This window comes from Sinomonas flava (assembly GCF_039531875.1).
In the GTDB taxonomy this organism is placed as follows: Bacteria; Actinomycetota; Actinomycetes; order Actinomycetales; family Micrococcaceae; genus Sinomonas; species Sinomonas flava.
Window position 1 is genome coordinate 49,635 of the sequence record NZ_BAAAQW010000005.1, and the last position, 55,406, is coordinate 105,040.

Consider the following 55,406-nt stretch of genomic DNA (forward strand, 5'->3'; position numbering starts at 1 on the left):
AGGTGACCCCCAGACGTCGTTGAGGGGGGCGCCCGCGCCGGAGAGTGGCGAAGCTTACAAAGGTTACCTAGTGAATTGGTTTGTGTAGGCAACCTTCGCAGCGTATAGTTGCTGCAAGCAATCAATTAGGAGGCGGCAATGCCTGTCGATCCCGGGACCGCGCGGGAACTCGTCCACCGGGTCTTCGACCTCCAGCGCGTCGTGCGCTGCCTCGCCAACTCGGAGCTCAAGCACCACGACCTCGGCGTCGCCTTCCAGGGCGTGCTGCGCATGGTCGCCGAGCACGGGGGGCGCGCCGTCGAGATCGCCTCGCGGCTCGGCGTGAGTGCCCCGGTCCTGAGCCGGCACCTCTCCGACCTCGAGGCCCTCGGGTACGTCGAGCGGCACCGCGACCCCGAGGACCGCAGGGCCCAGCTCATCGCGCTCACAGAGTCCGGGTGGGCCGCGCTGCGCGAGATCGAGGAGCACCGGATCGCCCGGCTCCAGAGCTACCTCGCCGACTGGGACGAGGGGCGGGCGGCCGCCGCGGTCGAGGCACTGTCCCAGCTCTCGGACGCCCTCCGGCGCGGCTCCGCCGACCGCCGCCTCACAGCCATGACCACTACGACCGCACAGGAGGAAGCGCGTGCAGCCCACTGAAGCACCGGCTCCGCAGATGAGCCACAAGCAGATCCTCGAGGCCCTCACCGGCCTCCTCGCGGCGTTCTTCACCGCGATCCTCTCGTCCACGATCGTGGCGAACGCCCTGCCGACCATCATGTCGGACCTCAAGGGCACCCAGACCGACTTCGCGTGGGTCATCACCGCGGCTCTCCTGGCCAACGCCGTGACCACCCCGATCTGGGGCAAGCTCGCGGACCTCTTCAACAAGAAGCTCCTCACCCAGCTGAACATCGTGGTGTTCGTCGCGGGATCGGTGATCGCCGGATTCGCCCAGGACATCCCTTCCCTCCTCACGGCCCGCGTGATCCAGGGCATCGGCATGGGCGGGCTCACGGCCCTGGCCATGGCGATCATCGGCACCATGATCCCGCCGCGCGAGCGCGGCAAGTACTCGGGCTACATGGGCGCCGTCATGGCCGTCGGCACCGCGGGCGGCCCGCTCCTGGGCGGCTTCATCGTGGACTCGCCGCTCGGCTGGCGGTGGACGTTCTTCGTCTGCGTGCCCCTCGCCGTCGTCGCGCTGTTCCTCATCCAGACCACGCTCAAGATCCAGCATGTCAAGCGCCCCGCCAAGATCGACTGGCTCGGCACCATCCTGCTCACCGCCTCGGTCTCGACGCTGCTCATCTGGGTCTCCTTCGCCGGCAAGGCCGACTACTACGACTGGTGGAGCTGGCAGACGGCTGTCATGGTCGGCGGCTCGCTCCTGGGCCTGATCCTCCTCGTGGTCGTCGAGTCCCGCGTGGCCATGCCGATCATCCCGCTCAAGATCGTCGCCAACCGCACGACGGCGCTCAGCATCCTCGCGTCCGCGGCCGTCGGCGTGGCGATGTTCGCCTCGTCCTCCTTCCTGGGCCAGTACTTCCAGGTGGCCCGCGGCGCGACGCCGACCGAGGCCGGCCTGCTGACCCTGCCCATGATCGCGGGCAACTTCCTCGGCTCGGTCGTGTCGGGCCAGATCATCACGCGGACCGGCAAGTGGAAGCGCTGGCTCGTCCTCGGCTCCATCCTGACGATCGCGAGCCTGGGCCTTCTCGGCACGATCGACCACACCACCGAGCTCTGGATCACCGGCGTGTACACGTTCGGGCTCGGCCTCGGCCTCGGGATGACCATGCAGAACCTCGTGCTCGGCGTGCAGAACACCGTCCGCGCCGCGGACATCGGCACGGCCAGCTCCACGGTCGCGTTCTTCCGCTCCGTGTTCGGCGCGGTCGGCGTCTCGGTGCTCGGCGCCGTCCTGAGCAACCGCTCGAGCGACCTCGTCGTCCAGGGCCTCGCCGACCGCGGCATCCAGGCCTCGGGCGGCTCCGCCGGCGGGAGCATGGACCTCAAGGACATGCCCGCGCCCATCGCCGAGATCGTCCGCGGCGCGTTCGGTGACGCGACCGCTCGGGTGTTCCTCATCGCGGCCGTGATCGCGGTCGTCGCGCTCATCGCGGTGGCCTTCATCAAGGAGGTCCCGCTGCGCCGCACGGTGGACATCGTCAAGCCCTCCGAACCGGGCCAGACGCACGACGCCGCCTCCTCGCCCGAGGCGACCGGCTCGCCGTCGTCCGCTGCCCACCGAGGCGGGGAGGCGGGCACACCCGCGGCGGGTGCTGCCGACGACGGCGCGTCCCGCCGGGCTGCGGTCCGTGCCGCGCTGGCCGGGCGCGAGGGCGAGGCCGTGGGCCTGGACGGCGAGCTGCAGCTCCTGCTGGCCGAGGCCGAGTCCGCCTCCTCGTCCGCGGAGCGCGCGGGTGCCACCGGCGTGCCCGACGTCGCCGTCCTCCAGGAGACGCAGCGGCTCCTCGCCGCGCAGCAGGTCCAACTGGGCCAGCTGTTCTCCCGGGTCGCGGACCAGCTCGAGGTACAGCAGCGTATCGCCGCCGAGCAGGGCCAGACGGCCAAGGCGCAGGCCGAGACGGCGGCGTCGCTCGCCGAACTACAGGCCGAGCTTGCGGCCGAACGGCAGCTCCAGAAGGAGGCGGCGCTCTACCTCGCCACGCGGGGTCGCCACACGGCCACCTGAGGCCCTGTCAGAGGCTTCTCATCGATCAGCCAGCCTGCGGACAGTTGCTGTCCGCAGGCTGGCTGATTAGTCCTCAGGACTGATGCCCCGCAGGTGCGCGCGGGCCTACGCTTGACACGCCCCTTTCGGCATCCCGCGGGGGGCCCAAGACTCGAAGGACCTCGATGCTCCTCACACTCATCCGGCGCTACAGCGCCCGTTACTGGCTCTGGATTGTGGCTGTGGTCGTCTTCCAGCTCGCGACCACCATTGCGACCCTCTACCTGCCCAGCATCAACGCCCAGATCATCGACCAGGGGGTCGCGAAGGGCGATACCGGGTACATCTGGCGGCAGGGCGCCCTCATGCTCGGCATTGCGCTGGCACAGGTGATCACCGCGATCGCGGCGGTCTACTTCGGCTCGAAGACCGCGATGGCCTTCGGCAGGGACCTCCGGCAGGCAGTCTTCCGCAAGGTCACGTCCTACTCCGCACAGGAGGTCCAGTCCTTCGGTGCGCCGACCCTGATCACCCGCGGGACCAATGATGTCCAGCAGGTCCAGATGGTCCTCCTGATGGGGCTGAACTTCATGGTGTCCGCGCCGATCATGTGCGTGGGCGGCATCATCATGGCGCTTCGCGAGGACCTCGGGCTCTCGTGGCTCGTCTGGGTGTCCGTGCCGGTGCTGTTCGCGATCGTCGGCTACCTCGTGTACCTGCTCCTGCCGCTCTTCCGCGGCATGCAGAAGCGGGTCGACGGGATCAACGGAGTGCTGCGCGAGCAGATCATGGGCATCCGCGTCGTGCGCGCCTTCGTGCGCGAGCCGTTCGAGGAAGGGCGGTTCGCCGAGGCGAACAAGGCCCTCACCGACATCTCCCTCCGGGTCGGCGCGATCTTCGTGCTCATGTTCCCGATCATCATGATGCTCCTGCACCTGTCCACCGCCGCGGTCCTGTACTTCGGCGGCCAGCGTGTGGACGCGGGCGAGATGCAGGTCGGGTCCCTCACGGCGTTCCTCCAGTACCTCCTGCAGATCCTCATGGCCGTCATGATGGGCACGTTCATGGCCATGATGATCCCGCGCGCCTCCGTCTGCGCCGACCGCATCGGCGAGGTGCTCGACGTCGTGCCCTCGATGGCCGCTCCCGGCGATCCGGAGATCCCGGCCAAGCGCGAGGGCGTCGTCGAGTTCCGCGACGTCTCCTTCTCGTATCCGGGCGCGGAGGCCGCGGTCCTCTCCGGCCTCACGTTCACCGCGCGGCCGGGCCAGACGGTGGCGATCATCGGTGCGACCGGTTCGGGCAAGACGACCCTGCTGTCCCTCATCCCGCGCCTCTACGACGCGGGGAGCGGCCAAGTGCTCCTCGACGGGGTGCCCGTAGACAGGATGCCCCGCTCCGAGATCACCTCCCGCGTGGCCATGGTCCCGCAGCGGCCCTACCTGTTCTCGGGCTCGATCGCCCACAACCTCCGGTTCGGCCGCGAGGACGCGAGCGAGGATGAGCTCTGGCAGGCACTCGACGTGGCACAGGGAGCAGACTTCGTCCGCGAGAAGCCCAAGGGACTGGAGGCCGGGATCGCGCAGGGCGGCACGAACGTCTCCGGCGGGCAGCGCCAGCGCCTGTGCATCGCGCGCGCCCTCGTCGCGAAGCCCGCCGTGTACCTGTTCGACGACTCGTTCTCGGCCCTCGACGTCACCACTGACGCGAGGCTGCGCCGCGCCCTGAAGAAGCAGACCGCCGACGCGACGGTCATCATCGTGGCCCAGCGGGTGTCCACGATCATCGACGCGGACCTCATCCTCGTGCTCGACAAGGGCAAGATCGTGGACCGCGGTACGCACGAGGAACTGCTCGAGACCTCGCCGACGTACCAGGAGATCGTGCAGTCGCAGATCACGGCCGAAGATGCCGCGAGTGTCTCTTCCGGCAGCAAGGAGGCGCACGGTGGCTGATCGCCGAATCACGAGGCAGGGCAAGAACGAGGTCCGGAAGGAAGCCGTGTCCCAGGACGGAGCGCCCCAGGGCGGCCAGGTGGTCGCCGAAGCCGAGGAGATCCTCGAGGAGGAGTACCGCCCCACCGAGGCCGACGGCGGCATGTTCGGCGAGATGCCCGCCAAGAAGGCCAAGAACTTCGGCCCCAGCGCCAAGCGGCTCATGGGGCTGCTGAAGCCCGAGCGGGCGCTGATGAGCGTCGTCGTGCTGTTCATCCTCGTCTCGGTGGTGCTCACCGTGATCGCCCCGAAGATCCTCGGCCAGGCCATGGACGTCATCTTCACCGGCGCCATCGGCAAGCAGATGCCTGCCGGCGTCACGAAGGACCAGGTCGTCGAGGGCCTGCGGGCTCAGGGCCAGGACAACTTCGCGGACATGCTCTCCGGCATGAACCTCGTGCCCGGGCAGGGCATCGACTTCTCGCGGCTGACGTTCCTCATCGCCGTCGTGCTGCTCATGTACTTCGTGGCCGGCGTGTTCATGTGGGCCCAGGGCTACATCCTCAACCGGCTCGTCATGCGGGTCGTCTACCGGCTCCGTCAGGACATCGAGGCGAAGATCAACCGCCTCCCGCTCGGCTACTTCGACACCCGGCAGCGCGGCGACGTGCTCTCCCGGGTGACGAACGACGTGGACAACATCCAGCAGGGCCTCCAGCAGGCGTTCTCGCAGCTGCTGTCCTCGCTCCTGCAGGTGCTCGGCATCGTTGTCATGATGTTCATCGTGTCGTGGCAGCTCGCCCTCATCGCCCTGATCGCGCTGCCCCTCTCGGGCGTCGTCGCGGGCGTGATCGGCTCGCGCAGCCAGAAGATGTTCCAGTCGCAGTGGAAGAACACGGGTCTGCTCAACGGACAGATCGAGGAGTCCTTCTCCGGCCACGACCTCGCGACGGTGTTCGGCCGCCAGGCGGACATGGTGCGCCGGTTCGACGAGAAGAACGAGGAACTGTACCGGGCCTCGTTCAACGCGCAGTTCGTGTCCGGCATGATCTTCCCGGTCATGAACTGGGTGAGCTACCTCGCCTACGTGGGCATCGCCGTCGTGGGCGGCCTGCGAGTCGCCGCCGGCCAGATGAGCCTCGGCGACGCGACCGCGTTCATCCAGTACTCCCGCGAGTTCACGCAGCCGCTGGGCCAGATCGCGGGCATGGCCAACATGCTCCAGTCCGGCGTCGCCTCTGCCGAGCGGACCTTCGAGCTGCTCGACGCCGACGAAGAGGAGCCGGAGACGGCCACTTCGCACCTGCCGGCGGTCACGGACGGGCACGTCGACTTCGAGCACGTCTCGTTCTCCTACTCCGAGGACAAGCCGCTCATCGAGGACCTGTCGCTCACGGCAGAGCCGGGCCACACCGTCGCCATCGTCGGCCCCACGGGCGCCGGAAAGACGACCCTCGTGAATCTCGTGATGCGGTTCTACGAGATCCAGGCCGGCCGGATCCTGCTCGACGGCGTGGACATCCGCGACCTCTCGCGGGCCGAGCTCCGTTCGAAGGTGGGCATGGTCCTTCAGGATGCGTGGCTGTTCGGTGGGACGATCTACGACAACATCCGCTATGGGAACCTCGATGCGACGGAGGAGGAAGTCATCGCCGCGGCGAAGGCCACCTACGTGGACCGGTTCGTCAGGGCGCTTCCCGACGGCTACCAGACCGTCATCGACGAGGAGGGCACCAACGTCTCCGCCGGCGAGAAGCAGCTCATCACGATCGCCCGCGCCTTCGTCTCCAACCCCTCGCTGCTGATCCTTGACGAGGCCACCTCGTCCGTGGACACCCGCACTGAACTGCTCGTGCAGAAGGCCATGGCCGCGCTCCGCACGGACCGCACATCGTTCGTGATCGCCCACCGGCTCTCCACGATCCGGGACGCGGACACGATCCTCGTCATGGAGAACGGCAAGATCGTCGAGCAGGGCGGGCACGAGGAACTCCTCGAGCGCGGGGGCGCCTACCACCGGCTCTACATGAGCCAGTTCGCAGGGGGGATCGACCTCGACGAGCAGACAGCAGCCTCGGCGGGATCGGCGCCGCGCACCTAGGCCTCCCCGGCCCAGGAGCCCGTGCCCACCCGCACCCGCCCTGGGACCCGTCCCCCGCCTCGACCCCGTTTCGGGTACGCCGAATTCGCGGTGGCGGCGCTTCGGGTACGCCGAATTCGCGCTGGCGGCGTTTCGGGTACGCCGGATTCGCGCTGGCGGCGTTTCGGGTACGCCGAATTCGCGCTGGCGGCGTTTCGGGTACGCCAACTCTGGAGCGGGCTGCGGGCGGACGGGTGGGGCGAGCGTCAAGACGCGGAGACGCCTCGCGGCGAGGGGGGCGGCTTGAGGGCTTCTTACCGGCGGCAGGGCGTCTCGCCGTCACCCGCAACCCGTCTCATCAGCGTCTCGGCGCCTCAGTCGGGGAGGAACCGCTCTGCCAGGAGGCTCAGCTGGCCTGACCGAGAAGTCGGGCAGGAGGCCCGGATTGCGTGTGGAGGCGGGGTCGGCCGACGGCGAATGCGTACCCGAGACGGCGGGGGTGTGGATTATCTGTACCCTAGACGGCGGGGGTGTGGATTATCTGTACCCGAGACGGCGCAGGGCGTGGATTATCTGTACCCGAAACGACAAGGGGCGCGGCACGGGCCTCTCAGGACTCCGGCGCGAGCTCCACGCGGATCCCGTCCAGCTCCTGGTCGTGCGCGATCTGGCAGGAGAGGCGGGAGCCGCACTCGCGGAACCCCTCGGCGTCGGCCAGGAGCTCCTCCTCGTCGGCGCTGCGCGCGCCCAGCCGGACCGCGACGGGCTCGTCGAGGTACACGTGGCACGTCGCGCAGGACGCCGTCCCGCCGCACGAGGCGAGCACGGGCAGGTCGTTGTCGCGGAGGACCTCCATGAGGGACTGGTCCTCGTCCCATTCGAGGGAGTGCTGGGTGCCGTCGCGGTCGACGGCGGTGATGGTCGTGGGCATGTCGCTCACCTTTCGGCAGTGGTTGGTGGGGGTCAGAATGCCGGTTCGAGCGACACGACGGCCTGCTCGAGCGGGATGGACGGGTCCGCGGCAAGCGCGGGGGAGAGTGCCGCCCGCTGGGCCACGAGCCGCTTGCCGGCGTTGAAGTCGGCCAGCGATCCGACGGTGTCCACCGCAGCAACGCGGCCGTCGCGGAGGTAGACCACGGTGAACTTCCCCGTGGCCGGGGCGCCGCGCAGGATGACGTCGTCGTCCGGGTGGCGCACGCCCGCGGTCTGCAGCCGCACGCCGTGCTGGACCGTCCAGAACCAAGGCACCTCTGCGGCCGGCTGCGCCTGCCCGGTGACGTCCGCTGCGATGGCCTCGGCCTGGGCGCGGGCATTCTGGATGCACTCGAGCCGCTGGCTCGCCCCGTCGTAGAGGCTCGCGAACCGGGTCGCGTCGCCGGCGGCGTAGATGTCCGGATCGGAGGTCCGCCCGGCCGCATCGACAAGGACGCCGTCGCTCACGTCCAGGCCGGCCGCCGCGGCGAGCCCCTGCTCGGGGACCACCCCGATCCCGGCGACGACGACGTCGGCACGGTGCCGCGCGCCGTCGGCCGTCACGACCCACTCGACCTGGCCCACGCCTCCCGCGGAACCCGTGCCCTCGATCGCGGTGACCGCGGCGCCGAAGCGGAACTCGACCCCGGCACGGCGGTGGACGTCCTCGAAGAACCGGGAGACGGGCTCGCTCGTCACCCGGCTCATGACCCGGTCCTGGAATTCGAGGACGGTGACCGAGCAGCCGAGCTTCGCCGCCGCCGCAGCGACCTCGAGCCCGATGTAGCCGGCCCCGATGACGACGACGTGCCGGCCGGGCGCCAGCTCGCCGGCGAGGCGGCGGGCGTCCGGGAGGGTCTTGAGGAGCAGGACGCCGTCGAGGTCCCCACCCGGGACGGTGAGCCGGCGCGGCGTCGACCCCGTCGCAAGGACGAGCTTCGCGTACGGCAGGACGCGGCCGTCGTCGAGCGTCAGTTCGCGGCGCTCCCGGTCGACCGACACCGCCGTGCCGTGCACGCGCTCGATACGCCGCGCGGCGTACCAGGCCTCTTTGCGCATGGGCACGGGCTCGGCCGCGGCGCCGGGGGCGAGGAGGTCCTTGGAGAGCGGCGGCCGCTCGTACGGAAGCTGCCCCTCAGCGTCGACGAGGACCACGCGGCCGTCCCAGCCGCGCGAGCGCAGCCCCGCGGCGACGCCGACCCCTGCGTGTCCCGATCCGACGACGACGATCGGCCGCGCCGGCTGGATGGTCTCACTCATGGCTTCCCTCCACGGTCTTGCGTCCCTCCACGGAGACGACGAGGCGCTCCGGCCCCGAGTTGGTCAGATTGTTGCCGCGCACGTACTCGATCGGGTGCGCCGGGTCGAGCGCCACACCGGCGAGGCGCTGGCTCAGGAGCTCGGCGGTCACGACCGTCTCGAGGCGGGCCAGGGGCGCGCCGAGGCACGCGTGGACACCGTGGCCGAAGCCCATGTGGCCGCTCGTGTCCCGGTCGAGGTCGAATACGTCCGGGTTCGGGTACTTGCGGGGGTCGTGGTTCGCGGCGGCGGGCATCAGCCGGACGATCGAACCGGCGGGGACCACCACCCCGGCGACCTCGACGTCCTCGGTCGTGACCCGGGAGACGCGCTGGACCGTGCCCCGGAAACGGGCGAGCTCCTCGACGAACTTCTCGGCGCCCGACGGCGTCTCACGCACCTGCGCGAGCAGGTGCGGGTTCTCGGCGCAGACGCGGAACGCGTTGGCCAGGAGGATCGTCGTGGTGTCGTGGCCTGCGATGAAGACGAACGCGCACAGCTCCTTGGCTTCCTTCTCGGAGAGCTGCCCGTCCTTCCACATCCGCGCGATCTGGCCCCCGACGGACTCGTTCCCGGCGGCGTGCAGTCGCTCCATCGTGTCCTTGAGGTACGCGAAGAACGCGAGGGCGCTCTCCTCGTCCGTCCCGGTGCCCGGGGCGTTGCGGGCGAGGCGGCCGAAGTAGCTGAACGTCTCGTCGGACCAGAACTTCATCTTGTCGAAGTCCTCGGCCGGGACGTCGAGGAGGGCGCTGATCGTGGACATGCTCAGCGGGATCGCGTACTCCTCGACGACGTCCCCGCCTCCGCGGGCGATCAGCTCGTCGAGCAGGCGTGTGGCGGTCTCGCGGATCCGGTCCTCGAAGAGGCCGATGGCCTTCGGCGTGAACGCCTTCGCCACGATCTGCCGCAGCCGGGCGTGGTCGGGGGCGTCGATGAGCGTCAGGAACGTCAGCGGCACCGGCTTGACCACCTCGGAGGAGAACACCTTGGGGGCGCGGAGCGCCTTGCGGACGTCCTCGAAGCGCGAGATGAACCAGACGTCCGTGGTCGCGGAGGCCGCGCGCAGGACCGGGGCGTTCTCGAGCATCCACGCGTAGTGGGCGTAGGGGTCGCCCTGGCTGCCGTCGTCGACCACCTTGAAGGGCTCCAGGCCGTCGGGCCAGGGGAGCTCGTGCGAGTACGGCGGCAGGTTCGGTTCGGTCGGGCGCACGACGTCGGCCTGGTCGCCGGCGCTGGGGGCCGCACCGGCGGCGTCCGCCGTGGCTCCGGTGAAGGGGCAGGTGATGGTCATCCTGGGTCCTTTCCGCCGAGGGCGCGCGGCACTGCGCGCACTGCGGTCGCAAGGGTTGGGGTGTCGGAGCGGGTGCTGGACCCTGCTCCGTGACGCTGATCACGTCGATGGATTGAGTCTGGCCGAGCCCGGCACACTGTGGCACGCACCCTTCCGGTGACCGGAAGAAGTCACTCCCCAAGCGCGGAGGTGACCCCTCGGGAGGGGGAGGTGACCCCTCGACGAGGGGAGGGGGAGAGGGCAGGGCTCAGCCGCGGAGGGCGCGGGACATGCCGCGGGCAGCCGTCGTCAGCGCCGGGACGACGCGCGGGACGAGGTCCGCGGCGTCGAGCGGGAGGATGCAGTTCAGGGCGGCCGCGATGCAGGGCCCGTGGGCGCTCTGGCCCGGCCCGAACACGGGCACGGCTACACCGATCCATTCGGCGCGCCCCACGCCGGGCGGCGCGGCGAAGCCCCTCTGCCGGATGTCGGCGAGGTGGCGCCGCAGCTGCTCGGGGTCCGTGACGGTGGCGGGCGTGACCTTCTCGAGCGGGCCGGCAAGGGCGCCGGCCCGGACCGAGGGGTCCGAGAACGCGAGCAGGACGAGGCCGCTCGAGGAGGCGTGAAGCGGCATGCGCTGGGCGATGTGGGCGGCGTCGAGCGGGGACTCGGGCGCGGAGAGCCTCTCGACGTAGAGGGCGCTGCCGCGGTCCATCACCGCCAGGGTCACGTGCTGGCGCACCGTGTCCTGGAGGTCCTCCATGTAGGGGCGGCAGGCCTCGCTCAGCGTGAGGGCGTGGGAGGCGCGGGAGCCCAGCTCCCAGATGCGCAGCCCGGGACGCAGGTCGCCGGCGGCGTCGCGCTCGAGGAGGCCATGCCGGAGCAGCTCCTCGCAGAGTCGGTGGGCAGTGGTGAGCGGCAGCCCCGAGCGCCGAGCGAGGCTGCTCAGGCTCAGGGCTGCGGTGCTGCGGTCGAAGCAGCTCAGGATCCGCACCACGCGGCTGATGATCGAGTCGCGGGTGGGTTCGGCGGGTGTGGGCATGGCCGGCTACACCGCCGTGTACCCGCCGTCGACCGCGAGGACCGCGCCCACCACGAACGACGCCGCGTCCGAGGCGAGGAAGGCGATGGCCTCGGCCACCTCCTCGGGCCGGGCAAGCCGCCCGATCGGCTGCCGCGCCGCGATCGCCGCGCGGACCTCGTCGGGAAGACCGGCCACGAGCGGGGTGTCGGCATAGCCGGGCGCGACCGCGTTGACGCGGATCCCCTGGGACGCGTACGTCACGGCCGCGGACCGGGTCAGATTCGCGACCGCGGCCTTCGCCGCTGAGTAGGACGTGCTGTTCGCCTGGCCCACGGTCCCGAGGATCGAGGACACGTTGACGATCGAGCCGCGGCCGGCGGCGACCATGTGCCGCAGCGCGTGCTTCCCGCACAGCGCGACCCCGGTGAGGTCGATCTCCACGACGCGCCGCCACGCGTCGACGTCGAGCTCGTGCAGCGGCGCCTTTGGCTCGGCGATGCCGGCGTTGGCCACGAGCACGTCGGGGCCGCCGAACTCGGCGGCCGCGCGGTCCATGAGCGCCGCCACCGAGTCCTCGTCCGTGACGTCGGTGCGCACGTACAGGGCCCGGTGCCCGTCCCCGCGGAGGGAGCGCGCGACGTCGTGCGCCCCCTCCGCGACGTCGCCGAGCACGACGGCGGCGCCCCGCTCGGCGAGCAGCCTCGCCGTGGCGGCCCCGATGCCCGACGCCGCACCGGTGATGACGGCGACGCGGTCCGTGAAGGACGCGCTCACGCGTCCTGCCGCAGGTTGTTGCCCGCGGTCTCGCCACCGTCGATCGCGAGGTTCGCCCCGGTCATGAACCGCGACTCGTCCGAGGCGAGGTACAGGATGAGGTCGGAGATCTCCTCAGGCGCCGCGTCCCGGCCCAGCGGGATCTGCCCGAACCCGCGCTTCAGGCCCGCCGTCAGCGGCGTCTTGACCGACCCCGGATGCACGGAGTTGACCCGAATGCCGTACGGCCCAAGGTCCAGTGCGCTGGTCTTGGTGAGCCCCTGGACGCCCCACTTCGCCGCGGCGTACGCGGCGCGGTTCTTGAACCCGACGAGCCCGGCGATCGAGGAGATGTTGATGATCGACCCGCCCGCGGCCTTCATGGCCGGCACCGCGGCCTTCATGCCGAGGAAGTTCCCGGTGAGGTCGATGTCGATGGTGCGGCGCCACTCGTCGACGTCGGCCTCCTCGACGCTGCCGCGCGTGAAGATGCCCGCGTTGTTCACCAGCACGTCCAGCGTCCCGGAACGCTCGACGGCGGCCCCCACGGCCTGCTCCCAGCTCGCGAAGTCCGTCACATCCAGATGGACGAACAGCGCCACGTCCCCGCCGAATCCGGTGTTGAACTCCGCGTTGATCTTCGCCGCGAGGGCGCGGCCCTCGTCGTCGAGCAGGTCCCCGATGACGACCTTCGCCCCGTGCGCGGCGAGGACGCGGGCGTGGGAGGCGCCCATTCCCCGTGCGGCGCCCGAGATCAGGGCGACCTTGCCGGCGACTCGGTCCGACAGCGTGCTCATCGCCCCGCCTCCTCGGTGGTCTCGATCCCGCGGACCGCGCCGCGGGCCGCCCCACGCTCGGCGGCGAGCCGGGCGATGTCGCGCCCGGCGCGGTAGCCGAACACGAGGGCCGCGCCGATGTGCGAGCCGTAGCCGGGGTAGCCGCCGCCGAACACGCTGCGCGCGGCGGCGCCCACCGCGAACAGGCCCGGGATGGGCGCGCCCTCCTCGGTCACGACCGTGTTGTCCGAGTCGACGGCCACCCCGGCGAACGTGCCCAGGTCCCCCATCTGGATCTTGGCCGCGTAGAACGGGCCCTTGTCCAGGGGCGCGAGGTTGGGGTTGGGGCGGTGGTCCATGTCGCCGCGGAAGTGGTTGTACTCGGTGGAGCCGCGGCCGAACTCCGGGTCGGTGCCGGCGGCGGCATGGCGGTTGAACTCGGCGACGGTGGACTCGAGCCCGGCGGCGTCCACGCCGATCTTCCCCGCGAGCTCCGGCAGGGTGGCGCCCTTGACGAGGTAGCCGACCCTGTAGAAGTACCCGCGCGGCATGGGCCAGGGCTTGGCGTAGCCGATGCCGTACTTGTGCATGGTCTTCGCGTCCCCGATGACCCAGCCGAAGGTCTTCTCCTCGCCGGCGTTGTGGGCGATCATCGCCCCGCCGAAGTCGTGGTAGCTCAGGGCCTCGTTGCCGAAGCGCTTCCCGTGCCGGTCCACGGCGATGAGCCCGGGAAGGCCGATCGCGCGAAGGTGCGGGAAGAGCCGCTGGCGCCCGTCGTTGTGCCGGAACACGGTCACGGGGGCCCACGAGCCCACCGAGGAGACGCCGTCGTCGATGTATCCGCCGGCGGAGAGCGCGAGGTTCGCGGCGTCCCCGCCGTGGCCCACCGTGGGGGTGAAGTGGTCGTCGCCCGCGGCGTCGTGCGGGAAGTACTTCTGGCGCAGCTCGGCGTTGCCGGAGAACCCTCCGGCGGCGAGCACGACGCCGAGCCTCGCCTCGACACGGCCGGCATGCCGGCCGCCGAGCACGGCACCCGTGACGGCGCCGTCGTCGCCCCGGGTGAGGGAGAGGACGGGGGTGCCCTCCCACAGCCGGATGCCGGCGTCGAGTGCGCTCTTGACCATGAGGGTCATGAGCGCGTTGCCGTTGGTGCGCAGCACGGGGCGGCGGTAGCGGGCCGTGTCGAACCAGGTCCGCAGGAGCTTCCTCGCCACGTACACGAAGGACTTCAGCGACTGGTTGACGTGGACGAACTCGTTCATGTCCGGCCCGACCTGGGGCATGTACCCGAACACGGTGTAGGAGGACAGGTAGGGCTGCATGAGCAGGCGCTTGTCCCCGAGGATGCGGGCGTCGGTGTCCTTGGGCAGGATCGCGCGGCCGCCCAGGCGCGCGCCGGGGAGGTCCATCTGGTAGTCGGGGGCCTTGTCGGGGTAGACGAACTCGACGTCGGTCTCCCGCTCGAAGAACTCCAGCGCCTCGGGGACCGTGTCGAGGAACTGCCTGACGCCGTCAGCGTTGTACGTCTCGGGGGCGAGGTTCTTCAGGTAGGTCTCGACCTCCTCGCGGGTGTCCCCGGCGGCGGCGCCCACGCGGTTGCCGGGCACCCACGCCCAGCCGGCCGAGATCGCCGTCGTGCCGCCGAAGTGCTGCTCCTTCTCGGCGACGATCACGCTCAGGCCTTGGCTCGCGGCCTTGAGGGCTGCGGCCATCCCGGCCGCCCCCGATCCGACGACGAGGACGTCGCAGGCCACAGTCTTGTCGTTGCTCATGGTGCTGTCTCCTGAGGTCACTTCGTGCGGGTGGCGGTGAGGTAGGGGCTGCCGAGCTCGTCGACCGGCGTGTGGGCGGTCTCGCGGGCGCTGAAGGCGGCGATCGCGGCGGCGATCGCGCAGGCCGCCCCGAAGACGGCGACCGGGACCCAGCCCGTCGGACCGGCCGTCATGAGCAGGCCGCCGATCATGGGCCCGAAGCCCGCGACGAGGAGGCCGAGCTGGTTGCCCAGGGCCATGCCCGTGTAGCGGACCGGGGCGGCGAAGAGCTCCGCGAAGAAGGCCGGCCACACGCCGTTGAAGCCCGAGTACAGCAGCGTCATGAAGACGAAGCTCGCGATGAACACGAGGACGAGGTTGCCGGTGCCGAGGGCCCAGAAGTAGGCGAACAGGGCGGCGGAGCAGCCGAGCATCGCGGTGAGCATGAGGGGCTTGCGGCCGATCCGGTCCGAGAGCGTGGCCACGGCGGGCATCACCAGCATGGAGGCGCCGATGGTCACGGCGTTGATCGTCAGGATCGCGCCCTTGTCGAGGCCGCCGTGGGCGGTCGCGTACGAGAGCCCGAACACCGTGAAGATGGTCTGCATGACCGAGAAGATGGACATGAACAGGACCCGCAGCACGTCGGGTGCCTGGAAGCGGAGCACCTGGCCGAGCGGGAGCTTGCGGGCCGTACCCGTCTCAAGGGCCTCCTCCTTGGCCTCCTCGAACACCGGGGTCTCCTCGAGGTGCGTCCGGACCCAGTAGGCGATCGCGAGGACCACGATGGAGCACCAGAACGGCACGCGCCAGCCCCAGGACATGAGGTCGTCCTTCGGCAGCGCCGTGATGGGGACGAACACGAGGGTCGCCAGGACCATCCCGGAGGCGTAGCCGGTCATGACGAACGAGGTGAAGAACCCGCGGCGGCCCTCGGGGGAGTGCTCGAGGGTCAGCGTCGAGGCGCCTGCCGACTCCGCTCCCGCGGAGAAGCCCTGGATGAGCCGGCCGAGGGTGAGGAGCACGGGCGCGAGGAGGCCCACGGCGTCGTACGTCGGGAGGAAGCCGATGCCGAGCGAGGCGAGCCCCATGAGCGAGAGCGTCACGAGGAGCACGTTGCGGCGGCCGAGGCGGTCGCCGAAGTGGCCCATCACCATGCCGCCGAGCGGGCGGGCCACGTAGGCGACGCCGAAGGTCGCGAACGCCGCGACGAGGCCCGCGGTCGGGTTGTCGGCCGGGAAGAACAGCGCGGGGAAGACCAGCGCGGCGGCGGTGCCGTAGATGAAGAAGTCGTAGTACTCGAGCGTGGAGCCGAGGAACGACGCGAGCGCCGCCTTGCCCGGGGTCTTGCGGGGCTGCGCCGCGGAGGGCGCGGGAACCGCTGAGGTGCGGGGAGCAACGTTGCTCATGGTGCATCCTTGGTGATCTCGAAGTCGACGGAGATGATCTGCTCGCTGTTGGGGAAGGAGTACTTCTTCAGCGGTTCGTGCAGGGGGTGGGTGTTGTACACCTCGATGTCGGCGACGGACTCGAAGTCCGCGACGATCGCGTAGTCGAAGGCCCGCTCCGAGCGGATGACGTCCGGCCCGTGCGTCAGGGCCAGGAGCCCCGGGACGTTCCCGCGCATGCGGTCCAGTCCCGCGGTCCAGGCCTCGCGCTGCTCGGAAGGGAAGTCGGGCTTGAACTTGAACAGGACGGCGTGGCGGATCATCGCGCTGCCCCCGCCAGCTCGGCGGTGACAGCGCCGGCGGCGGCAGCCCCGGCGTCGTACGCGACCGGCTCCGCGGCGATCGTCCGGCCGGCAAGGTAGCCCATCGTCATGAGCGGGCCGAGGGTCGCGCCAGCGCCGGGGTAGCCCGCCGCGTAGGCGCTCTCGGTCGCGTTCCCCACGGCGAAGAGGCCGGCGATCGGGGCGCCGTCGACGTCGAGCACGCGTGCCCGGCCGTCGGTGGCGATGCCGCCGTTCGTCCCGAACGCGCCGTTGACCACCTCCATCGCGTAGAACGGGCCGCGCTCGAGCGGGCCGAGCGAGGGGTTGGGCCACGCGTTCTCGGCGTCGCCCCAGTACCTGTCGTAGGCCGTCTCGCCGCGGTGGAAGTCCGGGTCCTCGCCCTTGACCGCGAACGCGTTGAACCGCTCGACCGTCGCGACGAGGTTCTCGGCGGGCACGCCGATCTTCGCTGCGAGCTCAGGCAGGGTCGCGCCCTCGATGAGGTACGACGGCGTGGGCTCGCCCGCGCGGTGGGCGAGGATGCCGTAGCGCTCGAGGTAGGCGTGGTCGAAGACGACGTGCGCGGGGGTGTTGAGCGTGGTGTTGGCGGGGGAGTCCCAGGACTGGAGGCAGCGGGCCAGGTCGTTGTAGTTCTGGGACTCGTTGGCGAAGCGCTTCCCGTGGCGGTTGACCATGATCGAGCCCGGGCCCTGGCGTTCGAAGCGCAGGAGGGTGCCGATCGGCTTGCCGTCCCGGGTGTCGCCGGTGATGGACATGGGCGCCCACCAGGCCTCGCGCGTGCCGCGCGTCTGGGCGCCGAGGCGCTGGGCCATCCGCAGGCCGTCGCCCTCGTTCGTGGGCGGGGAGCACATCGTGTAGAGGCGGCTCGCGAGCATCGAGTCCGCGAGGGCGTGGTCCCATTCGAACCCGCCGGTGCCGATCACCACGGCGTCCGTCGCGGCGATCTCCTCCCCGGTGGCGAGTACGACGCCGGTGACCCGCCCGCCGTCCTGCACGAGCCTCTCGCCGCGGGCCTCGACCGCGACGTGGACGCCGTCGCGGACGGCGGCCGCGAGGAGCATCGCGATGAGGGCACGGCCCTTGGCGACGAGTCCGGCCTTCGCGCGGGCGTCGAGCTCGTCCCAGGGGAAGCGCGTGAAGGCGCCCCAGTCCTCATACTCCTGCATCGTGAAGGGGGCGCGGCCGTCGGAGCGCACATGCTCGGCGAGGTCGCCGAGGAGCTCGTCGATGTTGGCCAGCTGCGGCTCGATGGTCCGCCCGCCGTCCACCGCGCCCGGGAGGTCCTGGCGGTAGTCCGGGAAGTTGTCGAGGAAGAGGAACTTCACGCCGAGCTCGTCTTCGGCGTAGCGGAGCATGGTGTCGCCGTAGGAGACCGCGGCGTCGAGGAGCTCCTCGCGGCCGCGGCCGCGGGAGACTGCGCGGACGTACTCAGCGGCGGCCTCGCGCGTGTCGGCGAACGCGCCGTCCGCCATGGCCTCGCGGGCGTGGTGGTTCGCCGCGATCCAGAGCATGCCGCCCGAGATGGCGCTCGTTCCGCCGAGCAGGCTCGCCTTCTCGAGGACGACGACGGACTTGCCGGAGCGCGCGGCGGTCGCCGCCGCCGTGAGGGCGCCTGCGCCGGAGCCGAGCACGACGACGTCGTACGAGCTGCGCGGGGCGCCGATGAGGTACTTCATGGGACTCTCCTTCGAGCCGGGAAAACTGGCTACTCACGAGAGTCGGGGTTCGGCGTGTTCCGCACATCACACATTCCCGATCATCGGGAATTGTTTCGGGTCCAGAGCTCGGCCGGCGTGTGTCCTAGAGGCTCCTACGGATCGCGTCCCGCAGCGTCCCGTCCCACCCCAGTGCGCGGGAGATGCCGCGGGCAGCGGTCTGGAGCGCGGAGATCGAGGTCTGCAGGGGCCCCCCGGCGCGGGGGATGACCACGCTGAGGCCCGCGATAGCGGTGCCCTCCGCGTTGAAGACGGGCACAGCGACGCCGGTGGATTCCGGAACGATGGCCCCGGTCATGACGCAGAAGCCCATCTGGCGGACCTCGGCGAGCCTGCGGCGGAGCTCGTCCGGATCGGTCGTGGTCGTGTCGGTGTACCGGGGCAGGCGCCGGCGGAGGAAGGTCTCCTGCACGTCCGCGGGGCCGAAGGCCATGAGGACCAGACCGGTCGACGTCGCGTGGACGGGCAGGCGGCCGGCCACCTTGGTGATGTTGATGGTGGAGGAGTTGGAGCCGATCCGCTCGATGTAGAGGACCTCGTTCTGGTCCAGGATCCCGAGGACGGTGTGGTGGCCCACCACGGACTGGACGTCCTCCATGAAGGGCAGGGCCGCCTCGCGGAGCCCTAGGACCTTGGAGCCACGGGAGACCAGCTCCCAGAGCCGGGTCCCAAGCCGGAGGCGCCGCCCGTCACGGTCGAGGAGCGACTCCGCGAGCAGCTCCTCGACGAGTCGGTACGCGGTGCTCGTGGGCAGGCCGGCGCGGCGGGCGAGCTCCGCCGCGCTCAAGGTGCGGTGCTCGCCGTCGAACGCCTCGATGACCCGCACGAGGCGGTGGACCATCGAGTCGCCCGACGGCGAGTTGGCCATGGCGCGGTGCCAGGGCTCAGTAGTCGTGCGCGGTCGTGGCCTCCGGCTCCGCGCCGAGGCGGAAGTGGCGGCCCTCGACGTGCTGGGGCTCGATCTCGACGTACACGGACTTGACGGTGGGCAGCCAGGTCTCGATGCCGACGGCCTCCGCCTCCTCGATCTCGGCGGCGTGCTCGAGCACCCGGGCGGTGCCCTTGACGACGACGCTCCACGCCTCGTCCTGCATCACGCCGTCAGCCTCGAAGGCGACGCCGGGGTGGATGGTGAGCTCCGCGAGCTTGGTGCCAGGCGTCGTCTTGAGGAACAGGCGGCGGCCCGAAGCCCGGAAGTTGATGGGCACAATGTCGAGCTCACCCGCGGCGAAGGTGGCCAGACGGCCATGGCGCGCGGCCTCGAGCAGTTCCCAGCTCTCGGCGTCGTTCAGGACGCGGATCGGATCGTCGTTGTCGTGGTCGAACAGCATCGTTGTCGCCTCTTTCTCTCCGAGTGATCCCATCCTAGGCATGCCGGGGAGGTGCTCCGGAACCGCCTTTCGTCCTGCTCCGCGCCAGGTGGACCAGCACCAGCGCTGCCCACGTCACGAGCACGAACGGCCACGTGTACACGGGCACGCCGGCGCCTGCCAGGAGGAGCCGCACCGGGACCGTGAGCGCCACTCCGGCGAGGGTGATCGGGACCCGATACCGGGACCGCAGGAAGACCAGGCCGAGGCTCAGCGCCACGAGAACGCCCGAGTACCCGTCCAGGCCGTTGAGCACGCCGTCCGCGTCCGCGCCGACGGCCCATGCGACGGCGGAGGCCACGGCGGCGCCGACGAGGGCCCACAGGCCCACAGCCCATCCCGCGGCGAAGAGCCCCGCCAGGATGAGGGCGCCGCTCCAGACGTTGTCCAGCAGGACCACCTGGGCGACGCTGAGGAGCACGGCGACGGCCGGGTCGAGGAGCGTGCCCGTCGGGTGGTAGGCGAAGGCCGGGGGCGGCGACTGCATCGACGCGGTGGCCAGGAGCGCAACGCTGCTGACGGCGCAGAAAGGCGCGGTCATCGCGGGCAGGCCCCGCTCGGCGGTCCCGCCGCGGTCCATGAGGAGCACGACGCCAGCGCACGCCACCGAGCCTGCCACCGCCCACACGAGCGCCGCGGGCGTGGGGCCCAGGGCGGTGCCGGCCGCGACGGCCGTCAGGGCCCCGCAGAACCCGTGCTTGCCCTCGACGACGTCGGCCCGGTCCAGCGCCGGGATGAACCAGGCTGCGGCGGACTGGACCGCCGCGCCGAGCAGCGCGAACCCCGCCAGGAGCGGGCTCGCGACGGCGAAGGCGGCGAGGAGCAGGACTCCCGTGAGCCACGCGGGCTGGAAGAAGATCTGGGCCTGGCTCCTCACGAGGGCCAGCGGGAGGCGCGTCACGGTTCCCGGACCGTTGGCTCGGGCCGGCGCCGTGCCCGTTCCAGGAGCGCGGCGACGCCCCAGAAGGCGAGCATGAGCGCCACGAGGGCGAGCCCTGCCTCCCCGAGGTCGACGCCGGCGAGCCATGTGGTCAGCGGGTCGTGCAGGCCGAGCCCGCGGTGCGCCACCCCGCCGATCGTGATGGCGGCGATGAACAGCGCCGAGACGGCCGAGGCACCCGTGACGGCCGCGTTGAATCCCAGCTTTCGCGCAGGATCCTGCCAGGCGGTGCGGTACAGCCGCAGGACGGCGAAGCCGTTGAGCGAATCGCACAGGCACATGCCTGCGGCGAAGAAGAACGGCAGGGATGCGAGCGTCCACGCGGACACCCCGCTGAGGGAGGCTGAGGCGGTGAGGATCAGCAGCGACATGGTGCTTGCGGTGTCGAAGCCCAGTCCGAAGAGGAAGCCGAGCACGTACATGCCCCGCGGCGTCACCAGGCGGGACAGCGGCCGGGCGAGCAGCCGCGTGAGGAGGCCCTGGGCTTCGAGCTGGTGGGGCTCGAGGGCGGCTCCGGCGTGCGCTCTCGCGCGCAGGGTCCAGGCGCGGCGCGCTGCTGCCGCGTTGAAGCAGCCGATCAGCAGGAGGAAACCGCCGGAGACGGACCCGCCCACGAGGGCGAGCACCGTGTTCGCCGCGGTGCCCTCCTGCAGGAGCGAGGACATGAAGGCCGCGCCGGCGACCACGAGCACGCCGGCGGCCATGACCACGCTGCTGTGGCCCAGGCTGAACGCGAGGCCGACGCTCGCGGGCTCGCGGCCCATGGCCACCAGCCGGCGGGTCGAGTTGTCGATTGCCGCGATGTGGTCCCAGTCGTAGCTGTGCCGGACGCCGGTGAGGTAGGCGGTCGCGACAAGGCCTGCTGCGAGGGGACCCCCGCCGCCGGCGGCACCCGCCAGCAGGAGGATGACGGCGACGGCGTGCAGCGCTGCGACCGCGGCGAGCGTGGCAAGCACCCGGTGCCGTAAGGACCGGCGCTCCCCCCGGGCGACGCCGGGCTGGAGCCTGCTGCTGGTCATGGTCCCTCCCCTCAGTACTTCCTGAGGTCCACCCGGCCCTGGCCGCCCCAGCGGGCGCGCAGGTTGTCCACGGCGGACCGGATGACGCCCCCCACATCATCCGTCGAGGGGCCGAGGGCCCGCAGCGCGAACCCCGGCACCGCCAGCGCCGAGACGCCGCCGCGCAGGGCCGGCCGGTCCGCGAGGAGGCCGCGGACGGCGTCGACCGCGTCCTGGTCGGCCCGGGGGTCGACCACGAGCAGCGAGCCGAGGTGGCTGTGGCCCTCGAGCAGGCCGAGTGCGCCCAGGCCGCCGGCGCCGTCGGACGGGTCGAGCACGATGCTGTCCACCACGACCGGGCGGCCGCCCATCGCGACCTCCGTCCGCAGCCGCAGCTCCCGGTAGCCGAAGGGCGCGCCCGACGGCGACCAGCCCGGGGTCACGACTTCGGCCATCACCAGACCCGCCGTCGGATCCATCTCGATCCGCGTGTCCTGCTCGTAGCGGGAGCCGCGGTAGGCGATGAGCTGGTCGGGGAGGTATTCGAGCCTGCTCCCGCTGCCGAGGACGAACCTCGCCTCCTGGATGGCGCCCTCCCTCGGGGTCCGGTAGACCTTGGTCGCTGACTGGGTGGTCAAGAGGAGGTCGGCGCCGTCGTCGAGCGTCACGTCGATGCGGTACCGGTCGCCGTCCAGGTACGCACCGCCCGGATTGACGACGACGTACGTCACCTGCCCGGTCGCGTCCAGGTACATCGGACGCAGGACGCGCAGGGCGCCCCTGTGGTACTGCGACCTGGCGACCGTCCGCCCGTCCCCGCGACGGTCCAGACCGAGGTCGAGCTCCCCCCGGTACAGCGTCGCCGCATCGGCCAGCGCGCTCACGCGAGATCCATCATGAGAACGTCGTGCCTGAGCCAGCGGATCACGTGCTCGAGGCCCTCGTCCGTCTTGAGGTTGGTGAAGCAGAAGGCCTTGTTGCCGCGGAACGTCTTCGAGTCGGCCTCCATCACGGAGAGGTCCGCTCCGACAAATGGGGCGAGGTCGGTCTTGTTGATGATGAACAGGTCCGACTTGATCATGCCCTGTCCGGCCTTCCGGGGGATCTTCTCGCCCTGGGCGACGTCGATGATGTAGACCGAGAAGTCCACGAGCTCGGGGCTGAACGTCGCGGAGAGGTTGTCCCCTCCGGATTCGACGAAGATGACCTGGAGGTCGGGGTGGGCCTCGATGAGCCTGTCGATCGCCGCCTGGTTCATCGAGGTGTCCTCGCGGATCGCGGTGTGCGGGCAGCCGCCGGTCTCGAGGCCCACGATCCGGTCCAACGGCAGGACGCTCGTGCGGGCGAGGATCTTCGCGTCCTCGATCGTGTAGATGTCGTTGGTGATGGCGGCCATCGAGATCTCATGGCTGAGGGCCCGGGTGAGCCGCTCGACCAGCTGGGTCTTGCCGGCGCCCACGGGGCCGCCGATGCCGATCTTCACCGGTGTCATGTCAGGTGTCCTTTCGCGGTGCTGGTCGCTCTGGCAGGGGCAGGGCTCAGCTCATGAACAGCCGGGCCCGCTGGGTCTCGTGTTGCATCTGGGCGATCTCGAGGCCCGGGGGCACGGCGCCCAGGTCGCGGAGGCCGAGCTGCTGGATGCGGCGCTGCGCCGCGACGACGCGCGGCCGCATCGTGGCCAGGACGCGCTGGCCCGCGTTCTGGCCTAGGGGGACGCCACGGACCGCGTTCTGGGTGAGCGCCGTGAGGCTGGAGAAGAGGTAGGCGCGGACGAGGACTGGGGTGGGCGCTCCGTGGTCCACGCCGATGAGGGCGAACGCGATCGACTGGTGCGCGCGGCACCGGCCGCTCTCCACGAGGCGCGCGTACTGCCCGAGACGTGGACCCGGGAGGGCCTGGGACCCGATCTCCACGAGGCGGCGTCCCATGGTCACGCCGGCCTCGCGCAGCTGGGCGGGCAGGGACTGCGCGTGCATGAGGGCATCGAGGTGGACCAGGGCCTCGTCCGCCGGGCCGCCGTCGGGGGAGCAGAGGTCCGCGGCGAGCCGGACCGCGAGCCCGTCGGCGTGCACGAGCTGGTGGTCGAGGAACTGCCCGAGCCACTCGCGGAAGCTCGCCTCGTCGTCCACCGTGCCCCGGTCCATGTAGGTTTCGAGGCCGAAGCTGTGGGCGAAGGACCCCGTGGGCAGCGCCGAGTCGCACAGCTGCAGCAGCGGCAGGACCCAGTCCACGGCGCCCTCCTCCCGGAGGCTGTTTCCTCCCATCAGTGGGTGTGCTCCGCGTGGCGGAACGGGACGGGCATGACCCGCTCCTGCCGCTGGTAGGGCACGCTGTGGTGGTCGAGGTAGTCCTGGACCGTGTGGTCGTACTGGACCACCATCACGGCCGCCCCGTCCTCCGAGCCCTCGTCGAAGAACTGCGCCTGGAGGTGCCGGTTGCCCAGCGCATGGGCCGTCACCCCCATCTCGTGGACCGACCGCGGTGCGATCACGAGCACGTCCGTGGCCTCGACCGAGACGACGACGAGCCCGGCGTCGTCGCGGACGAGAATGTCCCCGTCGCGCAGGTCGCCCTCAGGCCCGGGAGCGGCCTCGAGCCTCAGCCCGATCTCCCGCCCGTGGTCGGTAGTCACCCGCTGGATGCGCTTGACGAGGGCGGCGCTGGGCAGCACCACCTTCTCCACGTGCAGCCCGGCAAGCTCTTCGTCCGTGAGCTCGGAGACGTTGCCTGCAACGGCTTCGACGATCATTGGATGCCTGTCCTTCCGTCAGCCTCAGAAGAGGAAGTAGCGCTGGGCCATGGGCAGGACGTCGACCGGGTCGCAGGTGGCCCTCTCGCCGTCGACGCGGACCTCGTACGTCTCGGGGTCGACGTCGATCTGCGGCGTCTCGCCGTTGAACTTCAAGTCGGACTTGCGCAGGGTGCGGATCCCGCGGACCGGCCGGACGTGCTTGCGCAGGCCGAGCGCCTCCGGGACCCCGGCGTCGACCGCTGCCTGGGACATGAACGTGATCGAGGAGGCGTGCACGGCGCTGCCGAGGGCGCCGAAGGAGCCGCGCATCGTCTGCGGCTGCGGTGTGGGGATCGACCCGTTCGAGTCCCCCATGAGCGAGGTCACGACCTGGCCGCCCTTGAGGACCGCGTACGGCTTGACGCCGAAGAACGCGGGTTCCCACAGCACGAGGTCCGCGACCTTGCCCACCTCGATGCTCCCGATGTACTCGGCCACCCCGTGTGCGAGAGCGGGGTTGATCGTGTACTTCGAGACGTAGCGCTTGAGCCGGAAGTTGTCCCCCCGCTCGGTGTCACCCTCGAGCTTGCCCCGCTGCTTCTTCATCTTGTCGGCGACCTGCCAGGTCCGCAGGACCACCTCGCCGACGCGCCCCATCGCCTGCGAGTCGGAGCTGGTGATGGAGAAGACGCCCATGTCCTGGAGCACGTCCTCGGCCGCGATTGTCTCCGGCCGGATGCGTGAGTCGGCGAACGCGACGTCCTCGGGGATGTCCGGGTTGAGGTGGTGGCACACCATGAGCATGTCGAGGTGTTCTTCTTCGGTGTTCTTCGTATAGGGCAGGGTCGGGTTTGTCGAGGCCGGCAGGACGTTCGGGAGCCCCGCGATCTTGATGATGTCGGGCGCGTGGCCGCCGCCGGCGCCCTCCGTGTGGTACGTGTGGATCACCCGGCCGGCGATCGCCGCGATGGTGTCCTCGACGAAGCCGCCCTCGTTCAGGGTGTCGGTGTGGATTGCCACCTGGACGTCGTAGTGGTCTGCCACCCGCAGGGAGTTGTCGATCGAGGAGTGGGTCGCACCCCAGTCCTCGTGGACCTTGAGCCCGATCGCGCCAGCCTTGATCTGCTCCGCCAGCGGCTCGACCGAGCTCGCGTGCCCCTTGCCGAGGAAGCCGATGTTCAGCGGGACGTCCTCGACCGCCTTGAGCATGTTCGCGAGGTTCCAGGGGCCGGGGGTGATCGTCGTGGCCTTCGTGCCCTCGGCCGGCCCCGTGCCCCCGCCGATCAGGGTAGTGACCCCGGAGTTGAGGGCTGTCGGGAACTGGTCCGGGCTGATGAAGTGGACGTGCGTGTCTATCCCGCCGGCGGTGACGATTCGGCCCTCGCCGGAGATCACCTCGGTGCTTGGGCCGATCACGATGGTGACGCCGTCCATGATGTTGGGGTTGCCGGCCTTGCCGATCGCGAGGATGCGCCCGTCGCGCAGCCCGATGTCCGCCTTGTAGATGCCGGTGTAGTCCAGGACGATCACGCTCGTGATCACAGTGTCGGCCACGGACAGGTCTCCCGGAGCGCCGTCCCGGACCGTGTTGCCGTCCTGCCCCATGCCGTCGCGGATGACCTTGCCTCCGCCGAACACGACCTCGTCGCCGTGGACGGTGCGGTCCTCCTCGATCTCCAGGAACAGATCCGTGTCGGCCAGCCGGACGCAGTCTCCCGTCGTGGGGCCGTAGAGGTCCGAGTACTGCCGCCTGCTCATGTCAAAGCTCATGGTGTTCCTCCCGTGGTGAAGGGTCCGGACGCACTGGTGGGACGCTCAGTCCAGGTGGCCATTGACGGCGTTGTCGAAGCCGTAGACGGCGCGGGCGCCGGCCATGGCGACGAGCCGGACGGTCTTGCGGTCGCCGGGCTCGAAGCGGACGGCCGTGCCTGCCGGGATGTCGAGGTGGAAGCCGCGGGTCGGGCCGCGGTCGAACTCGAGGGCATTGTTGGTCTCGAAGAAGTGGAAGTGCGAGCCGACCTGGATGGGCCGGTCGCCGGTGTTGGTGACCTCGACCTCGACGGTCTCGCGGCCTTCGTTGCACGTCACCGGCGTGTCGCTGAGGATGTACTCCCCGGGGATCATGGCGCTCCTCCTAGCGGATCGGGTGGTGGACGGTGACGAGCTTCGTCCCGTCGGGGAACGTGGCCTCGACCTGGACGTCGGAGATCATCTCGGGGACGCCTTCCATGACGTCGTCCCTCGTCAGCAGGGTGGCCCCGTAGCTCATGAGGTCGGGCACCGTCCGCCCGTCGCGTGCGCCCTCGATCAGTTCGTAGGTGATGATGGCGACCGCCTCCGGGAAGTTGAGCTTGAGGCCCCGGGCCTGTCTGCGCCGCGCCAGATCCGCGGCGACCACGATCTGCAGCTTCTCCTGCTCGCGGGGGGTGAGGTGCATCAGCGAACTCCTTGATCGGCGTTGCGTGGGCCCCTTCACGATAGACCTCGCCCGGACGGGTGCACCCTGGGGCGGACGGACTCCCATGAAAATCCCAGCAAGCGCCGTAACCGCGATTAAACACACGGGACACCCCGGCGCAAGCTGCCCTCCGTACGCTGGAGCCATCGGTTCGGACGGGACGGCCAGGCAGCAGCGCACTGGGTCCCAGAGCACAACTGAGCACAGCACAGGCCAGCCGCGGGGCTGGCGCCGGCGGGGCACGGAGCGTCCCGGGCGGTTCCCCGCGGCCACCGGCGTCGGGCGGAGAGGCACCGCCCGGCACTGCGCCCCGCCCCGGGAGGTCACCCCGGCGGCGGGGCGCCACCTTGCCGCCGCGCGCCGTCGTGCGCCCCGCGCGGTCCTGCCTGTCCCGGCCCCCGGGATCGGCTGTGGTAGACCGGTGGGGTGAGCAGTGAGAGCGCGGCGCGGCCCGCGGGCGGCGGGGACGCGACGACGCACGACGGCGGCGGGCGGCTCCGCGTCACGGTCCCCATGCGCTGGGGCGACATGGACGCGTACGGGCACATCAACAATGTCGAGATCATCCGCATGCTCGAGGAGGCCCGCATCGCTGCCTTCGGCCCTCCCGGGGGCACAGGTGCCGCCGGGGTGGAGCCCCTCGTGCCGCTCTTCTCCGCGGTGCCGGACGGGACGCTCGCGCTCGTCGTCGAGCACCGCGTCCGGTACCTCAGGCCCCTCGACTACCGCAACGTCCCGGCCGAGGTCGACGTGTGGGTCAGCGGGCTCAAGGCGGCCGCCCTCACTCTCGACTACGTGGTGCGCGACCCTGTCGACGGCCACGAGTGCGTGCGCGCGACGACGCAGCTCGCCTTCGTCGAGGAGTCCTCGGGGCGTCTCATGCGGCTCACCCCGGACCAGCGCGAGCGGCTGGCTCCGTACGTCGGCACGGGAATCTTCGCCGCCGGCACGCGGAATTGACGCTGCGGTCTGGGATACTCGGCTCATGCGCCCGGTCGTCTCGGCGAGGGGCCGGGAGGGGGCGCATTGAGCAATAGGGGGGAACCTATGAGCACCACACCGCAGCAGCCTGCCCAGCCGCAGGGCCAGCCGCCTCTTCAGGGCCAGCAGCCGGTCCAAGGCCAGCAGCCGGACTATGCGAAGCCGCAGACGTACGGCCAGCCGCAGCAGGGCGCTCCCGGCTACGGCCAGCCGGGCCAGCCGCAGGGCTACGGCCAGGGGCAGGGCTACGGCCAGCCCGGCCCGGCCTACGGCCCTCCGGGACAGCAGCCCAGCAAGGCCCTCGCGATCGTCGCTCTCGTGCTCGGTGGCGTGGCCTTCCTGACCTGCTGGATCCCGTTCGTCAACGGCCTGGCGATCGCCCTCGGCATCGCCGGCGCAGTCTGCGGCCTCATCGCCCTCATTCGGAAGCAGGCCGGCAAGCCGCTCGCCATCACGGGACTCGCCCTCTCAGTCGTCGCGGTCATCATCTCGGTGGTGGTCAACATGATTGTCATCGCCGCGGCAACATCGGCGTCCGACGAGCTGCGCAAGTTCTCCGAGACCTACTCGGCCCAGGCGAGCGCGCAGCACAGCGTCCAGTACAAGGCCACGACGACCGGCAAGGCCACCGTGACCTACATGGACAACAACGGGAGCAGCAACGAGGAGATCACGGCCAACTGGACCAAGGACTTCGCGGAGACGGGCTACGTCATCGGCTCCCTGTCCGTGATGAGCGACGCCGGGGACGCATCGACCCAAGTGAGCTGCGAGATCATCATCGACGGCAAGAGCGTGTCGAAGAAGACGGGCACCGGCGCGTACGCGAACGCCTCCTGCTCCGGTTCGTCCAACTGACGCTCGGCTGAGCCACGCCTGCGGGGCACGGGAAGGCTTCCCGTGCCCCGCAGGCGTCTCCACGCACGGGGCGTCAGGCGTCCTGGCCGGTGCAGAGCCCGATGAACGCCCCCAGCTCCTCGAGCGCAGCCGTCCGCCGGGGGAGCGCTGCCGTGAGCTGCGGCGAGCGCACGATGACGGCCCGCCACTTCGCACGCGAGACCGCCACGTTGACCCGGTTGCGGTTGAGCAGGAAGTCCAGGCCCCGCGGCGCCTCGCGGGGGGACGAACAGGCCATGGACACGATCACGACGACGGCCTCCTGTCCTTGGAACCTGTCGACCGTGCCGACCCTGACGTCGCCGGCGCCGGCGGCTGCGAGCCGCTCCCGAATCAGGTTGACCTGCGCGTTGTACGGGGCGACGACGAGGACGTCGGCGTCCGCCAGGGGCCGGGAGCCCGACTCGTCGTGCCAGACGAGGCCCACGTGGGCGAGGACCTGGCGGACCGCCTCGTCGGCCTCCTCGATCGAGCAGGTCGCATTGCCCGCGTGGTCGACCATGACCGTCTCGACTCCCGCGGCCGCTCCGTCCAGACGGCGCGTCGCGGCAATGGGCGCGGAGTGCAGCCGCGCGGCGTAGGAGAGCCGGGAGACGGCGGCGCACAGCGGCGGTGCCATCCGCCAGGACTCCGGAAGGAAGTACCCGAACGCGGCCGGGAGGACCCGGGCACCGGCGGCGAGCCAGCCGAGGGCGGATTCATTGACCGGTTCCGGGTGCTGGCCCTGGCTGACCTGCGGGAGCTGCTGCGGGTCGCCGAGGAGGAGCAGGCGCGGCGCCGCCCGGCTCACGGCGACGGTGTCGGCGAGGGAGAACTGGCCGGCCTCGTCCACGACGACCAGATCGAGCGAATTGGCCGGGACTTCGGGACCCGTCAGCTGCCAGGCCGTACCGCCCACCAGGCAGCCGCCGGGTGCGGACACGAGTGCGGCGACCGAACCCTCCCGCTGGTTCTCCTCGGGCCACGCCGCGGGTGAAGCCGACGGCCCGGGCCGTGGATTGGCCTTCTTCGCGACGCGCTCTGGGGGGACGCCGGCGCCCACGGCGCGCACGAGCAGGTTCTCCACGACGGCATGCGAGCTGCCGACCACCCCGACCTTCCATCCTGAGGAGACGAGCCGGGCGATCACCCGGCCGCCCAGATGCGTCTTGCCGCTCCCTGGCGGCCCCTGGACGGCCAGATAGGAGCGGTCGAGGGAGCGGAGCGCCGCCTCGATGGACCCCGCGAGGCCATCGGCAGACGGTGGCGGTGCCGGCAGCGGCACCCCGCCCACGGTCCGGGGCGGGACGCGTCGCAGGAGGTCGACCGCCGGCTGGGCGAGCATGCCGGGCAGCGCTTTCGCGGCGGCGCGGGCCACCTCACGCTGGGCGGCCTCGATGGATGCTGTCCTGACCGGCGCATCCTCGGTGAGCGCCACGGGCAGGTTCGGGTACGGCGGCACCTTCGCAGTGGACCTCTCGAGCACCTGGAGCACGTCCGCGCCGTCCTCCATGCCCACGCCCAGGATCCTCGTGCCGAACAGCCCGTTGCGGCCGAGCCCCAGGGCATCGGTCGCGGCGAGCCCCTCCGGCAGGGGCGGCTCGAACTCCCGGAACCAGGTGCTGCCCTCGCGGAGGTCCGAACCGGGGGTGGCGAGCCCGATGAGGCGCAGGGTGCGGGCGTGGCTGCGCCCGTCGGGCTCCCAGTCCTGGAGGATCTCGACCCGGTCCACGAGGAACGCGTCGCGCACGGACTCGAGCGACGCGAGGGGCCTCTCGAGCCGGTCGAAGTGCGCCCACCAGTACGCCTTGCGTTCGCGGGGGTGATAGCGCACGGCGGCGGCCAGGAGCCCCAGGGCGTCGTCGTCCGCAGCCTCGCGAGCGGGACCCGCTTCGCCCTCAGCGCCGGCTGCGCGCCGCCGCGCAACGAAGGCTGCAAGCTCCGCCTCGGCGGCGTCCGCGGGTTCCGGCGGAGGGGGAGCGGGCCGCTCGCGCGCCGGAATCCGCGCGGTGGAGGGATGGGCGGCGGCGAGTGCGCGCAGCCACTCGCACAGCCGCAGGGTGGAGACGCAGTCGTCGCGGTTGTACTCGAGGATCGCGTCCATGAGCCTCTCCGCCCCGGCCCGGTCCCCGCCCTCGCGGGCGGCCGTGAACCGCGCGTACATCTCCACCGAGGCGGCGCCGCCCTGCAGCTCGGCCGTCCGCAGCTCCCCGCCCATGTACAGCGGCTCGAGCTTCTTGATGGAGTAGGAGCGCTCCGAGATCCGGATCCCCTGCCGGACGGACTGGTAGAGGTCCACGAGCAGGCCTTCACGCAGCCAGGAGTCGATCTCGGCCTCGCACACGCCGTGGCGCACCGAGAGCTTGCGCAGGGCCGCCTTCTCGTACGCGGCGTAGTGGTAGACGTGCAGGCCGGGGTGCTGCCCCCTGCGCCGCTGGATGTAGTCGACGAAGTCGATGAGGGCCTGCCGCTCCTCGGACAGCGTGTGCGCGGTGAAGGCCCGGTACTCCGGGGCGGCCCCGGGTCCTGGCGCCTCGACGATGCCGAACAGGTACTCCAACCCCCACGTCCGCGACGTCCTGTCGAACCAGAGCGGGTCGCCCTCGAAGTCGAAGAAGACGTCTCCGGGGGACGGCGGCGGGATGGCACCGAGTCGGTGGTCCGGGAGCACCTCGTAGGCGACCCAGTGCTCGGGGGAGTCTCCGTGCGCGGGGGCCAGCGCCCCGCCGTCGCCCGCTGCTGTGCCTGTCTGCAGCCGCGCCTGCGCGACGAGCCGCGCGAGCGTCGCGTCCCCCGCCGGTGGGGCGAGCGCCGCGAGCCCGTCGATCGTGCGGACACCCAGCTCCCGCAGTGCCCGCCGGCGCGGGGCGGACATGCCGGCGGTGAGGAAGAGGTCCCGGTGTTCCTGGACCTGGACGGAGCAGTAGTCGCACCGGCCGCAGGCGTGCACGCCGGGCTCGTCCCACTCCGCGGCGGACTCCTGCGAGAGGTGGGCGGCGGCGAGGTCGCGGAGCCGCGCGCGCCGCTCCCGGAAGGCGGGCATGAGGTCCGTGAGGCTGAACGACTGGCGTTCGCCCGTGCCGAGGATCAGGGTCGCCTCATCAGCGGGACGGTGCCCGGCCCGGACGAGCTGGTCGCCGTAGGCCGCGAGCTGCAGCAGGGCCGTGGCCTTCGCGCGGCGGGCGAGCTTTGAGTCCTGCACCGCATAGTCCCCGTGCCGGGTGCGGACGATGAAGTCGGCGCGGCCGTGGAACTCGCCGTCGAAGAAGCTGGCCTGGAACACGACGTCGGCGCCTCCCTCGAGCGCTGCCATCGACTCCGCGTCCTTGTCGGCGAGGGCCTGCTGCGTCATCGCGGACGCCGGCTCGATCTCCGCGACCCCGCCCCCGCGGCCCGGCGCCCAGAGGCCGTAGCGCTCCCTGTAGGCTTGGAGGACGTTCTGCTCGTGGACGTCGCCCAGCCGGGCGGCCCGTTCCCGCATCGGGTCCTCGACGGTGAGCACGGGGGCGCGGCCGAGCTTCTCGTCGAGCTGCCGCAGGAGCGCGAACTCGCACTCCGAGGCCGTGACGATGTCCGAAGCCGAGAAGACGAAGGCGCCCCCGAGGAAGAACATGGGTCCAGCACAGCACAGCCCTCCGACATTTCTCGAGGGGGGCGCCGGCGGCGTCTGCGACCAGTCCGTCGTGTGGCCGTAACCCGCAGGAAACCAAACCACGGCAAGGTGGTGGGAGGCGCTGGTGTACGGCACGTCACACTCGGTCACCTGCATGGCGACCGGCCAGTAACGAGACAGCATGGGAAGCGGTGCCCGCGGTAGGCTCGCGGGGACCGCACCTGATGGATGCGAAGCAATGAGAGGTAGCAATGGCGAGGAACGCGAACGCGGTAGAGAAGCTCGATCTCCGGCTCAAGGCCGTACTCGACGGCCTGGCGGAGGCAGCATGGGCTGACGAGACCGTCGACGCGCGCGCCGTCCTGGCCGGCGCGGTCGAGGCTGTTCCGTTCGACGAGCACGAGGCCTTCCTCCTCTCGGGCGGCATCCCGCGGGGCCACAAGGCGCTGACCACGGCGACGGCGAAGCTGGTCAAGGCCGGGTGGATGGTCAAGGGCCGCGGCGGCTGGTCCATCACCGAGGACGGCCTGCGGGCAACGGTCGCCTTCCCCACGGCGACGGCCCTCGCCGAGGCCCTCGCCGCCGGGAGGCCCGTCCCGGCGGACGTCCCCGTGCCCACCGCGCCCCCGGCTCCGAAGAAGCGTGTCCGCAAGGCGACCGCGAAGGCCGCCGCGAAGGAGGACACCGAGCTCGTGACCCCGCAGGCCCTGCCGGCCGCCGAGGAGATCTCCGAGGCGGCGCACGAGGCCGAAGCCGTCGCCATCGCCGACCTCGACCAGCCCCACGCCGTCGCGATCGCCGGCGACTTCGCCAAGCACCTCGGCGCCGAGGAGGACTGGACGCCCCAGCCCGACGAGGTCCAGATGGGCCTCGACGCGTCCTCGCGTGTGTGGGTCCGCACGGTGGAGCTCCCGGCCGGCCACTACGCCTTCAAGATCGCGATCAACCGCTCGTGGGACGAGAACTACGGCGCGTTCGGCGCCTTCAATGGCGCGAACCATGAGCTCGCGCACGACGGCGGCCCGGTCACCATCGCGTACGACCACTCCACCAAGGACATCGCCTTCTCCTGACCGGGAGTCACGACGGCGACGGGCCGGGGCTGCACGGGCAGCCCCGGCCCGTTCTCTGTCCACATGGAGGCAAAGGCGCGTGGAGGATTGTCGGCGGCCTCCCCTAGGGTCGAACCAGATGCCGTCATCAGGGGGAAGCATGCTGCAACGACAGTCCAAGGCGGCGCCGCGCCGCAGGCGCCGTTCGGGGGTCGCCGGTTCTGCGGCGCTGGCCGCCGCGGCCTTCGCCGTGCTCGCGTGGCTCGTGGGCCTCGTCGAGGTCCCCGGCGTGTCCTCGCCGGCTCCCTGGGTGCAGCAGCAGGTCGGCAGCGTCCCAGCGGCGCAGCTCGAGTCGGCGAAGGCTGCACTCGCCCAGATCCCGGTGAAGGGACGAGCGCCGAAGACCGGGTACACGCGCGAGCAGTTCGGGCAGGCCTGGGCGGACACCGACCGCAACGGCTGCGACACGAGGAACGACATCCTCGCGCGCGACCTCGTGGCCCCCACGTTCAAGCCAGGGACGCGCGACTGCACGGTGCTCTCCGGGACGCTCCACGACCCCTACACGGGCCGGGACATCGAGTTCCAGCGCGGGGAGCGCTCGGCAGACGTCCAGATCGACCACGTCGTGCCGCTCTCGGACGCCTGGCAGAAGGGCGCCCAGCAGTGGTCGGCCCAGAAGCGCCTCGAGTTCGCCAACGACCCGGCCAACCTCAGGGCAGCCGACGGCCCTGCGAACCAGGAGAAGGGCGACGGCGACCTCGCCACCTGGCTGCCCCCGAACAAGCCCTTCCGCTGCGAGTACGCCGTGGCGGTCGTCGCCGTGAAGGCGGAGTACGGCCTGTGGATGACTCAGGCCGAGCACGACAAGGCGGGGGAGCTGCTCGCGGCCTGCCGGGCGGCCTGACAGCGCAGCCGGACCGGGCTGACGAGAGCCAGGGGCTACGAGGCCTTGAGGTACCGTTCCCTGGCGCCCTTGGGCAGCTTTTCGACCGCGTAGCGGAGCGCGGTGCGCGCCATCCTCGGGGCCCAGGAATCAAGGAAGTCCTCAAGCGCCGGGGTCCCCGCCGTACGCAGGGCCCACCCCGTGGCCTTCTGCACCGATTCGTCCGGGTCCTGGGCCAGGAGCTTGGCGATCGCGAACAGGTCCGTCGTCTCTCCCGCTCCGAGGAAGTACATGGTCGAGACGATGGCGGTGCGACGTTCGTGGGCAGCCTCCGAGCGGGCGAGCGCGTAGAGCGGCTCGCGGGACCTGTCCGCGAGATACCCGCCGACGACGTGGATCGCGGCCCGGTCCACGAGGTCCCATGAGTTGATGCGGTCGTGCCTACGGAGGTAGAGCTCGCAGAGCTCCTTCCTGCGCTCCGGGGACGTGGTGCGTCGCCGCGCCTGGAAGTCCATGATGCTCACCGCCCCGGCGCGGGCCTCGTGCCACGGGCTGTCGAGCAGGAGCTCAACCTCCCGAAGAGGCATGTCCGCGGACGCCTGCGCGAGTTCGAAGACGCTTCCCATGCGGACCCCGAGGAAACGGTCCTGGCCGCTCCGGGCCAGCGGGAACGCACGCTTGTACTTCCTGAGCTCGACATCGGAACTCAGAGCTTCCAGCGCCGCCAGGAACCCGCTGGCGGTCACCGTCCCGGCAACCATTGCCCACCCCCAGGCCGAACACCGAACTCGATTCGAGCGTAACGCGTACAAGGAACTCTGGATAGGGCCGCGACGCGTGTGCCCCCGAGTTCTTCATTCCATTGGACAAAAGGTCCCTGGTCCCTTGTGGAGCCCACGGTGGCAGGCCATGCTTGACGTATCGCGCGCCAGCAGAGTCGCGTGTGTGTGCGGGAGCGGGCATGAGCGTGGATATGTGCCTCGAGCTCAGGGAAGCGGGCCTTCCCGGGCAGTACTCCGTGCGCGTCCTGAGCGCCCCGGCAGGAGGCCGGACCCAAGGGAGCCTCGACCTCGATGTCGAGGGGATCCAGGAGCAGCTGCGCGATGTCGAGTCGACGGTCCTGGCCTCCTCCGTCCCGACGCGCCGTGTGCTTCCGCGGTCGGAGCAGATCCTGCGCGGCATGGGCAGCGACCTCTTCGCCGCCGCCTTCCCGCGCGACGTCTACGGCACGTACCGGGCAAGCCTCGCGGCGGCTGCAGACTCCGGCGAGCGACTGCGCGTCGTCCTCAGCTTCGCAGCGCCCCAGCTTGCCGCGCTGCCGTGGGAGCTCATGTACGACTCGGGCATCGGCGCCTACGTCTGCCGCTCCGAGCCGCTCCTGCGGACCATCCCCGCAGAGGACTACCACCCGAAGCCGCTGCGCATCACCCCGCCCCTGCGCATTCTGGGGATCGTCGCCTCGCCGAGGGGGCTCCCGCAGCTGGACGTCGAGGCGGAGAAGGAGCACCTCTCGGCCGCCCTCGCCGAGCATGTCGACGCGGCGCAGATCGAGCTGGTCTGGACCGAGGAAGCCACATGGGACGAGATCCACGACCTGCTGCTCGCCGGCCCGTGGCACGTGGTGCACTTCATCGGCCATGGGGACTACGACGCCTCGAGCGAGTCCGGAGTCGTCATCTTCAACGGCCCCGGCGGGCGGCCCCACCGCATCACGGCGGACCAGCTCGTCGACCTGCTCAGCGCTGCGGCCCCGACGCCGCGCCTCGTCTTCCTCAACTCCTGCAACTCGGGGAGGTCCGGCGACGAGGACCTGTTCTCCAGCACGTCCGCCGCGCTCGTCCGCGGAGGCATCAGCGCCGTGGTTGCCATGCAGTTCTCGGTCTCCGACGACGGCGCGATCGCCTTTTCCCGCGGCTTCTACAAGGCGCTCGCGGCCGGCCGGGCGGTCGACGAGGCGACCCGCAACGGGCGCATCGCCATCAGGGGCCGCTCCGACACGAGCCTCGAATGGGTCACCCCGGTCCTCTGCGTGCGCGGCGGCGCCACCGAGCTGTTCACGTTCGCCAAGCGCCCGCGAAGGACCTCCCGGCCGGCAACGGCTCCGGACCTGCCGCTGATCCCACGGGCGCCTGCGCCATCGCCCACGGAGCCCGAGCAGGAAGCGGACACGACACCCAGACAGGACGAGCAGCCCGAACGGCAGCATGCGCCGGAACCAGAGCCGGCCACCGAAGCGCCGCCCGCCGAGGCTCCGTCGCCCCCAGCGAAGCCGGCTCCGGCCCCTGCGCTCTTCCTCGCAGCCCCCTCCCGGGCCGCGCGCACGGGCGACGACGCGGACGGGCTCGCCATCTCGGCCGACGGATCGCTCGCCGCAGTCGGGCGGCGCGAGGGGGTGACGGTGCTCGACACGGCGAGCGGCGCCGTCGTGCGCGAGCTGCGGACGGAGGACGGGCGGGACTTCTCGCGGGTGGCCCTGAACCCGGGCGGCCGGCTGGTCGCGGCGGGCTCCTGGTTCGGGTCGCTGTGCGTGTGGGACGTGCGCTCGGGCGTCCAGGCGATGTCCGCCTCCACGGGGTCCTCGGTGGACGCCCTGGCGTTCTCCTCCGATTCCCGCCTCGTCGTCGCCTCGCGCGAGTGCCTCTCGGAGGACGCCCGGACCACGCTGGTCAGCACGTGGAACGTGGAGATGGCGGAGCGGGGTCGCACGGCCCGGCGAACCCGCCGGAGCGACGCGACCGACGCGGTCGCGCTCAGCGTCGACGGCGCGTGGATTGCCGAGGCGGACCACCACGGCGGGATCCGGGTGTTCGACGAGGCCGGCGGAACCGTCGCGCTGGTCCAGGCGCCCGGCCAGGTCCGCGTCCTCGCCGTCAGCCGGGAGGCGAACCGCGTCGCGGCCGGGTCGGAGGACGTGGGCCTGTGCGTGTGGAGCCTCGCGGGGCGGGTGCCGCTGCTCGACGTCGTGCGCAGCGGCCCGGTGCGCCACCTCGTTTTCAACGCGGGCGGCACCCAGCTCGCCACGGGGTGCCTCGACGGCCGGCTCCTCGTCCTAGACCCGGACTCCGGGAGGGTGCACGTGGACGCCACCTGCCACCAGCGTCCCTTCGCGCTCGCACTCGCCGGCGACTGCTCGAGGCTCGTCACGCTCCAGGACGACGGCGCGTTCGCCGTGTGGGACCTAACCGCCGCGCAGCCTGGACGGCGCGGGAATCTCCAGGAGGCCCTGCCGTGAGCCAGCTCGTGGAGTTCCCGTCCGAGGACGGCCCAGTCGTGGTGGTCGTGGAGGGTGGTCCGCTCACACGCGGCGGCGGGGGCGAGTCGGGCGTGATCCACCGTGCGCAGCGGACCTTCGAGGAGGCGGTGGCGCGGGTGCGGCCGGCGGTCCAGGGCATGGTCCGGCAGATGCTCGACGTCGCGGAGCCGCCCGACGAGGTGACCATCGCGTTCGGCCTCGACCTCCGCGCCGACGTGGGCGGCGTGATCGCCGCGGCCGGGTCGTCGGCGAACTTCACGGTCGAGCTGACGTGGCGCAGGCCGCCGGGGGAAAGGCCCGCTGCCTCCGGGTGAGTGCGGTCAGCGCTTCCTCATCGACGACTCGATCTCGGAGATCCGTGCGGCGAAGATGGTCCGGAGCAGGTCCTCGGGGACCTGGTGGTCGGCGCTGAACCGCAGCGTGCCTTTGGCCCAGTCGAAGCCGCCGAGCCGGTCCGCGAGGCCGGGCAGGATCCGCCCGCTGAACGGGAAGAGCGAGAGGTGCTGCTTGGCCACGACCGCGCTCGCGTAGCCTTTGCCGTGCAGGAGCAGCGCGGCCATGCCGTAGCTCCGCCCCTCCTCGGCCTCGGGGGCCAGCCCGCGCGCGACGGCGTACACGCGCCTGACCGCCTCGCCGTCGGGCCCGTCGAGGGTTGCCAGGTAGTCCGTGACCTCGCCCATGCGCCCATCCTCGCACCGGCGGCTGCCGGCGCCCAGAGGGCCGGCAGTCCGCCGCGGAGAAGCCTGGGGATGCGTGGCCTCAGCGGGCGCCGAGGTAGGGCTCCACCGCCGCGATGAGCTGGTTCCGGACGTCGACCGAGGCGACCGAGAGGTCCACGGTCGCCGCACCGAGCCGATGCCCGGCGGTCACGAACGACTCGTTCAGGTGCGCCCCCGTCGAGGGGTACAGCAGGAGGCCGCCAGCCGCGAGCGAGGACGGCTCGGCGGCCGATTCCTGCTCCCGGACGTAGGTGTAGAGCTGGTAGAGGTGGCCCGAGCGGAGGGTCTCGCGCGCGAACCGGCCGGGCGTGAGGGCGGCGGTGAACTTGGTGTCGACGATGAGCCGGCGTCCGAGCGCCGGGACGTCGATCCACACGTCGGTGACCATGTGCGGCAGGACGGCGGCCATGCCCGGGGTGGCCCCGACGGCGTTCCAGCCCACCTTCCGCCCCCGCTGCACCGTCCAGCCGCGCGGGCGGCCGTGCACCGAGTAGAAACCTCCCACGGCGCGTTCGAAGAGGTGGCGGAACTGCCGCTCGTCGAGGGCCCCGCGGCCGTGTCCGGGGTTGGTGCGTCCGAAGGGCAGCTGGAGCTGGAGCGCGAGCGTGGCCGCGAGGAGCACCGAGCGGTCCTGCTGGTCGTTGCGCGTGAGCCGCACCTCGGCGTCCCGCTGGCCGGCCCGCAGGTCGAGCGTGCCGACGCCGAGGTGCGCCAGCCGCTGCGACTGCCCGAGGCAGCGCCGGGCCAGCTCCTCGTCGCTGCACAGGCGGGCGATCGAGTCCAGCGCCGTGCGGATGAGCCGGTTCCGGGGCGTGTCCACGGTGAGCTCCTCGAAGCGGCAGGCGACGAGCCCGCGCGACAGGAGCTGGTGGCTCTCGGTGCGCAGGGTGTCGATGCCGCCGCGGACCCGGGCGAGGTCCCGCGTGGTCTTGGCGAACGACGGCGTGAGCGGTCGCCTCAGGCGGGCCTCGGTGCTCGCCACGAGGATCTCTGCGAGCAGTTCCGGGAGCTTCTCCGGGTACTCCTCGATGCCGTCGAACGCCTCGGGCCCCAGCTGGTAGAACTCGGAGGCGTAGAGCAGGAGGAGCCAGACGTTGCGCACGGGGATGCGCACCCCGCGGGCGACGACGACAGAGCCGTCGGCCGCCGTCGTGGGCTCCGGCGCGGCGTCAGGTCCCTGACCCTCACCGGTGTCGCCGCCAGCCGGGGGGATCAGCGTCACTCGAGCCCTTCGAGGAGGGCGGCGGAGGCGGCCTCGGCCTTCGTCGCGTCGTCGAACCAGTACTCCTCGAGCGTCGGCACGATCTCGGTGTCCACGACGCCGCGGAACCAGTCGGCGAAGGAGGAGACCCGCTCCTCGGCGGGAGGCGTGACGAAGGAGTGGCCGAGCCGGAACTCGGAGCCGAGGGTCGGGTCCTCGGAGATCCGCGCGTTGAGCGCTTCGAACCGATGGCGCACGAGCTCGAGGTCCTTCGACTCGACGCCGTGCCGGGCCGACATCCACGACTCCCACGCATCGTTCACGTTCGGCTCGAGGGAGATGAAGGCGAAGCGGCGGCGGAACGCGAGATCCATGATCGCCAGGGAGCGGTCGGCCAGGTTCATGGTGCCGATGATGTACAGGTTGCTCGGCACGAACACGCTCTCGGTGGTCGTGCGGGGGTAGGCCAGCTGGAGGGACTCGCGGGGGGAGCGCTTGCCGGCCTCGATGAGGGTCAGGAGCTCGCCGAAGACCTGGACCGGGTTGCCGCGGTTGATCTCCTCGATGAGCATGACGTGCGGGACGTCCGGGTTGGCGTTTGCGCGCTCGACCATCTCGAGGAATGGGCCGTCCACCAGGGTCAGCTTGCCGTCCGAGCCGGGGCGCCAGCCGCGCACGAAGTCCTCGTAGCTGGAGTTCGGGTGGAACTGGGTGGCGCGCAGCGCGGACTTGTTGTCCCGGGTGCCGATGAGCGCGTACGCGAGCCGGCGCGCGAGCCAGGTCTTGCCCGTGCCCGGAGGGCCTTGGAGGATGAGGTTCTTCTTCGAGCGCCACCGGGACAGGTACCCGTTGAGCGCGGACTCGTCCAGGAAGCAGCCGTCGGCGATGATGTCCCGTACCGAGTAGCTGGCCTGCGGCGAGACGGGTGTCGGGTCGTCCTCGGGCTCCGGCACCTCCTCCGCGTCGGACTCCGCGTGGGCGCGGCGCCCGTCCCGCTCGAGGTACGCCGTCCAGGACAGCTCAGGGAAGGAATGGACCGCGAACTGCGGGTCCTCGAACTTGGAGGCGAGCGTGTCCAGCAGCGTGACGTACGCGGCGCCGTCGGCCGTGAAGAAGTCCTGGTCGAGCATGAGCTCGCTCTTGAGGTACTGGCGCGAGCGGCCGTCCAGCGGCAGGAAGTTCCAGGGCCGGACCCAGAACAGGCCCATCGTCAGCTTGGTGCCGACCCGGTAGATCTCCCGCGCGCGGTCGTACGCGGCGGCGAGGCGGAAGCGCTCGTGGTCCTCGCTCGAGTCCGCCACGGCCAGCGCGGCCTCGAACACGTCCCAGAGGCTGTCGATGTCGTCCTTCAGCCGGGTCCCCGCCGGCGGGAAGAACCACGAGTTCTGGTTGTTCAGCAGGGGGATCCCGTCGAAGCTCGTCGGCGCCGCGACGGTGACTCCGAGAAACTCGGCCCAGTCCGCCGCGATCTCGGTGCGCTTGGCCGTGGTCGTGCCACGGTTGAACGTGCCCATGACCGTGAACGGGCAGATGTCCTTCAGCGGCACGGGGTTGTCGCGCCAGTCGCGGTCCATGAGGAAGCCGAGCTCCTCGTGCCGCTCCTGCATCTCGCGCAGGTGGGCGAGCAGTTCGCCCCGGCGGCCGCGGAAGTCCAGGAGCGCGGTGGCCATGGTCTCGAAGAACGCCGTCCACTCGAAGCGCTGCTCGGGCTTCGGGTCCAGGTCACCGAAGCGCTTGGCCCACGCCGGGTCGTTGCGGAACCGGTCGGTGTCCTGCGGCTCGTCCAGGAAGGCGAAGCGCAGGAGCGCCTCGCGCATCCAGTGGCTCGGGGTGACCTTCCAGATGGTGTGGCGCCCGGTGTAGAAGTACCACTCGCGGGGCCGGTCCAGGCGCTTCCAGTCGACGCCGACCTTGCGGCCGTCGCCCGGGTTCGCCGTGATCACGCCGACTGCCTTGATCGCCATGACCGAGACGGCGTGGCCGCGCGGGTCGAACGGGAGGCCCTTCTTGCGCACGTAGGTGGACTTGAGCGCGATCTGGTCGCCCACCTTCATGGACTTCACGGTGTCCAGGTAACGGTCCTCGAAGCCGTTCTCCCAGACGCCCTCCGAGACGAAGCGGTCGGACTGGTCCTGGGGGTCACGATCCGAGTAGAAGGCTCCGACGAACCAGTACTGACCCTCGGGGATGACCGCTTCCACCATTGACTGACCCTGCCTCCTGCGCACCGCGCCGCGTCCACGGCACCAGAGCATTAGATCATGTTCTCGTGAACGCTAGGTGACCGGTCCGGAGGGGTCTGGGGGCGCCTCGCGGGGCGCCCGCCGGACGGTGTAGGAGAGGTACACGAAGCGCCCGATCCGCCGCTCGGCCGTGTGGTCGAGGTCCATCCGGGCGTCCGGCAGTCCCAGACGCGCATCACCTCGTGCAGTGAGCCGGCCCATGGGTCGACTGTCCCTGCGCTCCGCGGACGCGGCAATGCCCGGGGCGACCCCCCATGTCAGCCGTCCCGGGCAGTGCGCTCCACGCGCCGCCTCCTGTCCCGGGGCAGCGGGGTGTGGCGCAGACCGGGCTCGCGGCCCGGCCTGCGTTCACAGCGAACCAGACGGGTCCGACATTTCTGCTTCCGGGGTGGGAAACGGCGGGCTCAGGCGGTGGGGCAGGGAACGAGGAGGTGGAACACGTCGCCCTTGACGCCGATCCTGACCGGCTCGGAGGCGGGGAGCGAGCGCATGACGTCGTTGCCGACCGCGAGCGTGCCGGAGCGCCGTTCGTTGCTGCGCGGGCTCCACAGCACCGACCGGACCGCCCCGTCGACGGAGACCTTCACAACCCCCGGTCCCACCGGGAAGGCCGGGAGTGCGCTCGTGGGAATGCGGAGCACCTCGGAGCCGCGGTCAGACTCGTTGACCGGCTGTGAGGTGACGACGTGCTCGTATTCGTGTTCCGTGCCGTGCATGCTTCTACGCCTATCACAGGGCCACGCCGCCCGCTTGTCACACGCCCGGCGTGGGCTGTGGATGACGCCTATTCGCCGACGGTCTTGACGATGTAGACATCGCAGGGCGCGTTGTGCGCGACCGAGCTGGCGACGCTCCCCAGGACCCGGCCGAGCCCCTGCATGCGGCGGTTTCCGACCACGATCATGTGGGCCGCGAGCCGCTCGGCCTCCGCCACGAGGGCCTCGGCGGGCTTGCCGCGCCCGGCGCTGTACGTGACCGTGAGGCCGGGCGCCTCGAGGCCGAGCGCGACGTTCTTCGCGATCCCGACCGCCGTCTCGGCGTCGGACATGATCCACGTGTCGCTGCCGCTGCCCATGACCTCGGTGCGGTCCTTCTCGAAGGCGCACATCACGTGGAGCGGGGCGTCGAGGGCGCGCGCGAGATCGCGGGCCGCCTCGGCCGCCTTCTCCGCCGTGATGCTGCCGTCGACGCCGACGATGATGGGTCCGGTCATTGCTGAGCCCCCTTGTGGTCTGCTGGGTGTGCCTGCCGGCACCTGTCCCCACAGTACCGGCCGGCCTCCGCCGGGCCCGGGCGCCCCGCTCAGAGGGAGGCGAGAGCCTCCGCGATCGGCGTCTGCCCCTGGTTGAAGCCCACGAATTCCCGCACGGTGCGCGGCTCGCGGAGGGCGGCAGCCACGACGGCGGCGACGTCCTCGCGGCTCACGCTCCCGGACTCGGTGTGGTCCGCGAGGTCGATCCTGCCCGTTCCGGGCTCGAGGGTCAGCGCGGAGGGGCCGAGGATCGTCCAGTCCAGGGTGGTGCCGCGCAGGTGCTCGTCGGCCGCGGCCTTGGCCTCGGCGTAGTGGAAGAACGGGTTGTCCTCGGCGATGCCGTGGTCGGGTCGCGCGCCGAGGTACGACACCATGACGTACCGCGGCACGCCGGCGGCGGAAGCCGCGTCCATCGAGCGGATCGCCGCGTCGCGGTCGACGGCGCGCGTGCGGGCGGGATTCCCGCCGCCGGCCCCGGCAGACCACACGACGGCGTCGTGCCCGGCCAGGAGCTCGGCGATCGCCTTCGTGTCGAGCTGCTCGACGTCGGCGACCACCGCGCTCGCGCCCGTGGCCTCGACGTCGGCGGCGTGCTCGGGGTTGCGCACCACCGAGGTGACCTCGTCGCCGCGGCCCACGAGCAGCGGCGCGAGGAGGAGGGCGACCTTGCCGTGGCCGCCGATGATCGCGATTCGGGACATGCGTGCTCCTAACCTAGGCGTCTGCGGTGCCTAGGCTACCCGGAGGCGGCGGCCCGTTCGGCCTCCCACTCGTCCATGAGGCGTGGCATGCGCTCCACGAGGAAGCGATAGAAGTGCGCCATGTCCTCCACGCGTGACCGGGCGGCGGAGCCCTCGGGCAGCTCGCTGGCCATCGCGGTTGAGATCCCGGCGAGCTTCTCGTACACGGGGTTCTGGCGCATGCTCGCGACGTACCACGCGTCCTCGGGCAGCTCGTAGCGGTCGCGGCGGCTGCCCGGCTGGGAGACGCGGTGGATGAAGCCGACCTGCTGGAGGTACCTGACGGCGCCGGAAACCGCCGCGGGGCTCGCGCCCAGGGCCTCCCCGAGTTCGGTCGCGGTGAGCGCGCCCTCCTCGGAGGCCAGGAGCGCCATGAGGGCCCGCGCCGGCATCTTCGGGAAGCCCGCTGCCGTCATGACGGCGGCCGAGGTCTCGGCGCTCGGCGGGATCCGCGCCGGCGGGGGCGTCTGCGGGGGCGTCACGCGGAACCCACCTCGCGACGGCGCATGAGGGCGAGCGAGGCGGCCGCGGCGGCCACCGAGATGCCGAGCATCCAGAAGCCCCCCGTCCAGTCGGTGCCTCCCGGCCCCGGGACGGGGGTGTGCGCGAACGGCGAGATGTCGCGGACGGACTCGTCGACGCCGATCAGCCCGCCGAACACGCCGAGCAGCACCGCGACCCCCAGGACCGTCCAGCCCGCCGGGATGGTTGCCGGCGGCCAGACGACGAACACGAGCGCCGGCACGGACAGGAAGACCAGGGCCGCCGGGACCTGGTCGAGCGCGGTCATCCACACGTCTCCTCCCGCCGCCGACGTGTCTCCGGACGCGGTGAGCGAGATCCACGCACCGAGCGCGGTCATGAGCAGCACGGCGACGATGGTCAGGCTGCCCAGGGCTAGGTAGTCCGCGAACCACCGGACGCGTCCCAGCGGCTGGGACACGAGCCACGGGCCGGTCCCGGCCGCCTCCTCCTGCCGCGCCCGGATCACGGCCTGCAGGGCGCACGCTGCGGCGAGGACGCCGGCGAGGAGGAAGAAGACCGAGACGAGGAGCTGGGCGGTCGAGGCGCCGTGGGCCGCGAGCATCCTGCGCAGCGCCGTCGTCGTGTTCTCGTTGGCGGCCGTGATGGAATCGACCGCCGAGCCGAGGCCGCCCGTGAGGAGCCCCGTGGCGAGGCCGCCGATGCACCAGCCGATGATGGAACCCATCTGGAGCCGGGCCGCGAGGGCGAATGAACCGCCGAGCGTCGGACGGGCGTCGGCGCGCCCGGTGCGTCCCGCGAGGAGCGCGGCTCCGACGTCCCGGCGGTCCATGATCTGCGCGGTCGCTGCGACGCACAGGGCCCCGAGGCCGAGCGGCAGCACTAGCGGCCACCACCGGTCCCCGGTGTAGGCGAACGTCTGCTGGCCCCAGCCGATGGGGGAGATCCAGCTCGGCCAGCCGGCCGTCATGGTCATCCCGTCCGCCCCAGGGGTCCCGGCCGCGTCGCCCAGTCCCCGCAGGAGGTAGGCGGCGAGCACGAGGGAAGCCGAGACGGCGTTCGCGCCGCGCGAGGTGCTCATGAACTCGCCGGCGAGCAGCCCGACGCCCAGGAATGAGACGCCGACAGCGCCGGTGGCCGCGCCCGCGAGGACCGAGCCGGCGGGGTCGAGGCCCGCGGAGATGAACCCGAGGGCGACGACGATCGCCGCGAGGGCATTCGCCACGAGCCCGTGCAGCACGGTGGCGGCCAGGGGGAGCATGCGGCTCGCAGGGGTCGCGGAGACCATCTCGGCCCGCCCGCTCTCCTCCTCGGCGCGGGAGTGCCGGACGGCCATGAAGGTGCTCATCCAGCCCGCGAGCAGGGCGAGGAAGGTGAAGATCTCGAAGAACGTGAACGGGCCGAGGCCGGGCCCGCGGGCCAGCCCGCGGAAGACGAGGATGGCCGGCGTCGCGAGGGCGACCTTGAGGATCGCCGCCTGCTCGGCGAGGTCGCCGTAGGTCTTCGCCACCGCGGCGGCCGCGAAGACGGTCATGGCGCCGATGCCGAGGACCCAGCTCGCGAGCTGCCACCGGTCACGGCGCAGCCTCTGCCGGTAGAGCGCGAGGAAGGTGTCCATGTCAGGCTCCCGCCCGGGTCGCTGCGCGGTGCCGGCGTGGCGACCGGCCGTCGTCGTGCTCATCCTGCGGCACCGGCACCGGCACCGCGCCGGTCGTGTCGCCGTAGTGGCGCAGGAACAGCTCCTCGAGCGACGGCGGAGACACGCGCAGGCCCTGGACGTCCATGCTCCCGAGGAGGGGCAGGATCCGGGCGACCTGGTCGGAGTCCGCGCCGAACTTCACGCGGCCCTCGGCGACTGTGAGGTCGTGGACCTCGGGGCGGGCCGCGAGGGCCGCCGTGTCAGGCGCGCCGGCCATGTCTGGAGCTCCCGCGGAGAACGAGATCTCCGTGCGGGTGAGGTGCCGCAGCGAGGCGAGCGTGCCGCCGTCCACGATCCTGCCGGACCGGATGATGCTCACCCGGTCGGCGAGCTGCTCGACCTCCGAGAGGATGTGGCTCGAGAGGAGGACCGTGGCCCCGCGGTCGGCAAGCGCGCGGACCTCGCGGGTGAACACCGCCTCCATGAGCGGGTCGAGGCCGCTCGTCGGCTCGTCCAGCAGGTACAGCTCGGCCTCGGTGGCGAGCGCGGCGATGAGGGCGACCTTCTGGCGGTTGCCCTTCGAGTACGCGCGCCCCTTCTTGGTGGGGTCGAAGTCGAAGGTCTCGCAGAGCTCCTTCTTCCGGGCCCTGTAGGCGGCGGCAGTGCCGCCGCGCAGGCGGGAGATGAGGTCGATCGCCTCGCCGCCGGAGAGGTTGGGCCAGATGCTCACGTCGCCCGGGATGCTCGCGACGCGGCGGTGGAGCTCGACCGCGTCGGACCAGGGGTCCTTGCCGAAGACCCGGGCGGTGCCCGACGTCGCGCGGGCAAGGCCGAGGAGGACGCGCAGGGTGGTGGACTTGCCTGCGCCGTTGGGGCCGAGGAAGCCGTGGATCTCGCCCTGGGCGACCTCGAGGTCGAGGCCGTCAAGGGCGTGGACGCGGCCGTAGTGCTTGTGGAGCTCGACAGTCTGGATGACGGTGTCCATGGTTGGGACGGTACGCGCCCTTCACCGTTTTCTGAAGATTCAGAAGCATCAGGAATTCGCAAAGAAACCGGGGTTCCCCTGTGCGGCGGAGGGCGCGTAGGGTGGCGGACGTCTGACGTCTAGAGGAATGAGGAAGCGATGACGACGACCGTGGCTGTCCTGGGCACCGGAATCATGGGCGCGGGCATGGCACGCAACCTCGCCAAGGCCGGCTTCCAGGTGCGGGTGTGGAACCGCAGCGCGGACCGGGCCGAGCCGCTCGCGGACGCCGGCGCCGTCGTCGCCGGCTCCCCGGCGGAGGCAGTCGATGGCGCCGACGTGGTGGTGACCATGCTGTTCGACGAGCCGGCCACCGCAGAGGTGATGACGGAGGCGCTCCCGGCGATGCGCCCCGACGCGGTGTGGGTGCAGAGCGGCACGCTCGGCGTCGAGGAGACCGAACGCCTCGCCGACCGGGCCGCGGATGCCGGCGTGCGGTTCGTCGACGCTCCGGTCATGGGCACTCGCCAGCCGGCCGAGGAGGGCAAGCTCACCGTCCTCGCCGCCGGACCGGACGGAGTGCGCGACGCCGTCGCGCCCGTCTTCGACGCGATCGCTGTCCGCACGGTGTGGGTGGGCGAGCGCCCGGGCGACGGGCACCGGCTCAAGCTCGTGGCCAACTCCTGGGTCGTCTCCGTGGTGGCCGCCACGGCGCAGTCGATCGACCTCGCCTCCAGGCTCGGCCTGGACCCCCAGATGTTCCTCGACACGATCGCCGGCGGCGCCTCCGACTGCACCTACGCCCAGATGAAGGGACGGGCGATGATCGCGGGCGAGTTCCCCACGAGCTTCCCGCTCGAGGGCGCGGCCAAGGACACCCGGCTCATCCTCGAGGCGATGGGCAGTGCCGGCGCCCGCTCGGACATCATGGAGGCCCTCGCTGGCCTGTATGCGGAGGCGGCCGGGGCCGGCCACGGCAGCGACGACCTCGCGGCAGTCGTCACGGCCTTCCGCGGCACTCGCAGCTGAGCCGCGTCGGAAGCACCCCGACTGGGTAGCTTCTCCAGTGACACCATCCGCGACGACGGGAGATCCACCATGTCCTCGATTCTCATGATTGTCACCGGCGCGAGCACGCTGCGGCTCACCGACGGCACGGAGCACCCCACGGGCTTCTGGGCCGAGGAGCTCGTCACGGCGCACCGCGAGCTCATCCGCGCAGGCCACTCCGTCACCATCACGACGCCCAAGGGAGCGGTCCCCGTCGCGGACGCCGTGAGCCTGGACCCCGAGCGGGTGGGGCGCGAGACCGCGGCGGACCTCTCCGCCTACCTCGAGGAGATCCGCTGGGAGCTCGAGTCCGCCCTCCCGCTCGACGCCGTCGTGGAGGAGTACGACGCCCTGGTGCTCCCGGGCGGCCACGGCCCCATGACGGACCTCGCCTTCGACCCCGAGGTGGGCCGCCTCCTCATCGAGGCCGACGAGGCGGGGAAGGTCATCGCCCCGTTCTGCCACGGGCCGGCAGCCCTCCTCGCCGCCAAGCGCGACGACGGCTCCAACGCCTTCGTGGGCCGCCGCGTCACGGTCTTCACCGACGAGGAGGAGCGCTCCGGCGGGACCGGCGAGAAAACGCCGTGGTTCGTCGAGACGGAGCTGCGTAAGGCTGGGCTCGTGGTCGAGGCCGGGAAGGCGTGGAGCGACCACGTGGTCGTGGACGGGAACCTCATCACGGGGCAGAACCCGCAGTCGAGCGCGTCGGTCGCGCAGGAGGTCATCAGGGAGCTGGGGGCGTAGCGGACCAGGGAGGCGGATCAACTGGCCTTCCACTCAATTACTGCCGCGCGAGCCTGTACGAGTGCTCGCGCAGCCGGCGCGTCCAGCCGTACGTCTGCGCCGTCGGCAGCTGGTTGAGCAGCGGGTCGAACCGCAGCGGCGTGTCCTGGACCCGGCCGCCGGCGTCGAGCACGGGCGTGAGCCGGAGTGAGCCGCAGCGGTTCCACGGGCCGAGCGGCGTGGCCCAGAACAGCTCGAGGTCCCATTCGGCGTCGGGGCGGAAGCGCCTCGGCGCCCCGGGGTCGGTCCCGACGGTGCGCGCGCCGAGGAGGACCGCGCCCCGCGCCCCGCGGTACGGCATGAGCGAGGTCAGCCGCGCGACGCCGGCCGTGCGGTGCATGAGCAGCGCGAACCTGCCGGGCACGCGCCAGCCGGTGGAGGCGAGCAGGAGGTCCGCGTCGGCGTCGTCCGCGCGGAAGCGCACGGCGAGGCCGATGACGTCCGGCCACGCCACAGGGAACCCGCACGAGCGCGACAGCCGCGCCGTGACCGGCAGGGACGCGTCGCCGTCGAGGAACGGGATGCCGGACGCGGCGCCGGTGAGCTCGAGCGTCCCGGACAGCAGGATTCCCTGGGTGTGGATGGGCCGATGGGGACGGAACGCCTTGACGACGCCGAAGGCTCCCGCGAAGAGCCTGCCGAAGAGGGTGGTCGGATGCGTCACCCTCCGCAGTCTGCCAAAGAGGGGAACGTGCGGGAACCGTGTGCGAAGGTATACGCCATGACCTTCGACGCCATGCTCCTACCCAAGGCCGAACTGCACCTGCACATCGAGGGCACGCTCGAGCCGGAGCTCGCGTTCGCGCTCGCCGCGCGCAACGGCGTCCAGCTGCCCTTCGCCTCGGTCGAGGAGCTGCGCGCGGCGTACTCGTTCACCGACCTGCAGTCCTTCCTCGACCTCTACTACGCGTGCATGGAGGTGCTCCGCACGCGCGAGGACTTCCGGGACCTCGCCGCCGCGTACCTGCGCCGCGCCGCGGCCGAGGGCGTCCGCCACGCCGAGCTCTTCTTCGACGCCCAGGCGCACACCGCGCGCGGCGTCGCGTTCGCCGACGTCATGGGCGGCCTGCAGGACGCGCTCGACGACGCCGCCCTCCTCGGGCTCAGCGGCGGCCTCATCCTGTCCTTCCTCCGCGACCAGCCGATCGAGGACGCCGAGGCCGTGTGGGCCGAGGCGAAGGGGCACCTGGATGCGATCATCGGCGTCGGCCTGGACTCCGCCGAGGTCGGCAACCCGGCCGGGAAGTTCGAGGGGATCTTCGCCGAGGCCCGCGCGCTGGGGCTGCACGCGGTCGCGCACGCCGGGGAGGAAGGCGGCCCCGAGTACGTGTGGGACGCGCTGCGGAGCCTCGGCGCGGAGCGCATCGACCATGGGATCCGGTCCCTCGAGGACCCCGAGCTGGTACGCCATCTGGTGGACCAGCGGGTGCCGCTGACGGTGTGCCCGTTCTCGAACGTGCGGCTGAGGGCCGTCGACACCCTCGCGGACCACCCGCTGCCGGCCATGCTGCGCGCCGGGCTGCACGTGACGGTCAACTCCGACGATCCGGCGTACTTCGGCGGATACGCCGGCGAGAACATCGAGGCCGTCGCGGAGCAGTTCGCCTTGGGCAGGGAGGAGCTCGCCCTGCTCGCTCGGAACTCCGTCACCGCGAGCTTCGCGTCCGAGGAGCGCAAAGCCGAACTGGCCGCCGAGATCGACGCATGGGAGGGTTCCCACGGCGGTTGAGCCGGAGCCCGGATGGGTACCGATGGATCACCGGAGCTACCGGAGCGACTCGATCCGTCACCGGCACCGGGCCGGTTGACCCGGGATGCCGGCCGCTGAAAGGCTGAGACCGTGAGCACAACGCCATCGGGCCTGCCGCTGGCGACGCGGCTTGCGCGGGCGGGCGTGCCCGACTCGCTCGCCGCGGTCCTTGCCGAGACCTGCACCATGGCCGGGGCGGAGCGCCGCGGGGAGGCGTCGCGGTGTGTGCTCGACCAGGCCGGCGCCCGGCCCGTGGTGGAGTGGCTCGAAGGCCAGCTGGAGGCCGAGCCCGGGCCGCGGGAGGCGGTCGTGGCGATGCTGGGTGCGGCGGCGGTGCTGTTCGGTGCCGAGGAAGCCGGGCGGCTGGTGCTCCGGCACGTGCCCGAGGCGGCCGAGGTGCTCGGCGAGATGGCGCAGGAGGCCGAGGACGAGGCCATCGAGGATCCGCTGCTCGCCACGGCGGCGAAGGCGGAGCCGATGATGATGCGGGCGGCGCTCGAGCACGCGGCCGCCTCGGATCCGGAGTACAACCACGAGCTCTACATGGACGAGTCGGTGCTCCTTCCCGGGTTCCTGCTCCTCGACCAGGGCGATGCCGACCCGGTCGAACTGAATGGAGCCCTCGTGAGCACGCCGCGAGGGTTCGCGTTCGTCCTCACCGACGGGATGCTCTCGCCCGCGACGGCGGCCCTGCTGCCTGCGGGCGTAGCCGAGAAGGGCGCCGTCCTGTTCGCGCTGGACGCCCTCGAGGGCGCCGTCTTCCTCGTGCCGGATTCCTTCGGCCTCCTCGGCACCGACCGGGCCGACGGCGCGGACCCGGAGGACGGCACCGACGGGGAGGATAGCCTGCCGCTGGACATCGGGCCGAGCCCGGACGGCGACCTGTACGCCCACTTCGAACTGCCCCGGGGCGAGACGGTCAGCCTCTGCCTCGCATACTCCCAGTGGCCCGCGGGGAAGCAGGAGGTCCTCCGGCGGCGGTTCGAGACGGTCGTGCAGCGAGTTGCCGACGCCCTGCGGCGCTCAGCGTGACCGCGCGGCTCACCGCGGCCCGAGAGCTCACACTCCCAGCCGCACCCCGCTGAGCTCCTCCGAGCGGGCCACGAGCCGGGCGGCCACGTCCCGGTCCAGCACCACGGGGCGCGGGGCGAGCCGCGTCGGACGGCCCCTCAGGTGGAACGCGCCGCCCGGCCCCCAGTACTGCCCGTTCGCCACCTGTGGCGAGGCCACCCCGGCGACGAGCTGCTCGGCTCCGGCGTGCTTGCCCTGGCCGATGAGCGGCAGGAGGGGCCGGAGCGCCGGGCTCGATGCCGGCTGGTTGACACCCACCCCGGCGCGCGCTGGCGAGAGCGCGTCCATCGCCGTCCCCGGATGCACGACGACGGAGCTCGCCGCCGCCCCCGCGTCGCCGAGGCGCCGGGCCAGCTCGAACCCGAACGCCATCGCGGCGAGCTTGGAGCGGGCGTACTTGTGCAGGTCGGACTGCGGCTCGGACGGGTCGGGGAGCGAATCGGCCGGCTGCTTCGGCGCGGTGTAGCTGAGGCTCCCCACATGGACCACCCGGCCGCCCGAGTCCAGCAGGAGGGGCAGGAGCTGCGCAATGAGCGCGAAATGCCCCAGATGGTTCGTGCCCCAGAACAGCTCGAACCCGTCCGCGGTCGTCAGCGGGGTCGGGCCGCGCTCGCCCCGCGGCTTGAGGTGGGACGGCATGCCGACCACCGCCGCGTTGGCGACCACCGCGTCGAGGCGCGGCAGCCGCGAGAGGCGGGCAGCGGCGTCGTGCACGGATCCCAGACTCGCGAGGTCCAGCGGCTCGTGGCGCACGACGGCGCCCGGCACGTGGGCGGCGATGCTCGCCACCGCCGCGGCCGCCCGGGCGGGGTTGCGGGCGGCGATGATGACCTGCGCGCCCAGGAGCGCGAGGCCTTCGGCTGCGAAGTAGCCGATCCCGGCCGTCGCGCCGGTGACGAGGACGGTCCTGCCGTCCAGGCGCGGGAAGCCGCCGGGGAGCGTTGCCGGCATCTACTTGACCGGGAGCGAGGACGCGTAGTCGACGCCGACGCGCACCCACCGGTCGAGCGCGTCGTCGAGCTCGACCGCCTCCGGGGAGACGCGGAGCCACCCGTCCATGGCCTTGCCGTGCATGACGGCGCGCTCGACGCCGGGGTTCGCGCAGAGGTCCGCGCTCGCCGCCGGATCCGCCCGGAGCAGCAGGCCGCCCTCGCCGCTCGCGGCCACGGCCATGTTCCCTCCGATGAGGAACGCGAGGCCGCCGAACATCTTCTTCTCGGTCGCGTCGGCCATGCCGGCGACGGTGTGCCGGACGCGGTCCGCCAGTTCAGGGTCATAAGCCATGCGCTCATCCTGCGGTGCGGGGGCGTCTGGGGCAATGATGGGAGGGCACAGAGCGGATGAGCGTTCACGTCCCGAGAACCTCCCGAGATCAAGGAGCACCGATGCCAGCCACCCGTACGATCCGCGGCGCCGTCCTGAACACCATGGAGGCGGAGCAGCCGTACGCCGCCAGCCGGCCCATCACCGTCGACGAGCTCGAGCTCGAAGGCCCCGGCCCCGGCGAGCTCCTGGTCCGCATCGAGGCGGCGGGGCTGTGCCACTCGGACCTCTCCGTGGTCAACGGCTCGCGCCCGCGCCCGCTGCCGATGCTGCTGGGCCACGAGGCGGCGGGCATCGTCGAGGAGGTCGGCGAGGGGGTCGCCGTCGCGCCGGGCCAGCGGGTTGTCATGACGTTCCTGCCGCGCTGCGGCGAGTGCGCCGCGTGCGCCACCGACGGGCGCCTGCCGTGCGAGCGGGGGAGCGCCGCGAACGCCGCCGGGACGCTCCTCACCGGCACCCGGCACCTTACCCGGGCCGGCGACGAGGTCCAGCACCACCTGGGCGTCTCTGGCTTCGCGACGTACGCGGTGGTCGACGAGCGCTCGGTTGTCCCCGTCGGTGACGATGTCCCGCCCACCGTCGCCGCCCTGCTCGGCTGCGCCGTGCTCACCGGCGGCGGGGCGCTGCTCAACGCCGGCAGGATCACGCGGGAGACGAGCGTCGCCGTCGTGGGCCTCGGCGGAGTGGGGATGGCCGGGCTGCTGACCGCGCTCGCGACCGGCTGCAGGGTCGTGGCGGTGGACGCGCAGGAGTCCAAGCTCGCGACCGCGCGCGAGTGGGGGGCCGCGGAGGCGTTCACCCCGGCGGAGGCGGTCGAGCGCAAGGTCGAGGCCGACGTCGTGCTCGAGGCCGTGGGCCACCCGCGCGCGTTCGAGACCGCGTACCGGCTCCTTGGCCTGGGCGGGACGCTCGTGACCGTCGGGCTTCCGGCGCCGGGGGCGACCGCCGAGATCGAGCCGCTGCAGCTGACCGCGAAGGCCCAGACGGTGGTGGGCAGCTACCTCGGCTCGGCCGTGCCGAAGCGGGACGTGCCCGCGTTCGAGCGGCTCTGGCGCGAGGGCCGCCTCCCGCTCGAGCGGCTCGTCTCCAGGCGCATCACCCTGGACGAGATCAACGAGGGCATGGACGCCCTCGCCTCTGGCTCGGTGATCCGCCAGGTGGTGACGTTCGACGCCGGGTGAGCGGCCGGCGTCGTGCGCCGCGCCCGGTCAGGGGTGGCGTTCGGTGAAGTCGGCCCAGTCGAGGGCGAACTGCGTGCGCGCCTCCGCGGCGCGCTGCTGCTCGAGGGCGTGCAGGCGGCCGAAGCTGAACGCGCTGTCCCCCTCCTCGTGGGCCTGGGCGGCGAGGTCTAGCAGGTGCCCGCGGCTCACGACGCTGTCCTGGAGCTCGCCGAGGCTCTCCTGGATCTGCTCGGCGGCCTTGGCGAGCCGCTTGGCCCGCTTGCCCAGGACGGGGCGGGCGGCCTCGGCCGCGTAGCGGAGCCGCTTGGCCATCTTGCGCACCTCGTGCAGGGCGGCGTCGACGGTGTCCTGGTCCGCGTCGGCGTCCTCGGCCTCCTCCGCGGCGTCGACGGCGTCGTGGAGGCGCTCGATGTCCTTCGCGACGCGCTTCGCGACGGCCTTGCGGGCTGCCTTCGCGGCACGCTCGGTCAGGGGCGGCTCGGCGAGGAACGCGTCGAGGGTGTCGAGGAGGCGGAAGTAGCGCTCGCTGTCCAGCGCCACGAGCCCCACCTCGTGCGCCTGCCGGTACCGGGCCTCCGACTCGCGGCGGATCCGGTCCATCACCGGACCCACCACGAGCGCTCCCGGCTCGGCGCCGGCCAGCTCGGCGAGCCGCTCGCGCATGACCTCGACGTCGCGCGCCTGGCCCACGGTCTGGGAGAGCCACTTGAGCTCGTCCCGGAGCCGGTTGGCCCTCTCCGCGTCCACGAAGGGGCGGAACGTCGCCAGGGCCGAGCGCATGCGGCGGGCGGCCACCCTGAGCTGGTGCACGGCGTCGGGCGCGTCCTGACGCACCTGCGGGTCCATCGCCTTCAGCGCCTCGGCCTGCCCCCGCAGCCGGGCAAGAAGCACGACGCCGGCGGGACCCTTCCGCTTCGGCCTCTCCGCGCGCTCGGGCCGCACCGGGTAGGAGGGGCCCAGGGCGCGGGCCAGTTTCGACGGGAGCTCCGCGGGGTGCACGCCCTCATCGGCGAGGAGGTCGTCGGCCGCTGACAGGAGCTCCTGCTCGCCGCCGACGAGTTCGATCTCCCACTCCCGCCAGGCCTGCCGCAGCCCGCCCGAGGGGGGCGCCTCGGACTCGACGCGGTCGTCGCAGAACTCCGCGAGCGCGGTGCCTTCCGCGTCGAGAAGCAGCACCACCGTGCGTTGTGTCTTCAGTCGGGCCACCGGGCCGAGGTCCCTGGCCCGGGTGTGCACCGAGACGAGGCGCCGGAGCCGCTCCGGCACCCGGGCGGCGTCGGCCCCGAGCGGTTCGGTGACCTCGGTCCGCGCGCCCCCCTTGCCGGGGAGTTTGAGGTGCCAGCCGGAGTCCGTGCCGCCGGTGCGCCGCCGGAGCGTGATGCGGTTCGCGGCCAGGGCGAAGTCCTCGGTGTCGAAGTAGACCGCCTCGAGGATGTGGGTGACGGGCGCGCCGACGCGTCCCACCTCGGGCAGGCCTTCGAGGGAGGGGATCGGGGTGTCCGCCTCGACGGTGTACTTGCGTTCCACCTCGAGGGCGTCCTGAGCGGCCATGGGGACCAGCCTACGGCCGCCCTCGGGAGAACGCACCGGTGCGCGCCGGGAGCCTCAGGAGCGCCACCCCGACGGCCGCGAACCAGATCCACAGGAGCGGGCCGTACACGGCGTACAGGCCGGTGACGGCGAAGCGCAGCGCCTCGCCCGCGAGGCCCAGGGCCCCGGTGGCGATCCCGAGCCACCCGATCCAGTGCGGCAGCCCGCTCCGGACCATCGGCAGGGAGATGAGCAGGACGCCCAGCGGCGTGAGGACGCCTCCGAAGGTGACGGTGTTGTTCTCCGCCACGAGCGCCTCCGCGGCTGCCGCGAGGGCCGACCGCGCGCCGTCGTCCG

At 71.7% G+C, this 55,406-nt stretch carries 53 protein-coding genes (1 of these 53 only partly in view); 15 read left to right on the plus strand and 38 right to left on the minus strand.

What is annotated here, in order from left to right; genetic code table 11:
- Positions 1 to 138 precede the first annotated feature (138 nt).
- From ABD298_RS08795 to ABD298_RS08810, 4 genes are all read left to right on the plus strand, one after another.
- A complete protein-coding gene (locus tag ABD298_RS08795; protein WP_344299311.1) occupies positions 139 to 639 on the plus strand; it encodes a MarR family winged helix-turn-helix transcriptional regulator in 501 nt (166 codons plus the stop codon).
- A 16-nt stretch (positions 640 to 655) separates the two neighbouring features.
- The gene (locus ABD298_RS08800) at positions 656 to 2,677 is read left to right on the plus strand and encodes an MDR family MFS transporter (RefSeq protein WP_344299772.1); all 2,022 of its coding nucleotides are present in this window, start codon (positions 656 to 658) and stop codon (positions 2,675 to 2,677) included.
- A 164-nt stretch (positions 2,678 to 2,841) separates the two neighbouring features.
- Positions 2,842 to 4,611 (plus strand): ABC transporter ATP-binding protein, encoded by a 1,770-nt coding sequence (locus ABD298_RS08805; protein ID WP_344299312.1) that lies wholly within the window; start codon positions 2,842 to 2,844, stop codon positions 4,609 to 4,611.
- Between the two features lie 142 nt (positions 4,612 to 4,753).
- Positions 4,754 to 6,691, plus strand: a complete 1,938-nt coding sequence (locus tag ABD298_RS08810) for an ABC transporter ATP-binding protein (RefSeq protein WP_344299773.1) — start codon at positions 4,754 to 4,756, stop codon at positions 6,689 to 6,691.
- Between the two features lie 589 nt (positions 6,692 to 7,280).
- On the opposite strand, the gene ABD298_RS08815 is transcribed toward ABD298_RS08810, so the two are convergent.
- From ABD298_RS08815 to ABD298_RS08915, 21 genes are all read right to left on the minus strand, one after another.
- Complete coding sequence (locus tag ABD298_RS08815; protein WP_208711805.1) at positions 7,281 to 7,601, minus strand: 2Fe-2S iron-sulfur cluster-binding protein; 321 nt, start codon at positions 7,599 to 7,601, stop codon at positions 7,281 to 7,283.
- A gap of 32 nt (positions 7,602 to 7,633) precedes the next feature.
- On the minus strand, positions 7,634 to 8,902 hold the full coding sequence (locus tag ABD298_RS08820) for an NAD(P)/FAD-dependent oxidoreductase (RefSeq protein WP_344299313.1): 1,269 nt from the start codon (positions 8,900 to 8,902) through the stop codon (positions 7,634 to 7,636).
- Entirely contained in the window at positions 8,895 to 10,232 is a 1,338-nt protein-coding gene (locus ABD298_RS08825) for a cytochrome P450 (RefSeq protein ID WP_344299314.1), read from the minus strand. The genes ABD298_RS08820 and ABD298_RS08825 overlap by 8 nt, the downstream gene beginning before the upstream one ends.
- Positions 10,233 to 10,479: 247 nt before the next feature.
- Positions 10,480 to 11,253, minus strand: coding sequence for an IclR family transcriptional regulator (locus ABD298_RS08830; protein ID WP_344299315.1), 774 nt, complete (start codon positions 11,251 to 11,253; stop codon positions 10,480 to 10,482).
- Between the two features lie 6 nt (positions 11,254 to 11,259).
- A complete protein-coding gene (gene chcB2 / locus ABD298_RS08835) occupies positions 11,260 to 12,009 on the minus strand; it encodes a cis-4-hydroxycyclohexanecarboxylate dehydrogenase (protein ID WP_344299316.1) in 750 nt (249 codons plus the stop codon).
- Positions 12,006 to 12,785: a trans-4-hydroxycyclohexanecarboxylate dehydrogenase gene (chcB1, locus tag ABD298_RS08840; protein ID WP_344299317.1), complete on the minus strand. Its 780-nt coding sequence runs from the start codon at positions 12,783 to 12,785 to the stop codon at positions 12,006 to 12,008. Before chcB1 ends, chcB2 begins: the two co-directional genes overlap by 4 nt.
- Positions 12,782 to 14,536, minus strand: a complete 1,755-nt coding sequence (gene chcC2 / locus ABD298_RS08845; RefSeq protein ID WP_344299318.1) for a 4-oxocyclohex-2-ene-1-carboxylate 5-dehydrogenase — start codon at positions 14,534 to 14,536, stop codon at positions 12,782 to 12,784. The genes chcB1 and chcC2 overlap by 4 nt, the downstream gene beginning before the upstream one ends.
- A gap of 17 nt (positions 14,537 to 14,553) precedes the next feature.
- Positions 14,554 to 15,924: an MFS transporter gene (locus tag ABD298_RS08850; RefSeq protein WP_344299319.1), complete on the minus strand. Its 1,371-nt coding sequence runs from the start codon at positions 15,922 to 15,924 to the stop codon at positions 14,554 to 14,556.
- Positions 15,921 to 16,226, minus strand: coding sequence for a Dabb family protein (locus tag ABD298_RS08855; protein WP_344299320.1), 306 nt, complete (start codon positions 16,224 to 16,226; stop codon positions 15,921 to 15,923). The genes ABD298_RS08850 and ABD298_RS08855 overlap by 4 nt, the downstream gene beginning before the upstream one ends.
- Entirely contained in the window at positions 16,223 to 17,923 is a 1,701-nt protein-coding gene (gene chcC1 / locus ABD298_RS08860; RefSeq protein WP_344299321.1) for a 4-oxocyclohexanecarboxylate 2-dehydrogenase, read from the minus strand. The genes ABD298_RS08855 and chcC1 overlap by 4 nt, the downstream gene beginning before the upstream one ends.
- Before the next feature lie 124 nt (positions 17,924 to 18,047).
- A complete protein-coding gene (locus ABD298_RS08865; protein ID WP_344299322.1) occupies positions 18,048 to 18,830 on the minus strand; it encodes an IclR family transcriptional regulator in 783 nt (260 codons plus the stop codon).
- Positions 18,831 to 18,846: 16 nt separating this feature from the next.
- Positions 18,847 to 19,293 carry a pyridoxamine 5'-phosphate oxidase family protein gene (locus tag ABD298_RS08870; RefSeq protein WP_344299323.1) on the minus strand — a complete coding sequence of 149 codons (447 nt, stop codon included), beginning with the start codon at positions 19,291 to 19,293 and terminating at the stop codon, positions 18,847 to 18,849.
- 34 nt (positions 19,294 to 19,327) lie between these two features.
- On the minus strand, positions 19,328 to 20,233 hold the full coding sequence (locus ABD298_RS08875; protein ID WP_344299324.1) for an urea transporter: 906 nt from the start codon (positions 20,231 to 20,233) through the stop codon (positions 19,328 to 19,330).
- Positions 20,230 to 21,291: a HoxN/HupN/NixA family nickel/cobalt transporter gene (locus ABD298_RS08880; RefSeq protein WP_208711824.1), complete on the minus strand. Its 1,062-nt coding sequence runs from the start codon at positions 21,289 to 21,291 to the stop codon at positions 20,230 to 20,232. Before ABD298_RS08880 ends, ABD298_RS08875 begins: the two co-directional genes overlap by 4 nt.
- Before the next feature lie 11 nt (positions 21,292 to 21,302).
- Complete coding sequence (locus ABD298_RS08885) at positions 21,303 to 22,154, minus strand: urease accessory protein UreD (protein ID WP_255405542.1); 852 nt, start codon at positions 22,152 to 22,154, stop codon at positions 21,303 to 21,305.
- The gene (ureG, locus tag ABD298_RS08890) at positions 22,151 to 22,762 is read right to left on the minus strand and encodes an urease accessory protein UreG (protein ID WP_208711825.1); all 612 of its coding nucleotides are present in this window, start codon (positions 22,760 to 22,762) and stop codon (positions 22,151 to 22,153) included. Before ureG ends, ABD298_RS08885 begins: the two co-directional genes overlap by 4 nt.
- A 46-nt stretch (positions 22,763 to 22,808) precedes the next feature.
- Positions 22,809 to 23,534, minus strand: coding sequence for an urease accessory protein UreF (locus ABD298_RS08895; protein WP_208711826.1), 726 nt, complete (start codon positions 23,532 to 23,534; stop codon positions 22,809 to 22,811).
- The gene (gene ureE, locus ABD298_RS08900; RefSeq protein ID WP_208711827.1) at positions 23,534 to 24,019 is read right to left on the minus strand and encodes an urease accessory protein UreE; all 486 of its coding nucleotides are present in this window, start codon (positions 24,017 to 24,019) and stop codon (positions 23,534 to 23,536) included. Before ureE ends, ABD298_RS08895 begins: the two co-directional genes overlap by 1 nt.
- Before the next feature lie 24 nt (positions 24,020 to 24,043).
- Positions 24,044 to 25,771 (minus strand): urease subunit alpha, encoded by a 1,728-nt coding sequence (ureC, locus tag ABD298_RS08905; RefSeq protein ID WP_208711828.1) that lies wholly within the window; start codon positions 25,769 to 25,771, stop codon positions 24,044 to 24,046.
- 45 nt (positions 25,772 to 25,816) lie between these two features.
- Entirely contained in the window at positions 25,817 to 26,125 is a 309-nt protein-coding gene (locus ABD298_RS08910) for an urease subunit beta (protein WP_208711829.1), read from the minus strand.
- A 10-nt stretch (positions 26,126 to 26,135) separates the two neighbouring features.
- Positions 26,136 to 26,438 carry an urease subunit gamma gene (locus ABD298_RS08915; protein WP_208711830.1) on the minus strand — a complete coding sequence of 101 codons (303 nt, stop codon included), beginning with the start codon at positions 26,436 to 26,438 and terminating at the stop codon, positions 26,136 to 26,138.
- 534 nt (positions 26,439 to 26,972) lie between these two features.
- Here ABD298_RS08915 and ABD298_RS08920 point away from each other — a divergent pair.
- Positions 26,973 to 27,419, plus strand: coding sequence for an acyl-CoA thioesterase (locus ABD298_RS08920; protein ID WP_344299774.1), 447 nt, complete (start codon positions 26,973 to 26,975; stop codon positions 27,417 to 27,419).
- 87 nt (positions 27,420 to 27,506) lie between these two features.
- Positions 27,507 to 28,298 (plus strand): DUF4190 domain-containing protein, encoded by a 792-nt coding sequence (locus tag ABD298_RS08925; RefSeq protein WP_344299327.1) that lies wholly within the window; start codon positions 27,507 to 27,509, stop codon positions 28,296 to 28,298.
- Between the two features lie 73 nt (positions 28,299 to 28,371).
- Here ABD298_RS08925 and ABD298_RS08930 read toward each other — a convergent pair whose 3' ends face one another.
- On the minus strand, positions 28,372 to 31,929 hold the full coding sequence (locus ABD298_RS08930; RefSeq protein WP_344299328.1) for a TM0106 family RecB-like putative nuclease: 3,558 nt from the start codon (positions 31,927 to 31,929) through the stop codon (positions 28,372 to 28,374).
- Positions 31,930 to 32,180: 251 nt separating this feature from the next.
- Between ABD298_RS08930 and ABD298_RS08935 the strand changes: the two genes are divergently transcribed.
- Together ABD298_RS08935 and ABD298_RS08940 are read left to right on the plus strand one after the other, a co-directional pair.
- Entirely contained in the window at positions 32,181 to 33,002 is an 822-nt protein-coding gene (locus tag ABD298_RS08935; RefSeq protein ID WP_344299329.1) for a pullulanase X25 domain-containing protein, read from the plus strand.
- A 139-nt stretch (positions 33,003 to 33,141) separates the two neighbouring features.
- Positions 33,142 to 33,888: an HNH endonuclease family protein gene (locus ABD298_RS08940; protein WP_344299330.1), complete on the plus strand. Its 747-nt coding sequence runs from the start codon at positions 33,142 to 33,144 to the stop codon at positions 33,886 to 33,888.
- Between the two features lie 35 nt (positions 33,889 to 33,923).
- On the opposite strand, the gene ABD298_RS08945 is transcribed toward ABD298_RS08940, so the two are convergent.
- On the minus strand, positions 33,924 to 34,628 hold the full coding sequence (locus ABD298_RS08945; RefSeq protein ID WP_344299332.1) for a DNA alkylation repair protein: 705 nt from the start codon (positions 34,626 to 34,628) through the stop codon (positions 33,924 to 33,926).
- Positions 34,629 to 34,828: 200 nt separating this feature from the next.
- Between ABD298_RS08945 and ABD298_RS08950 the strand changes: the two genes are divergently transcribed.
- Together ABD298_RS08950 and ABD298_RS08955 are read left to right on the plus strand one after the other, a co-directional pair.
- Positions 34,829 to 37,099 (plus strand): CHAT domain-containing protein, encoded by a 2,271-nt coding sequence (locus ABD298_RS08950; protein ID WP_344299333.1) that lies wholly within the window; start codon positions 34,829 to 34,831, stop codon positions 37,097 to 37,099.
- On the plus strand, positions 37,096 to 37,434 hold the full coding sequence (locus ABD298_RS08955) for a CU044_2847 family protein (protein WP_344299334.1): 339 nt from the start codon (positions 37,096 to 37,098) through the stop codon (positions 37,432 to 37,434). The genes ABD298_RS08950 and ABD298_RS08955 overlap by 4 nt, the downstream gene beginning before the upstream one ends.
- 6 nt (positions 37,435 to 37,440) lie before the next feature.
- Here ABD298_RS08955 and ABD298_RS08960 read toward each other — a convergent pair whose 3' ends face one another.
- The 10 genes from ABD298_RS08960 to ABD298_RS09005 all read right to left on the minus strand — a co-directional run bounded on the left by ABD298_RS08960 (position 37,441) and on the right by ABD298_RS09005 (position 46,382).
- Positions 37,441 to 37,800 carry an iron chaperone gene (locus ABD298_RS08960; RefSeq protein WP_344299335.1) on the minus strand — a complete coding sequence of 120 codons (360 nt, stop codon included), beginning with the start codon at positions 37,798 to 37,800 and terminating at the stop codon, positions 37,441 to 37,443.
- Positions 37,801 to 37,879: 79 nt separating this feature from the next.
- Positions 37,880 to 39,061, minus strand: a complete 1,182-nt coding sequence (locus ABD298_RS08965; RefSeq protein ID WP_344299336.1) for a 5-methylcytosine restriction system specificity protein McrC — start codon at positions 39,059 to 39,061, stop codon at positions 37,880 to 37,882.
- On the minus strand, positions 39,058 to 41,244 hold the full coding sequence (locus tag ABD298_RS08970; RefSeq protein ID WP_344299337.1) for an McrB family protein: 2,187 nt from the start codon (positions 41,242 to 41,244) through the stop codon (positions 39,058 to 39,060). The genes ABD298_RS08965 and ABD298_RS08970 overlap by 4 nt, the downstream gene beginning before the upstream one ends.
- Before the next feature lie 72 nt (positions 41,245 to 41,316).
- The gene (locus tag ABD298_RS08975) at positions 41,317 to 41,484 is read right to left on the minus strand and encodes a hypothetical protein (RefSeq protein ID WP_344299338.1); all 168 of its coding nucleotides are present in this window, start codon (positions 41,482 to 41,484) and stop codon (positions 41,317 to 41,319) included.
- A gap of 203 nt (positions 41,485 to 41,687) precedes the next feature.
- Entirely contained in the window at positions 41,688 to 41,999 is a 312-nt protein-coding gene (locus ABD298_RS08980) for a hypothetical protein (protein WP_344299339.1), read from the minus strand.
- A 68-nt stretch (positions 42,000 to 42,067) separates the two neighbouring features.
- Complete coding sequence (locus ABD298_RS08985) at positions 42,068 to 42,496, minus strand: universal stress protein (protein WP_344299340.1); 429 nt, start codon at positions 42,494 to 42,496, stop codon at positions 42,068 to 42,070.
- An 89-nt stretch (positions 42,497 to 42,585) separates the two neighbouring features.
- Positions 42,586 to 43,236 carry an SDR family oxidoreductase gene (locus ABD298_RS08990; RefSeq protein WP_344299341.1) on the minus strand — a complete coding sequence of 217 codons (651 nt, stop codon included), beginning with the start codon at positions 43,234 to 43,236 and terminating at the stop codon, positions 42,586 to 42,588.
- A gap of 35 nt (positions 43,237 to 43,271) precedes the next feature.
- Entirely contained in the window at positions 43,272 to 43,757 is a 486-nt protein-coding gene (locus ABD298_RS08995; protein ID WP_344299342.1) for a GbsR/MarR family transcriptional regulator, read from the minus strand.
- Complete coding sequence (locus tag ABD298_RS09000) at positions 43,754 to 45,376, minus strand: ABC transporter permease (protein WP_344299343.1); 1,623 nt, start codon at positions 45,374 to 45,376, stop codon at positions 43,754 to 43,756. Before ABD298_RS09000 ends, ABD298_RS08995 begins: the two co-directional genes overlap by 4 nt.
- Before the next feature lies 1 nt (position 45,377).
- Positions 45,378 to 46,382 carry an ABC transporter ATP-binding protein gene (locus tag ABD298_RS09005; protein WP_344299344.1) on the minus strand — a complete coding sequence of 335 codons (1,005 nt, stop codon included), beginning with the start codon at positions 46,380 to 46,382 and terminating at the stop codon, positions 45,378 to 45,380.
- Between the two features lie 138 nt (positions 46,383 to 46,520).
- Between ABD298_RS09005 and ABD298_RS09010 the strand changes: the two genes are divergently transcribed.
- Complete coding sequence (locus ABD298_RS09010) at positions 46,521 to 47,390, plus strand: NAD(P)-dependent oxidoreductase (protein ID WP_344299345.1); 870 nt, start codon at positions 46,521 to 46,523, stop codon at positions 47,388 to 47,390.
- Between the two features lie 69 nt (positions 47,391 to 47,459).
- Entirely contained in the window at positions 47,460 to 48,155 is a 696-nt protein-coding gene (locus tag ABD298_RS09015; RefSeq protein ID WP_344299346.1) for a type 1 glutamine amidotransferase domain-containing protein, read from the plus strand.
- Between the two features lie 37 nt (positions 48,156 to 48,192).
- On the opposite strand, the gene ABD298_RS09020 is transcribed toward ABD298_RS09015, so the two are convergent.
- Positions 48,193 to 48,858 (minus strand): catalase family protein, encoded by a 666-nt coding sequence (locus tag ABD298_RS09020; RefSeq protein ID WP_344299347.1) that lies wholly within the window; start codon positions 48,856 to 48,858, stop codon positions 48,193 to 48,195.
- A gap of 57 nt (positions 48,859 to 48,915) precedes the next feature.
- On the opposite strand from ABD298_RS09020, the gene ABD298_RS09025 reads away from it, so the two are divergent.
- Together ABD298_RS09025 and ABD298_RS09030 are read left to right on the plus strand one after the other, a co-directional pair.
- Positions 48,916 to 49,923, plus strand: a complete 1,008-nt coding sequence (locus ABD298_RS09025; RefSeq protein ID WP_344299348.1) for an adenosine deaminase — start codon at positions 48,916 to 48,918, stop codon at positions 49,921 to 49,923.
- Between the two features lie 111 nt (positions 49,924 to 50,034).
- Positions 50,035 to 50,976, plus strand: coding sequence for a hypothetical protein (locus ABD298_RS09030; protein WP_344299349.1), 942 nt, complete (start codon positions 50,035 to 50,037; stop codon positions 50,974 to 50,976).
- A gap of 27 nt (positions 50,977 to 51,003) precedes the next feature.
- Here ABD298_RS09030 and ABD298_RS09035 read toward each other — a convergent pair whose 3' ends face one another.
- Both ABD298_RS09035 and ABD298_RS09040 read right to left on the minus strand, forming a co-directional pair.
- A complete protein-coding gene (locus ABD298_RS09035; RefSeq protein ID WP_344299350.1) occupies positions 51,004 to 51,966 on the minus strand; it encodes an SDR family NAD(P)-dependent oxidoreductase in 963 nt (320 codons plus the stop codon).
- A complete protein-coding gene (locus ABD298_RS09040; RefSeq protein ID WP_344299351.1) occupies positions 51,967 to 52,299 on the minus strand; it encodes a TfoX/Sxy family protein in 333 nt (110 codons plus the stop codon).
- Positions 52,300 to 52,400: 101 nt separating this feature from the next.
- Between ABD298_RS09040 and ABD298_RS09045 the strand changes: the two genes are divergently transcribed.
- On the plus strand, positions 52,401 to 53,519 hold the full coding sequence (locus tag ABD298_RS09045; RefSeq protein WP_344299352.1) for an alcohol dehydrogenase catalytic domain-containing protein: 1,119 nt from the start codon (positions 52,401 to 52,403) through the stop codon (positions 53,517 to 53,519).
- Between the two features lie 27 nt (positions 53,520 to 53,546).
- Here ABD298_RS09045 and ABD298_RS09050 read toward each other — a convergent pair whose 3' ends face one another.
- A complete protein-coding gene (locus ABD298_RS09050; RefSeq protein WP_344299353.1) occupies positions 53,547 to 55,070 on the minus strand; it encodes a CYTH and CHAD domain-containing protein in 1,524 nt (507 codons plus the stop codon).
- Positions 55,071 to 55,080: 10 nt separating this feature from the next.
- Positions 55,081 to 55,406: the 3' portion of a DUF4386 domain-containing protein gene (locus ABD298_RS09055; RefSeq protein ID WP_344299354.1), read on the minus strand. 799 nt of this gene lie beyond the right edge of the window; only the last 326 of its 1,125 coding nucleotides appear in the window; the start codon falls outside the window, past its right edge; the stop codon is at positions 55,081 to 55,083.

Excerpts from the sequence above, each read along its gene's own strand:
- ABD298_RS08795 (WP_344299311.1), top strand. The coding sequence starts at position 139 with ATGCCTGTCGATCCCGGGACCGCGCGGGAACTCGTCCACCGGGTCTTC.
- ABD298_RS08800 (WP_344299772.1), top strand. The coding sequence starts at position 656 with ATGAGCCACAAGCAGATCCTCGAGGCCCTCACCGGCCTCCTCGCGGCG.
- ABD298_RS08805 (WP_344299312.1), top strand. The coding sequence starts at position 2,842 with ATGCTCCTCACACTCATCCGGCGCTACAGCGCCCGTTACTGGCTCTGG.
- ABD298_RS08810 (WP_344299773.1), top strand. The coding sequence starts at position 4,754 with ATGTTCGGCGAGATGCCCGCCAAGAAGGCCAAGAACTTCGGCCCCAGC.
- ABD298_RS08815 (WP_208711805.1), bottom strand. The coding sequence starts at position 7,601 with ATGCCCACGACCATCACCGCCGTCGACCGCGACGGCACCCAGCACTCC.
- ABD298_RS08820 (WP_344299313.1), bottom strand. The coding sequence starts at position 8,902 with ATGAGTGAGACCATCCAGCCGGCGCGGCCGATCGTCGTCGTCGGATCG.
- ABD298_RS08825 (WP_344299314.1), bottom strand. The coding sequence starts at position 10,232 with ATGACCATCACCTGCCCCTTCACCGGAGCCACGGCGGACGCCGCCGGT.
- ABD298_RS08830 (WP_344299315.1), bottom strand. The coding sequence starts at position 11,253 with ATGCCCACACCCGCCGAACCCACCCGCGACTCGATCATCAGCCGCGTG.
- chcB1 (WP_344299317.1), bottom strand. The coding sequence starts at position 12,785 with ATGAGCACGCTGTCGGACCGAGTCGCCGGCAAGGTCGCCCTGATCTCG.
- chcC2 (WP_344299318.1), bottom strand. The coding sequence starts at position 14,536 with ATGAGCAACGACAAGACTGTGGCCTGCGACGTCCTCGTCGTCGGATCG.
- ABD298_RS08850 (WP_344299319.1), bottom strand. The coding sequence starts at position 15,924 with ATGAGCAACGTTGCTCCCCGCACCTCAGCGGTTCCCGCGCCCTCCGCG.
- ABD298_RS08855 (WP_344299320.1), bottom strand. The coding sequence starts at position 16,226 with ATGATCCGCCACGCCGTCCTGTTCAAGTTCAAGCCCGACTTCCCTTCC.
- chcC1 (WP_344299321.1), bottom strand. The coding sequence starts at position 17,923 with ATGAAGTACCTCATCGGCGCCCCGCGCAGCTCGTACGACGTCGTCGTG.
- ABD298_RS08865 (WP_344299322.1), bottom strand. The coding sequence starts at position 18,830 with ATGGCCAACTCGCCGTCGGGCGACTCGATGGTCCACCGCCTCGTGCGG.
- ABD298_RS08870 (WP_344299323.1), bottom strand. The coding sequence starts at position 19,293 with ATGCTGTTCGACCACGACAACGACGATCCGATCCGCGTCCTGAACGAC.
- ABD298_RS08880 (WP_208711824.1), bottom strand. The coding sequence starts at position 21,291 with ATGACCAGCAGCAGGCTCCAGCCCGGCGTCGCCCGGGGGGAGCGCCGG.
- ureG (WP_208711825.1), bottom strand. The coding sequence starts at position 22,762 with ATGACACCGGTGAAGATCGGCATCGGCGGCCCCGTGGGCGCCGGCAAG.
- ABD298_RS08895 (WP_208711826.1), bottom strand. The coding sequence starts at position 23,534 with ATGGGAGGAAACAGCCTCCGGGAGGAGGGCGCCGTGGACTGGGTCCTG.
- ureE (WP_208711827.1), bottom strand. The coding sequence starts at position 24,019 with ATGATCGTCGAAGCCGTTGCAGGCAACGTCTCCGAGCTCACGGACGAA.
- ureC (WP_208711828.1), bottom strand. The coding sequence starts at position 25,771 with ATGAGCTTTGACATGAGCAGGCGGCAGTACTCGGACCTCTACGGCCCC.
- ABD298_RS08910 (WP_208711829.1), bottom strand. The coding sequence starts at position 26,125 with ATGATCCCCGGGGAGTACATCCTCAGCGACACGCCGGTGACGTGCAAC.
- ABD298_RS08915 (WP_208711830.1), bottom strand. The coding sequence starts at position 26,438 with ATGCACCTCACCCCCCGCGAGCAGGAGAAGCTGCAGATCGTGGTCGCC.
- ABD298_RS08920 (WP_344299774.1), top strand. The coding sequence starts at position 26,973 with ATGCGCTGGGGCGACATGGACGCGTACGGGCACATCAACAATGTCGAG.
- ABD298_RS08925 (WP_344299327.1), top strand. The coding sequence starts at position 27,507 with ATGAGCACCACACCGCAGCAGCCTGCCCAGCCGCAGGGCCAGCCGCCT.
- ABD298_RS08930 (WP_344299328.1), bottom strand. The coding sequence starts at position 31,929 with ATGTTCTTCCTCGGGGGCGCCTTCGTCTTCTCGGCTTCGGACATCGTC.
- ABD298_RS08935 (WP_344299329.1), top strand. The coding sequence starts at position 32,181 with ATGGCGAGGAACGCGAACGCGGTAGAGAAGCTCGATCTCCGGCTCAAG.
- ABD298_RS08940 (WP_344299330.1), top strand. The coding sequence starts at position 33,142 with ATGCTGCAACGACAGTCCAAGGCGGCGCCGCGCCGCAGGCGCCGTTCG.
- ABD298_RS08945 (WP_344299332.1), bottom strand. The coding sequence starts at position 34,628 with ATGGTTGCCGGGACGGTGACCGCCAGCGGGTTCCTGGCGGCGCTGGAA.
- ABD298_RS08950 (WP_344299333.1), top strand. The coding sequence starts at position 34,829 with ATGAGCGTGGATATGTGCCTCGAGCTCAGGGAAGCGGGCCTTCCCGGG.
- ABD298_RS08960 (WP_344299335.1), bottom strand. The coding sequence starts at position 37,800 with ATGGGCGAGGTCACGGACTACCTGGCAACCCTCGACGGGCCCGACGGC.
- ABD298_RS08970 (WP_344299337.1), bottom strand. The coding sequence starts at position 41,244 with ATGGTGGAAGCGGTCATCCCCGAGGGTCAGTACTGGTTCGTCGGAGCC.
- ABD298_RS08975 (WP_344299338.1), bottom strand. The coding sequence starts at position 41,484 with ATGGGCCGGCTCACTGCACGAGGTGATGCGCGTCTGGGACTGCCGGAC.
- ABD298_RS08980 (WP_344299339.1), bottom strand. The coding sequence starts at position 41,999 with ATGCACGGCACGGAACACGAATACGAGCACGTCGTCACCTCACAGCCG.
- ABD298_RS08985 (WP_344299340.1), bottom strand. The coding sequence starts at position 42,496 with ATGACCGGACCCATCATCGTCGGCGTCGACGGCAGCATCACGGCGGAG.
- ABD298_RS08990 (WP_344299341.1), bottom strand. The coding sequence starts at position 43,236 with ATGTCCCGAATCGCGATCATCGGCGGCCACGGCAAGGTCGCCCTCCTC.
- ABD298_RS09000 (WP_344299343.1), bottom strand. The coding sequence starts at position 45,376 with ATGGACACCTTCCTCGCGCTCTACCGGCAGAGGCTGCGCCGTGACCGG.
- ABD298_RS09005 (WP_344299344.1), bottom strand. The coding sequence starts at position 46,382 with ATGGACACCGTCATCCAGACTGTCGAGCTCCACAAGCACTACGGCCGC.
- ABD298_RS09010 (WP_344299345.1), top strand. The coding sequence starts at position 46,521 with ATGACGACGACCGTGGCTGTCCTGGGCACCGGAATCATGGGCGCGGGC.
- ABD298_RS09015 (WP_344299346.1), top strand. The coding sequence starts at position 47,460 with ATGTCCTCGATTCTCATGATTGTCACCGGCGCGAGCACGCTGCGGCTC.
- ABD298_RS09025 (WP_344299348.1), top strand. The coding sequence starts at position 48,916 with ATGACCTTCGACGCCATGCTCCTACCCAAGGCCGAACTGCACCTGCAC.
- ABD298_RS09035 (WP_344299350.1), bottom strand. The coding sequence starts at position 51,966 with ATGCCGGCAACGCTCCCCGGCGGCTTCCCGCGCCTGGACGGCAGGACC.
- ABD298_RS09040 (WP_344299351.1), bottom strand. The coding sequence starts at position 52,299 with ATGGCTTATGACCCTGAACTGGCGGACCGCGTCCGGCACACCGTCGCC.
- ABD298_RS09045 (WP_344299352.1), top strand. The coding sequence starts at position 52,401 with ATGCCAGCCACCCGTACGATCCGCGGCGCCGTCCTGAACACCATGGAG.
- ABD298_RS09050 (WP_344299353.1), bottom strand. The coding sequence starts at position 55,070 with ATGGCCGCTCAGGACGCCCTCGAGGTGGAACGCAAGTACACCGTCGAG.